Below are 56,219 nucleotides of genomic sequence, written 5' to 3' on the forward strand. Positions count from 1 at the left end.
GACCGCACCGGCCTGGACAAAGCCACCCTGCTGCGCCTGCTGGGCGTCTTCATCAAGGCGCGGATGATCCATCGCTACGACAGCAGCACCTACGCGCTGGGACCGGCGCTGCTGCACATGGGCATGCTGTACCGCGACACCTTCGACCTCGGTTCGCGCCTGCAGCCGGTGCTGCGCAACGTCATGGAGCAGACCGGAGAAACCGTGGCGCTGTACGTGCGCAGCGGCGACGACCGCATCTGCCTGTATCGCGAGAACACGTCCAAGGAAGTGCGTCACCACGTGGAAGTGGGCAAGCGCATCAGCCTGAAGGACGGCGGTTCGTCGGCGCACGTGCTGCGCGCCTTCACCGGCGGCGCCACGCCGCTGGCGGGCGACATCCACGAGAAGGGCTATGCCATGACCCGCTCCGAACGCGTGGCCGAGATGGCCTCCGTGGCCGTGCCGGTCTTCGACGGCGACGACACCTTCGTCGGCGCGCTGGTGGTGCTGGGGCTGGCCTCGCGCCACAACGAGGCCGCGCAGCGCAAGGCGGTCGACATCGCCCGCCACGAACTGGCCCAGCAGGGGTTCCGCACGGCGCCGCCCGCGGCCTGGACGCCGAAAGCCGCAAGCTGATAGCGGCTGCCTGAAGGCCGGTCGCCCAAGCGCGGCCGGCCCGCTACCGGCTTCCCCCGCCTACCGCGCCGGGCCGCCGAACAGCGCCGGCGGCGGCGCGCAGACCTCGCCGTCGCGCCCCGCGTCCGCGAAGCCTTCGCACCAGGCCGCGATGGCCCGGGCCGCGGCATCGTCCATGGCGGGCGCGAAGGCGCGCATGCGCGCTTGCAGCGCCGTCCAGGTGTAGGGATCCTCCGGGTCGCCGCGGCGCAGCTTTCTCAGCGTGTCGAGCTTGCGGCCGTTCTTGAGCGTCAGCGTGACGCGGCTGGGACGCAGTTGGGGAAATTCGCGCTGGAACGCGTCGCTGGTCCGCACCGTAATCCGGCCCGCCATCGCCAGCAGGTCCGCCGCTCCGAGGTCCGGCGCTTCCATGTCCTCGATCCCCAGCTTGCCGGCAAGCAGCAACCTGGCGGCCACATAGCGCAGGCTGAAGCAGGTTTCCGCGGGCCGGGCGGGCCAGTCCACGCCGGCGATCTTCAGCGCATGGGTGTAGATCTCGATGTCCACCGCCTCGATCTCGCCGGGCGTGGTGCCATGGGCATCCAGCAGGTCCCGGATCGCGTCCAGCGGCGTGAAGAGCTGCGCGCAGCAAGGCCAGGCCTTGATGGTGGCCGTGTTCAGGCGCTCCGGCGCATCCAGCCCGCCGTCCAGCGCCTCCAGCGGCCCGTCGCCGCCCAGCAGCCGGTACAGCCCGCGCGCGCCCGTGACGTAGCGCAGCGCGCCCGGCAGGCCCGCGCGGGCCGCATAGGCCGCGGCCAGCCCGTTGCGCACCGCGAAGGCCGGATGCAGCGATTTCGACTCGTGCGCGCCGTCGTCCGCCATCTGCCACAGGCCGGCCGCCTGCGTGGCCGCGATGCCCTGCGCATGGTGCAGCCGTTCCCCTTCCAGGCCCAGCGCCACGCCGGCGGCGGCGGCCGCGCCGATGGCGCCCGCGGTCGCCGTGGCGTGGAAGCCCGCGGCATGTCCCGCCCCCAGCGCTTCCCCTATCCGCAAGGACGCCTCGTAGCCGGCGATGACCGCGTCGGCCACTTGGCGGCGGGTCAGGCCGCCGCCGGCGGCCAGCGCCAGCGCCGGGGTGATGGACACCACGCCGGGATGCAGCATGGCCGCGCGGTGCGCGTCGTCGATTTCGCGGATGTGGGCGATGCCGGCGTTCGCCAAGGCGGCGCCGTTGGAATGCATCGACGCGCCGCCGAACACCGGCGCCGGCCCCGGCCCGGGATGGCAGTCCTGCGCCACGCGGCGATAGCGGTCCGCCGCGGCGGTTGCGCTGGCCGACCATCCGGCGGTGAACCAGTCCAGCATGGCCTGGGCCAGCCGCTCGCGCGTGGCGGTCGCGATAGGCTGCCCGCGCCGGCGCGACAGATGGAGCGCCAAGGTAGTTTCGGGGATCGGGGGTATCTGGTTCATGGTTTTCGTTTCATTAAATAAACTATGTTTTGTTTAATGAAACTCTACACCAATCCCGCCCAAGCCGGATAGCGGCTTGCGAAGGCTTCGCGGAAGTCTCGCGGATTTGCCCCGGCGATGGTTTCCCGCCTCTTGCGCGAGCCTGTTTTCGGGCCTAAATTAATCGGTACCGCATATCGCTTGCCCCGCCGAGCGAGCCGCGTGCAAGGCGTCAGGACGTTGTTTTTCTGTCTTTGTTCCCCAGAGGAGCGATGCGATGAAAGTGAAACACCTGTTCGGTCCGGCAGCTCTTGCCCTCTCGTTGCTGGTTGCCGCCCCCGGCAACGCGGCGCCGCCCGAGGGGGCTCCCATCATCACCGGCAAGCAATGGTCGGAGTCCGATGCGAATCTGAAGAAAGCCTACCTCCTCGGGATGGCCAATCTTCTTCAAGTGGAACAGGCGTACCAGCGGCGCCATGCGCCCACCGATGCCCAGAGCCTGATCCCCCGGTTTGCCCGAGGCCTCCAGGCGCAGACGCTGGATTCGGTGCGCGAAAGCCTGGACAACTGGTACGCGGCGAACCCCGCGAAGATGGATCGGCCGGTGGTTGAAACCCTCTGGTTCGAAATCGTCGTGCCCGGCACGAAGCGCGCGCCCTAGGAGTCCGCCATGAAAATGATCCGATCGATTCTCATAGGCTTTGCGATGGTATCGCTGGCCGGCTGCACGAACATGAGCTCCAAGCAGCAGGGCACCCTCTCCGGCGCCGCCATCGGCGCGGCGGCGGGCGCGGGCATCGCCGCGATCGCCGGCGGCAGCGGCTGGACGGGCGCGGCCATCGGCGCCGCGGCCGGCGGCATCGCCGGCAATATCTACGGCGGCGGCCAGTAAGGCAAAGAGCCGTGGCCGGTCGCGCGCCGGCCACGGCATGCCGCGTCTACAGATTGCCGGTGGCTTTCCCGATACGCCAGTACACGCCGCCCCCGGTCATGCCGCCATCGACGGGCAGGTCCGAACCGGTGATGAAGGAGGCGTCGGGCCCCAGCAGGAACATGACCGCCCCGGCAATCTCGTCCGCCTCCGCGGCCCGCGACAGCGGCGTCGCATCGCGATTGCCTTCATAGAACAGGCGCGCCCGGCCCGCGTCGTGCACGGCGTTGGGCTGCATGATCATCGGCGTTTCCACCAGGCCGGGGCAAACCGTGTTCACGCGCACGCCCTGCCCGGCCAGTTCCAGCGCGGCGGCTCGCGTCAGCCCGCGCAACCCCCATTTGCTGGCGGTATAGGCCGCGCTGAAGTAACCCGTCAGCCCCGCCGTGGACGAGGTGTTGACGATGGAAGCGCCGGCCGGCATCAGGCCCGCGAGCGCGCGGATCGCCAGGAAAGGACCCTCCAGGTTGATCTCCAGCAGCCGGCGCCATTCGCCCGGCGTGGTTTCGGTCACGGTCTTGCGCAAGGTGACGCCGGCGTTGTTGACCAGGCCGTAGAGCGGAACACCCGCCAGCCGGATTTCCTCGGCCAGCGCGACCCAGCCGGCCTCGCTCGTCACATCCGCCACCCGGATCCTGAGCCGTTGCGCGTCCGCGCCCGCCGAGGCGCGCAGTTCGGCCCAAACCGCGTCGCCTTCCGGCAGCACGTCCAGCGCATGGACGACCGCGCCCGCCCGCAGCAGGCGCAGCGTTTCCGCGGCGCCCTGCCCGCGCGCCGCGCCCGTCACCACGGCGGCCTTGCCGCTCCAGTAAGTGGATTCCATGGCGTTGCTCCTCAAGTCCGGGATACGCCGCCGTCGACCAGCAGCACGTGGCCGGTGACGTAGGCGGAAGCCTGCGAGGCCAGGTACAGCGCCGCGTCGGCGATCTCCGCCGGCTGCCCCAGCCGCCGCGCAGGCAGGCGTTCGATGTATTCGGCGTAGGTGGCCGCGTCCGCGTGCATCCAGCTGCTCATCGGCGTTTCGATGAACCCCGGCGCGATCGCATTGACGCGCAGGCCCTTCGGGCTCCACTCCAGCGCCAGACACTGGGTCAGGTGCGCCACGCCCGCCTTGGCCGAGGCATAGTCCGCGCAGTTCGGACGCGGCTTCACGCCCGCATAGCTGGACAGGTTGATGATGGCGCCGCCGCCCTGCGGGATCATCTGCTTCGCGGCCGCCTGGGCGCCGAAGAACGTGCCCTTGAGATTGATGTCCAGGGTGCGCTGCCAGCCGGCCTCGTCCAGCTCCAGCGCGGGCATGCGTTCCATGAAGCCGGCGTTGTTCACCCAGATGTCCAGCGCGCCGTGCTCCGCCGAGACCGCCTGCGCCAGCGCATGCAGGGCCTGCGGCTGCGTGACGTCGAGTTCCCGGCGGTCGGCGTCCACGTCGGACAGCGCCGCCAGATCGCGGTCGGTGGCGACCACGGTCACGCCCTGCTTGCGCAGCGCCGCGACCACGGCGCGCCCGATTCCGCCGCCGGCGCCCGTGACCACTGCGACTTTGCCTGCCAGATCCGGATAGTTCATGTTGCTCATAAGTCGATGTAAAGAAAGATGGAAAGTTGGAAATCAGTTGAACGCCGGGCGCTTGGCGGCGAGGTCTTGCCGCGGCTGCCCGGGCAGGCCGATATCGTTCAGGTTCATGCCCGCCGTTTCCTTGATGAGGAAACCGCCGACGAACGCCATCAGGCCCAGCGCGCCCACGTAGGCGGTGTAGACCCAATCCAGCCCGTGCGCGCCCAGCCAGGTATTGATGTAGGGCGCGGTGCCGCCGAAGATGGCGACCGAAAGCGAGGAAATGAAGCCCACGCCCATGGCGCGCGCGCCGGTCGGCACCTGCTCGGCCACCACGGCCGGGAAGATCGCGGCCAGCAGCGCCCAGACCAGCAGTCCGATCAGCTGGGCCACGAACAGCGTCCAGGGCTGGTCCGTGACGAGGTGGGACACGGGGAAGACCGCCAGCGCCACCCCCAGCCCGAAGGCCATCACCATGGGCTTGCGACCGTAGCGGTCGGCCAGCCAGCCGCACACCGGCAGCCACAGCAGGCAGATCAGTTGGGCGATCAGGCTGGCGGTATAGGCGCCGGACGGATCCATGCCCTTGGTGGCGATCGCCGTGGCCGGCGCGAACGTGACCCAGGTGTAGTACGTGGCGTTGGACGCGGCGGCGATCATGACGATGTTGCGCGCGATCAGCCAGGCCTGGCGCTTGGTGATCTTCAGGCCGCCGCCCTGCTCGGCCTGGTGCTCGAACACGTCGCTCTCGCTCGCGCTGCGCCGCAGGAACAGCGCGTACACGCCCAGCAGCGCGCCGATCGCGAAGCCCACGCGCCAGCCCCATTCCTCCATCGCCGCCTTGCCCAGCCAGGACGTCAGCAGCGCGGCCAGCCCCGTGGCGGCCATGACGCCGAGCGTCACGCTCACGAACACGGAACTGGACCAGAAGCCGCGCCGGGACGCGGGCGCGATTTCGGCCACGTAGGTGTAGGCCACGCCGGACTCGCCGCCGTGGGCCAGGCCTTGCATCAGGCGGCAGGCGAACAGCAGGACCGAGGCGAGCACGCCGGCCTGCTCGTAGGTGGGCAGCACGGCGATGCCCAGGCTGGTCGACGCCAGCAGGCACATCGTGAGCACCAGCGTGAACTTGCGGCCGTAGCGGTCGCCGATGCGGCCGAACAGCCAGCCGCCCACCGGGCGGGCGAGAAAGCCGCCGGCGAACACCCCCAGTGTGGCCAGCAGCGCCGAGGTCGGGTCCGACGGGTCGAACAGGTTCATGGCCAGATAGGCCGAGAACGTGCCGTACAGCGTCCAGTCGAACCATTCGAGGGCATTGCCCACGGCCGCGGCGCGCAGCGAGGCCAGGCGGCGCCGGCGGTCTTGTGTCTCCATTGTTATCGTCGTCATTGTTGTCGTCCTTGGGGGATCAGCGCAGATGGCGCGCGAACCAGTCCGCGGCTTCGCGGCTGGTGCGGTCGAAGTGTTCGGTGTAGACCGAGTAATGGCCGCCGGGCAGCAGCAGGAGCTGCTTGGGCTGGTAGGCCGCGTTGAAGGCTTCCTGCTGCAGGTCGGCCGGCGTGAGGCCGTCGCCGGTGGCCACGATCATCAGCAGCGGCGTGGGCGCGATGCGGCGGATGTAGGCGGCCGGCTCGTAGGCGCGGGCCAGTTCCAGCGAACGCAAGGTGACCTCGTTCACCCAGGCCGGACAGCGCCGCGCCTCCCCGGTCATGTACTCGTACGAGTCGCGGCCGGGATAGGCCACCGGCGCCTCGGAATCCGCATCGACCATGCGCAGCGTGCCGGGCGGCTGGCCGGCGTCGCGGGCTTCGCGGTCGGCCTCGAACGCGGCCTGCAGCGCCTGCGCCTTGTCGTAGCGCACGCGCCGCTGGGCCGCCAGGAAACCGCTGGTGGTGGGCACCTGGCTCACCACGCATTTGACGCGCTTGTCGATGGCGGCCACGGTCAGCGCGTGCCCGCCGCTATAGCTGCTGCCCCAGATGCCGATGCGCTCCCGGTCCACCTCGGGGCGCCGGCGCAGATACGAAATGGCCGAGCGGAAATCCTGGATCTGCCGCTGCGGGTCGATCTCCTGGCGCGGCTGGCCGTCGCTGCGACCGAGATTGCGGAAGTCGAAGGTCAGCGCCGCCAGCCCCTGGTTGACGACGGCGGCGGCGTAATCCTCCAGGTCTCCGCCCGCCACCATCGACCAGCCATGCGCCAGCGCCACCGCGCCCACGGGGCCCGTCGCGGACTCGGGCAGGTAGAGCGTGCCGCGCACGCAATCCCCTTCCACCATGAATTCAATCGGCTCTGCCGATCCTTTTGCTTTCGGCCGTTCCGGCCTGGATTCCTGCATTCCTGTCTCCGTGGCGTTATAAATCGAGCGATGATTCAGCATCAGCAGGCCGAATTCTGCCGATCGCGCCGAACGGGAACAAGCGGTATTATTCGGCTCATCAATCGTTAATTCCGATTGATATACCCCTCCCCCTCCACGCCAGGAAAGCCCCCACGCCATGGATCTGCGCCAGTTCGATTGTTTTCTGATGGTGGCCGACACCCTGCACTTCGGCCGCGCCGCGGAGGCGCTGCACATGAGCCAGTCGTCGGTATCGGAGGCGGTCAAGGCGCTGGAGAGGACCCTGGGCGGCCCCTTGTTCGAGCGCAGCAGCCGGCGCGTCGCGCTGACCCCGCTGGGCGTCACCCTCAAGCGTGGCGCGGGGCCCGCCGTGATCATGCTCAAAAGCGCCATCGACGACTGCAAGCGCCAGGCCTCCGGCAAACCGCGCCATCTGCGCATCGGCTTCCTGGGCGGCGGCTTCTACGAGCTGTACCGCCCCCTGGTCACGGAATTCAAGGCGGCCCACCCGAACGTGGAACTGGAATTCCTGGAACTGACCTACGTGACGCACTATGCGGCCGTGGCGGACGGCACGGTCGACGTGGCCTTCTGCCGCTTGCCGCTGGGCGCGGACGGGCTCTGCCACGGCCCCATCGTGCTGCGCGACCAGCGCATGCTCTGCGTGCCGCACGACCACCCCTTCGCGGCGGCGACTTTACTGGATCCGGAAGTGCTGGGAGACGAGCGCCTGGTCCGCATGGTGCCGGGCTCGGTGAACGAGGAATGGCAGGAGTATCACTTTCCCCGGCATACGCCCAAGGGCCGGCCCATCGGCGACGGCCCCGTGGTGCGGACGATCCGGGAAGGCATCGCGGCGGTGAACACGCGCGAGGGCCTGCTGATGCTGACCAAGCGGGCGGCCAGCTACTACGCCACGCCCCAGATCGCGTTCGTGGAGATCGACCTGCCCGCCATGCCTTCGGCCCTGGTGCGCCGGGTCGACGACCATCGGCCCATCCTCCAGGAACTGGATGCGCTGCTGCTGCGCATCGCCGAACGCTACGGCGTGGCAGCTTGAACCGCGGTGTGCGTCGCGGTCTGAATTGCGGCGGCGTTCAGCGCGCCGCGTCGGCCACGGCTTCCACCGTGATGCGCAGCTGGACCTCGTCGCTGACGTCGGGCGCGTAGGCTTCCACGCCGAAATCGCTGCGCTTGAGCACCGTGGACGCGTCGAAGCCGATCGCCGGCCGCTGCGCCATCGGGTGCACGCCGGCCTTGTTCTGGCGGGCCTCCAGCACCACGGGCTTTTCACGGTCCTTGATGCGCAGCTTGCCGTGAATCAGCAGCCGCCCATTGCCCTTGTCCTCGACGGAGGTGCTCTCAAAGCCGATGGCCGGATACTGGCCGGCGGCGAAGAACTGCGGGCCGCGCAGCATTTCGTCCAGCTTGGCGATGTGCGAGGTGAAGCTCGCCAGCGGCACGTCCAGCTTGACGGACGAGGCGGAAGGCTGGGCCGCGTCGTAGCGGATCACGCCCTGGATGCCGCCCGCGTGCGCCGATGGCGTGGAGAAGCCCAGGTGGCTCCAGGTCACCACGACCTCGGTGTGTTCGGGGTCGATGCGGTAGTCCACGCCCGCGGCGGTAGCTTGCGCGGCGCCGCCGGCCAGCAAGGCCGCGAGCAGGAATCGATGGATGCAGGTTTTCATTGGGTTCCTGTTGGGTGAAGATGCCGCCCGGGCCGGCCGCCCGGACGGCGTGTCCGGATTTAGCGCTGCGAATCCAGCACTTCGTTATTCTTCACCACTTCCTGCGCTTTGCCATAGCTTTCGATCAAGAGCTGGTAAGCCGGGAACACCTTGGTATAGACCTCGGCCCATTGCAGCGCGTCCTCGCGGTTCCAGGTCTTTTGCAGTTCGGAGGCCACGGCCGCCGTATCCATCGGCACCACGCCCGCCTGCACCACGCGCGCCAGCGTGATTTCCTGCGCCATCTTGCTATAGGTGCCCGAGGCGTCGATCACCGCGAACACCTTGTAGCCCTCGGCCACGGCGCTGATGGCGGGGAACGCCATGCACACGCTGGTGATCGTGCCGGCGATGATGAGGGTCTTGCGGCCGGTCGCCTTCACGGCCTCGACGAATTCGGGGTTGTCCCAGGCGTTGATCTCGCCCTTGCGCGCCACGTACTTGGCGTGCGGCGCGTTGGCGTGGATTTCCGGGATCAGCGGGCCGTTCGGGCCTTGCGGCACGGACGCCGTGGTGATCACGGGCATCTTGGCCAGCGTGGCCATCGACGCGAGCGCGGCGGCGCGGGCGCGCAGCTCGGGCATGGGCATGTCGCCCACGGTCTGGAACAGGCCGCTCTGATGATCGACCAGCAGCATGACGGCGTCAGCGGGGTCGATGACGGGACGTTGGCCATTGAAGTTGGCGGGTGCGGACATGGAACTCTCCTTGATTGATAACCGGTGGCGCTGGGCCGTAGTGAGCCGGATTGGCTGCGTTCATATTAAAAATAGAACGACACCAGCGTAAGTTCCTAATTTGGTTATCAGCGTCCTATTTATAGGATTATCAAGCCCCATAGTTCCTGTTTGTGCGGCCGCTGGCGGCGCACTTCCGCCCACCGGCAGAGCCCAGCGTTTCGTCCATCGGCGATCGCTTTTTCTTGACGCCGGCCGCGGTCTACTCCTCCTATATCTGCCGGAAACGCTCCACCAGGAAATCGATCAGGCTGCGCACCGACGGCAAGAGGCCGCGGCGCGACGGGAACACGGCATCGATGATCTCGCGGCACGGCGCCCAGTCGGACAGCACATGGACCAGCCCAGACGCAGGACGCAGCGTACGTTTCCGCCGTCTTCCAAAGCGGCCCGTCCTGGTGCAGGAATTCCCCTTCGCCCCGCTGGCCCGCGGCAGCGGCCGGCGCGCTGTCGGCATACACTGCTACGCGCATCGCGCCACCCGGCCCACGCCTCGCGGACATTTCCCCAATGACGTACCTACTCTGGTCCCTGCCTGCCCTGACCGTCATCGCCGCCATCGCCAGCGGACGCTTGAGCACCACCGCCGCGGCCATCCTGGGCCTGGCTGCGGCGATCCCCGTCGCGCTGTCCACGGCCCCCGCGGCGTTCGGCGGCGGCGAGCTGGGGCTGGCGCTCGCGCGCGGCCTCTGGATCGGCGGCATCATCACGCCCTACATCCTGGGCGGGCTGCTGTTCTGGCACATGGCCGCGCAGAGCCGCGCCCCGGCCGCCCGCGCCGCCGTCCCCGGCCCGGGCGACGCGCTGGCGCGGCGCAGGCTGCTGTTCTTCGCCTGTTTCCTGGTGGGCCCTTTCGCCGAATCCGCCACCGGCTTCGGCGTCGGCATGCTGGGCACCGTCCTGCTGATCCGGCCGCTGAACCTGCAGCCCCGCGAAACCATGGTGTTCGCGCTGCTGAGCCAGACGCTGATCCCCTGGGGCGCCATGGGCAGCGGCACACTGCTGGCCTCGGCCTATGCGCGCGTGCCGGCTTTCGAGCTGGCGCTCTACAGCATGGTGCCGGTGGCCTTGCTGATGGCGCTGTGGATGGCGCTGTACTGGCGCACCGCGGCGCGCGCCGGCCTGCGCGCGCCCACGTCGGAATGCTGGCGCGAAGCGGGCTGGATGGCCGCCAGCCTGGCGGCGCTGGCCGCCGCCACCGCCGTGCTCGGGCCCGAGACCGCGCTGCTGTCGGCCTACGGCCCGCTGATCGTATTGCGCTTCGCGCTCGACCGCCGCCCCGGCCGCGCGCAGCTGCTCGCCGCGGCGCGCAGCGCCCTGCCCTACATCCTGATGATCGCCTGGCTGGTGGCGACCAGGCTGCTGCCTGGGCTGAACCGCGGCCTGTCCGCGCTGGGCGCGTTCAACCCGTTCACCGACCTACCCGCCTGGAAACCCTTCCTGCACGCGGGCAGCTGGCTCATCGCCGGCGCGCTGGCCATGGCGGCGCTGCGGCGCCAGCCGCGGGTGTTGGCCGGGCAGGCGCGCGCCGCCTGGACCACCGGCCGCCATGCCGTGTATTCGGTTTTCCTGTTCGCGATGATGGCCGAGGTGCTCGCGGGCGCGGGCATTTCGCAGGCCTTCGCCGACGGCCTGTTCGCCAGCCTGCGCGACTGGACCGTCCTGATCACGCCCATCCTGGCCGGCGCGTTCGGCATCCTGGCCAATAGCGGCAACGCGCCCAACAGCCTGTTCATGTCGTCCCAGCTCTCGCTGGCGCTGCAGGCCGGCCTGAGCGTGCCGGGCGCCGCGGCGCTGCTGCACGTCTCGGGCACCTCGCTGGGGATTTTCTCGCCGGTCCGGATGTCGATCGCCGCCGGGCTGGCCCACGGCCGGGGCCAGGAGCGCGGCGTTTACGTGATGCTGCTGCCCTATGCGCTGGCCGCGTTCGGCGTGCTGCTTTGCCTGGCGCTGCTGCTGGCGCTGTCGGGCAGCCCGGGCTGATCCGCGCGGGTAGACGCCCCGCGCTTTTTTCCGCATATGCAAACTCGAAATCCGTCGTTCAAGCCGCGGCCGGGACTGCTTAGCATCACCGGTCTTGGCCCGCTTCCGTCTCGCGGGCCCCCACGACCGGATTCCCGTTGCCGCATATGCCTACTCCCTCTGCCCCGGACGCCGCGCCCGCCTTGCGCGTCGCCGTCGACGTCGGCGGTACCTTCACCGACATCGTGCTGGAAAGCGGCCCCCGCCGCTGGTCCGCCAAGCTGCTCACCACCCCGGACACGCCCGAGACCGCCGTGCTCCAGGGCATCCAGGAACTGCTCGACCGGGCCGGCGCGAGCTGGCCGCGGATCGACCTGCTGATTCTCGGCACCACGCTGGCCACCAACGCGCTCATCGAGCGCAAGGGCGCCCGCACCGCCCTGCTGACCACGGCGGGTTTCCGCGACCTGGTGGAAATCGGCCTGGAAGACCGCTACGCGCAATACGACATTTTCCTGGACAAGCCCGAGCCCCTGGTGCCGCGCCCGTGGCGCCACGGCATCACCGAGCGCGTGGACGCGCAAGGCCGCGTGCTGACGCCGCTGGACGAAGCGCAGGTCATCGCGCTGGCCCGCGAGCTGACGGAGGCCGGCATCGAAAGCGTGGCGGTCTGCCTGCTGCACAGCTACGCCCATCCCGAACACGAGCGCCGCATCCGCGAGCTGCTGCGCGCCCATGCGCCCGGGCTGTGGATCTCGCTGTCCTCGGACGTCTGCGCCGAGATCCGCGAATATCCGCGCCTGTCGACGGTCAGCGCCAACGCCTACGTCCAGCCCCAGGTGTCCGGCTATCTGCGGCGCTTCAACGACGCGGCCCGCGAACGCGGCCTGCGCGAGGAGCCGTTCCTGATGACTTCGGGCGGCTCCATCGCCACCCTGCAGACCGGCATCGAAGAGCCGGTGCGGCTGGTGGAGTCCGGCCCGGCCGGCGGCGCCATCCTGGCGCAACAGATCGCGCAGCAGACCGGCGCGGCGCGCGCGCTGTCCTTCGACATGGGCGGCACGACGGCGAAGATCTGCTACATCGACGACTACGAGCCGCAGGTCAGCCGCAGCTTCGAGTTCGGACGCGTGCACCGCCACCTGAAAGGCTCGGGCCTGCCCATCCGCATTCCCGTGATCGAGATGGTGGAGATCGGCGCCGGCGGCGGCTCCATCGCGCGAATCAATCACCTGGGCTCGCTCCAGGTCGGCCCCGACAGCGCCGGATCCGCGCCGGGCCCCGCGGCCTACGGCAACGGCGGCACCCTGCCCACCGTGACGGACGCCCACGCCGTGCTGGGCACCCTCACGCCGGAACGCTTCGCCGTGGGCAAGGTTGCGCTACGTCCCGAACTGGCGCGGGAGGCGATCCAGGCGCACCTGGCCGCGCCCGCCGGACTCGACACGCCGCAGGCGGCGCATGCCGTCGTCGAAGTGGTCAGCGAGAACATGGCGAACGCCGCGCGCGTGCATGCCTCGGAGCTGGGCAAATCGGCCGACGAGCATGTGCTGATCGCGTTCGGCGGCGCCGCGCCGCTGCACGCGGCCGGCCTGGCGCGCAAGCTGGGAATCGCTCGCGTGGTGATCCCGGAATCGGCCGGCGTGGGCTCCGCCGTGGGCTTTCTGTGGGCGCCCATCGCCTACCAGGCGGTGCGCAGCTTCCACCAGCGCCTCGCGCAGGTGGACCATGCGGCGGTGCAGGCCCTGCTGGACGAGCTGGCCGCGGGCGTGGACGCGGTGGTGCGGCGCGCGGCGCCCGACGTCGCCCTGCGCCACAAGCGCGTGGTCTTCATGCGCTACAGCGGCCAGGGCCATGAAATTCCGGTGGACCTGCCCGACGGCCCGTTCGACGCCGCCGCCGGCGCGCGGCTGGCGGAGGCCTTCGCGCAACGCTATGCCCAACTCTACGGGCGCAACCTGCCCCACGTGGCCGTCGAGGCCGTGAGCTGGTCCATCGCCGCGCAGGCCGGCGAGCGCCGCGTGCCCGAAGCCGACCGCATCGCCGACGGCCCCGCCACCGCGGCCCGCCAGGCGGGCACGCGCAGGCTCTACGACTTCGAAGGCGACGGCTGGATCGAGGCGCCCTGCTTCGAACGCGCCGCGCTCGACGCCGAGCAGAAGGTGACGGGCCCGGCCCTGGTGGTCGAGGACGAAACCACCACCTTCGTGCCCGCCGGCTTCGAGGCCCGCCGCAGCCGCCTCGGCTCGCTGGTGCTGGACGACCTCCGCGCCGCGCGCCTCCCCAACGACAAGGAAATCGCATCATGAGCACGCCCTCGAAACCCGCCGCCCAGCAGCGCATCCGCTACCAGCTGGCCTGGAACCGGCTGCTGTCGGTGGTGGAAGAACAGGCCCAGGTATTGATCCGCTCGGCGTTCGGCACCGCGACGCGCGAAGCCGGCGACCTGTCGGCCGGCGTGTTCCTGCCCGACGGGCGCATGATCGCGCAGGCCGTGACCGGCACGCCGGGCCACGTCAACGCGATGGCCGAGTCGGTCAAGCACTTCCTGAAGGTCTTCCCGCCCGAATCGCTGCGCGACGGCGACGTGCTGCTCACCAACGATCCGTGGAAAGGCACCGGCCACCTCTTCGACATGACGATGGTGTCGCCCGTGTTCCACGAGGGCGCGCTGGTGGCGCTGTTCGCCTCGACCCTGCACGTGATCGACATCGGCGGCATCGGCAGCAGCGCCGACGGCCTGGAGGTCTACCACGAAGGGCTGTTCCTGCCCATCCTGCGCTTCTTCCGCCAGCACGAGGTGGATCCGGGCGTGCTCGCCATCATCCGCGCCAACGTGCGCGAACCCGAGCAGGTCGAGGGCGATCTGTACGCGCTGGTGGCCTGCAACGATATCGGCGGCCGCCGCCTGAAATCGCTGCTGGCGGAGTTCCGCCTGGCCGACCTGGAAGCGCTGGGCGGCTACATCATCGAGCAGTCGGCGCGCGCCATGCGCCAGGCCATCGCCCTATGGCCCCAGGGCAGCTGGCGCAACACGCTGGTGATCGACGGCTACGACGCCCCCATCACGCTGGAAGCCAGCGTCACCATCGAGGCCGACCGCATCCTGGTGGACTTCGACGGCAGCTCGCCCAGCGTGGCCCGCGGCATCAACGTGGTGAAGGCCTACACCGACGCCTACACGTCCTTCGGCATCCGCTGCCTGATCGGCGCCGACGTGCCGAACAACGCCGGCTCGCTGTCGGTGGTCGAGGTGTCCGCGCCGGAAGGCTCCATCCTGAACGCGCGCTTTCCGGCGGCGGTGACCGCCCGGCACATCATCGGCCAGCTGCTGCCCGACGCCGTCTTCGGCGCGCTGCGCCAGGCGCGCCCGGACCAGGTGCCGGCCGAAGGCGCCTCGTCCCTGTGGAACCTGCACCTGGTGGGCGGCGAGCCGCTGGCCGGGGCGAGCGCGGCGGAACAGGCCGCGCTGCTCGCCGGCCCGCGCTTCAACGCCACCAGCTTCTCGACCGGCGGCACCGGCGCCCGGCCGGGCAAGGACGGGCTGTCGGCCACGTCCTATCCCAGCGGCGTGCGCAACGTTTCCCTTGAAATCCTGGAAAGCGCCAACCCCCTGGTCTTCAAGCGCAAGGAGTACCGCCAGGACTCCGGCGGCGCGGGCGCGTTGCGCGGCGGCCTGGGACAGACCATCGAGCTGCGCCATGCCGATCCGCAGGCCGCGATGATCATCGCCGCCGCCTTCGATCGCGTGCGGCATCCGGCGCGCGGCGCCCTGGGCGGCCAGGCCGGCGCAGGCGGCCAACTGGCGCTGGCCGGCGGCCGCGCGCTGCAGGCCAAGGGCAGGCAACTGGTGCCCGCCGGCGAACGGCTGGTCGTGCACACGCCCGGCGGCGGCGGACTGGGCGACCCCGCCACCCGCGACCCCGCCCGGCTCGAACGCGACGTGCGCGACGGGCTGGTCAGCGCCGGCCAGGCGCTCCATGCCTACCGGCAGGCGGCCGCCCGGCCCTGAGCCCGCCCGCCGCCTCGCCCTCATGCTCCCGGGCTCCGCCCGGGCGCTTTTCCCAGACTTCGATATCCGTTGCCCATCATGACCTTTCCTCGCCGTTCCTTTCTCCACCTGACCCTGGCCGGCGCGCTGCTCGCGCTGGCCCCCGCCGTCCATGCCGAACCGGTCCGCGGCGGCACCCTGACGCTGCTGCTGCCCTCCGAGCCCACCGCCCTGGTGACCGTGGGCAACGTCGCCACCCCGATCCTGAGCGTGAGCGCCAAGGTGACGGAGGGCCTGCTCAAGTACGACTACGACCTCAAGCCCGAACCCCAGCTGGCCACGGCATGGCAGGTCAGCCCGGACGGCACCGTGTACACCTTCACGCTACGCCAGGGCGTCAAGTGGCATGACGGCAAGCCCTTCACCGCCGCCGACGTGGCCTACTCGATCGACCTGCTCAAGCGCATCCACCCGCGCGGCCGCAACACCTTCGCCAACGTGACCGCCATCGAAACGCCGGACGACCATACCGTGGTCCTGCGGCTGTCCAAGCCCGCGCCGTATCTGATCCGCGCCTTCGTCGCCACCGAAACGCCGATCGTGCCCAAGCACGTCTACGACGGCACCGACCCGCTGTCCAACCCGGCCACGTCGGCGCCGATCGGCACCGGCCCCTACAAGTTCAAGGAATGGGTGCGCGGCAGCCATATCGTGTACGAGCGCAATCCGGACTACTGGGACCAGCCCAAGCCCTACATCGACCGCCTGATCGTGCGCATCGTGGCCGATCCGGCCGCCGCCGCCATCGCCTTCGAGACCGGCACGGTGGACCTGGGCTATCGCACGCCCGTGCCGCTGGCCGACCTGGCCCGGCTGAAAACCGTGCCGTCGCTGCGTTTCGAGACCAAGGGCAACAGCTATTCCTACAACGTCACCCGGCTGGAATTCAATCTGGACGATCCGCACTTCAAGAACGAGAAGGTGCGCCAGGCGGTGGCGCACGCGGTGGATCGCAACGTCATCCTGAAGGTGGTGAACTACGGCGTGGGCCAGGTGGCCTATTCGCCCATCGCCCCGGGCCTGAAGACCTACAACGACCCCGCGCCCACGCCCTATCCGTACGACCTGAAGCGCGCCAACGCGCTGCTCGACGAGGCCGGCTATCCCAAGGGCGCCGACGGCGTGCGCTTCCGCGTGCCGCTGGACTACAACCCGATCGGCTCCGACGGCGCCCGCCTGGCCGACTACCTGCGCACCACGCTGGCCCGCGTGGGCATCGCGGCGGTGGTCCGCTCGCAGGATGCGTCCGCCTTCATCAAGCGCGTCTACACCGACCGCGATTTCGCCTTCACCACCAACGGCGCCAGCAACCTGTTCGACCCCACGGTGGGCGTGCAGCGCCTGTACTGGTCCCGGAACTTCATCAAGGGCGTTCCGTTCTCCAACGGCACGCACTACCAGAACCCGCGGGTGGACGCGCTGCTGGAAGGCGCTGCGGTGGAGAACGATCCGGCGCGCCGCGTCGAACTGTTCAAGGAATTCCAGCAGATCGTGGCGCGCGAGGTGCCCGATCTGAACCTGTACCAGCCGGAATTCATCACCATCGCGAACCAGCGCGTGCACGACCACTCGCTGACCGCCGACGGGGTGGAGTCCAACCTGGCGGACGTGTACCTGCAATAAGCCGCCACGGACTGCGCCGCCATGACTACCCTACGCGCCCTCCAGACGCTCGCGCGCTCCCTGCTGCAGGCGGTTCCCACCGTCGTCGGCGTCGTCCTGCTCAGCTTCTTCCTGCTGCAGGCGGTGCCGGGCGACGCCGCCGACGTCATCGCCGCCGAATCGGGGTCCGCCACCGAGGCCAGCATGGCCGCCATGCGCAGCCACTTCGGCCTGGACCAGCCCGTGCTGCGGCAGCTGCAAGCCTACGTGCGCAACCTGTTCGAGCTGAACCTGGGCATCTCGCCCCGGTACAACCTGCCGGTGTCGGACCTGATCTTCAGCCGGCTCGGCAACACGGTGCTGCTGATGTTCAGCGCCCTGGGCTGCGCGCTGGCGGCGGGCATCGCGCTGGGCGCGCTGATGGCGAGCTTCGTGGGGCGCTGGCCCGACCGCGTGCTCTCGCTGGCCGCGCTGCTGCTGTACTCCACCCCCGGCTTCTGGCTGGGCCTGATGGCCATCATCCTGCTGTCGGTGCAACTGGGCTGGCTGCCGCCGGGCGGGGTCTCCACCATCGGCTCCTCGGCCACCGGCCTGGCGCATGCGCTGGACGTGGCGCGCCACCTGGTCCTGCCCACGCTGGCGTTGGCGGGATTCTACGTCGCCATCTTCGCGCGACTGACGCGGGCATCCATGCTGGAAGTCAGCCGCCAGGACTTCGTGCGCACGGCCCGGGCCAAGGGCCTCACGCCCTGGGCGGTGGCGCGCCGCCACATCCTGCGCAACGCGCTCATCCCCGTGACCACGGTGGCCGGGCTGAACTTCGGCACGCTGCTGGGCGGCGCCGTGGTGGTCGAGACGGTTTTCAGCTGGCCCGGTCTGGGCCGCCTGGCCTACGAATCCGTCATGGCCCGCGACTACGTCGTGCTGCTCGGCATCCTGGTCCTGTCCTCGCTGCTGGTCATCCTCGCCAACCTGCTGGTCGACCTGCTGCACGCCCTGCTGGACCCGCGCATCCGCGTCCGCTGAACCCCCGCTCCCGATCTTATCCGCCATGTCCGCGAACGCTTCCTCCCTGCCCGCACCCGCCCCCAGCCTGCCCCGGCCGCGCTCGGGCGCGCTGCGCCGCCTCCTGGCCAATCCCGCCGCCGTGGCGGGCGGCTTCCTGCTGCTGCTGATCCTCCTGGCCGCGGTCACGGCCCCCTGGATCTTTCCCCACGATCCGCTGGACATGGTCGGCCCGCCCATCCTGTGGCCCGGCCAGGATCCGGCCTTTCCGCTGGGCACCGACACCATGGGGCGCGACATCGCCGCCGGCCTCGCGCATGGCGCCCGCGTATCGTTGGCGGTGGGCGTGACCGCCGCGCTGCTGAGCCTGGCCATCGGCATCGCGGTGGGCGCGGCCGCGGGCTATGCGGGCGGCTGGGTCGACGCCGTGCTCATGCGCGCGACCGAACTGCTGCAGACCATCCCCTCGTTCCTGCTGGTGGTCGTCATCGTCGCCATCGGCCGGCCCTCGGTGGCGGTGATCGCCCTGTCCATCGGCGTGGCCTCCTGGCCCGTGGTGGCGCGGCTGGTGCGCGCCGAATTCCGCTCCCTGCGCGAAGCGGAATTCGTGCAGGCGGCGCGCAGCATCGGCTTCAGCCATTTCCGCATCGCCCTGCTGGAAATCCTGCCCAACGCGCTGCCGCCCGTGATCGTCACCACCTCGGTGCTGGTCGCCAACGCCATCCTCATCGAATCGGCCCTGTCCTTCATGAACATGGGCGACCCCAACGCGGTCTCCTGGGGCAGCATGATCGGCGACGCCCGCGAAATGCTGCGCACCGCCTGGTACCTGGCGGCGCTGCCCGGCCTGTCCATCGTGCTGACGGTGCTGTCGCTCAACCTGCTGGGCGACGCGCTGAACGACGCCTTCAATCCGCGCCTGGCCGCGTAAGTCGGCCGGCCCATTCAAGCGTCCGCCGGATCGCCGCCCAGCCAGGCGCAGGCGAACATCGTCCCGGACCCGGCATCGCGGCTGGCATACAGCGTGTCCGCGCGGACCTGCCCCCGCCCGCGGTCCTGCGCGAAGCGCCGGTAGCCCTCCATAGCGTCCTCGCCCGGGCCGCCCTGCACCGGCACCACGGCATATCCCGCGAGATAGCGCGCGGCCTGCCTCAAGGCCAGCGCGGCGTCCTCGCGCAGCCGGGGCGCGCCGGCGCCGGCCGCGGCGCGGACCACGATGGACACCAGCCCCTGGTCGCTGCGCGCCAGTATCCAGGCGGCCTCGGCATCCGGGCCGCACGCGCTCCCGGGCGCGGCGCGCACCAGGCCGCTCAGGCGCGACAGGTGCAGGCCTTGCTCCAGGAGCAGGCAGGCAGCGCGAGGCAGCGCCTCGTCCCGCATCCAATGCGCGAACGGCGACGCGGAGCACGAAGCCGCCGGCATCGAGAACCCCGTTTCGCCCAGCAGCAGAAATCCGTGCTCGGGGGACGGCCCGGATCGCGCGGTCAGGTAATCGGCCAGGATCATGTGCGTCTCCCTGCGTGTCGAGCGGGCCTCAGGCCCTAGATGTCCAGCACCAGCAAGTCGCTCTTGGCCCGCGACACGCACACGGTCAGGTAGTGCTGCTGGTCCGAGGCATCCAGCACATAGTCCTGGTGATCCACCTCGCCCGACAGGTAGCGCACCTTGCAGGTCGCGCACAGACCGGCCTCGCACGAGGTTTCGATGCCGATCCCCTCGGCGCGCAATACGTCGGCGATGCTGCGGTCCGCGGGCACCTCCAGGCATTGCCCGGTGCTGGCGATCTCGATCCGGAAGCTCCCGTCGGCGGCGGGCGATGCCGGATCGGGCACGCGCTCGGGCGCCTTGAAATGCTCGCAATGAACGGTGCCGGTCGGCCAATGCGCGGCCGCCTTCGCGCACGCGGCCATGAAGCCGGCCGGGCCGCAATAGTAGAGATGCGTGCCCGCCGCCGGCGCGCCGTCCAGCAAGCCCGCGATGTCCAGGCCGCGTGCCGGATCGCCGTCATCGAAATGCAGGCGCAGGCGCGATTCGCCCAGCATGGCGGCCAGCTCGCCGCCGAAGGCGGCCGCGCCCGCGTCGCGCGCGCAGTAGTGCAGCTCGAAGTCCGCGTCCGCCGCCTGCAAGGCATGGGCCATGGATTTGATCGGCGTGATGCCGATGCCGCCGGCCAGCAGCACCACTTTGCGCGCGTCCGGCTCCAGCCGGAAATGGTTGCGCGGACGGCTGATCCGCACGCGGTCCTGCACGCGCAGCCGGTCGTGGGCGCGCTGCGAACCGCCGCGCCCCTGGGCGTCGCGCAGCACGGCGATCACGTAGCGATGCCTTTCGCCGGGCGGATTGCACAGCGAATACTGCCGCAGCACGCCGTCGCCCAGGTGGAGGTCGATATGCGCCCCCGCCGAGAACGGCGGCAGTTCCCCCCCTTCCGGATCCACGAATTCGTATGAATGGATGTTCCTGCCTTCATAGCGGACCTGCCTCAGGAACACGTCCAGCTCCGCCGCCTGGTCGGCCGCCGTTTCGCTCTTCATCCTCTTGTCTCCTCACGCTTTGCCTCGGGGCCGCGCCCCCGCCGGATGGCGAGGGCGCCTTCGCGCCCGGCGCCGGCGAATCCCGCCGTCCTCAGCCCTCGCGGGCCGACCGTTCCAACGCTTCCAGGCGCTCGCGCACCAGGGCGGCGCGCTCCTCGCCCCTGAGGTGCTCGCATTCGGTCAGGATCGCGACGATGCCCTTGGAAATGCGGCGGCGTTGCGCCACCTCGTCCTTGATGTCGGCCGCCTGCGGAATCTCCAGCACGTTGCCCGAGCAGTAGCTGTTGGGCGCCCCGGCCACCGAGCGCAGCCATTCGGCGAATCCGGCGGGGCCGGCCGCGGGGTTGGAACCCCGCACCGCGTCGCGCAGCAGTTTGCGGAACATATACAGCCCGGCGTCGAACTTGGTGGGGTTCTCCAGCGCATGCACCGCGATCGGCCGCTGGCTGATGATGGCCTCGTAGTCGCCGGGCGCGTACTGCGCTTCCTTGTAATTGGCCCGCTCGCGATGGTTGGCGGGAATCGGAGGCATGTCTTCCAGCTTGTACTGGCCGAAGCGTTCCGGGCGCCGCATGGCCACCTGGCCCTCCAGGAAGTCGATGGTCTCGTAGCCCACCCACTCCTTCTTGCCCACGCCGCGCGTGTCGATGCCCGGCCCCATGACGCGCCAGCCGATCATCTTGCTGTTCTCGTCGTCCACCGGCACGGTCCAGCGGATGATGTGGAAGCGGCTGAACAGTTTCTTCCTGGAGCCGTCTTCCGAGGTGTAGGCGTGCAGGCTCAAGTTCGGCAGGGCCTGGTGCTGGACCCGGATGAAGAGGCGGTCGCGGTCGACCCGGCGCGCGCCCGCGCAGGCCAGGCTGCGGCCGTTCTGCACCGGGATGAATTGCATATCGGGCGCCACTTCCATCGACGCCGCCCCGACTTCGTCGAAGGTCGTGCCCTGGTAATGCCCCCCCACCACGTTCTTGCCGGCATGCAGGGCCGTCGGGTGATAGTTGTCGGCCGCGTTGTCCTGCACCTGCAGCCAGTTGCAATGCTGGAAATTGCTGAACGGCACCAGTTCGTCGCCGGGCAGCACGGTGAAATCGCCTTCCCACTCGGGGAAAGGCGGCTCTTCGTCCGGCGGCCCCATGTAGGCGAAGACCAGGCCGTTGCGCTCCACGGCCTTGTAGGCCCCTTGGCGGATGGAGCACGCGTATTTCTCGGCTTCGGCCTCTTCGCCGGCGGGGAACGGCACGTGCAGACAGGTGCCGTCCACGTCGAACACCATGCCGTGGTAGCAGCATTGGATGCCGCGCTCCTGGATCGCGCCGTACTCCAGCGACGCGCCGCGGTGCACGCAATGCGCATGCAGCACGCCCACCCGGCCGCTGCCGTCGCGGAACGCCACCAGTTCTTCGGTCATGATCTTCAGGAAACGCGGCGTGTCGGTCAGTTCCATCGACATGCAGATCGGATGCCAGAAGCGGCGCATGTACTCGCCCGTGGGCGTGCCCGGGCCGGTTTCGGTCAGCTCCGGATCGTGGCCCACCGTCCGGTTGGTGTAGTAGCCGCCATAGGGGATCAGCTTTTTCACCGTGCCCTGGCCGGCGCCGCCCGTGCCTGCCGCGCCGTCGCGCTTATCCATCAATTTGCTCATGTCCCGTCTCCTGAATGCGGCTGGCGCCGCGTTGGTTGGCTGATCGTAAATTCAGAATACCGAAGTCTGTATACAGACTTTAAAAGCGTTTGGACGCATTGATCATTCGGGTTAACACCGATCAAACGCGACGATTGACGCTCTGCATGCCCACCTGTACTCTGAATTCAAAGTACAAATGCACAGGCTTATGACGCTCAAATTCGACAAAATCCAGGTCCGGCCCGACTACGTGGACGAGGTCTACCGGGTGTTGCTGGACGCCATCAGCGACGGCTCCCTGGCCCCCGGCACCCGGCTCACGCAGGAAGACATCGCCGAGCAATTCGCCGTCTCCCGCTCCCCCGTTTTGCAGGCCCTGCGCCTGCTCAAGAAAGACGGGCTGGTGCAGGACGCGCCGGGCCGCGGGGTGCTGGTCGCCCCGCTGGACCTGGAGTGGATCGGCAAGCTCTACGAGGTCCGCGGCGCGCTGGATGCGCTGGCCGCCAAGCTCGCCGTCCAGCGCGGCGCGCGCATCGACAAGCGCCTGATCGCGCAGGGCCAGGAAGCCTCCCGCGGCAAGGACGTCAAATCGATGATCGACGCCGACATCGCCTTCCACAACGCCGTCTACCAGGCTTCCGGCAACTCGCTCATCGCCGACAGCGCGCATCTGCACTGGGTGCACCTGCGCCGCGTGATGGGCGAGGTGCTGCAATCCTCCACCGAGCGCGAATCGATCTGGCAGGAACACGAGGCCATCGCCGACGCCATCAACGCCGGCGACGGGGCCCGCGCCGTGGCGCTGTCCGACGAGCACGCCGAGCGCGCCCGCCGCAACCTGCTCGAACGCCTGGGCGAAATCCTGTAGGGCCGCCGGCGCCCGGCCGCGGCGATCCTCGCCGGAACTTGCGCGCGGATGCATGGCCCCGCGCCCTCAGGAACGCGCCGCCGGCGCGGTATTGACGTCCTTGGCCGGAACCAGGAAGGTCAACAGGCTGCCCAGCACCATGCTGGCGGCGATGCCGACGATGCCGCCGCCCGTCGACCCCGTGGTGGTCTGCATCCAGCCGATCAGATAGGGGCTGATCACGCCGGAAATGCTGCCGACGGAATTGGCCAGCGCGATGCCCGCCGCGGCCGCCGCGCCGCCCAGGATCGCCGGGGGCACCGCCCAGAATTGCGAGATGGTGGTCATCACGCCCATGGTGCCGGCCGTCAGCGCGATCATGGCCAAGACGGTGTTGTTGGCATAGCGCACGCTCAGGCACAAGGCGATCGCCCCGATCACGCCCGGCACCGCCAGGTGCCAGCGCCGTTCGCCCCGCGAGTCGGAGCTCTGCCCCACCAGGATCATCGCCAGGGTCGCGGCGGCATACGGCAGGGCCGACAGCAGGCCGATGTCCATCGTGTCCGACACGCCCGCCGCCTTGACCAGCGACGGCAGCCAGAAGCTCACGCCGTACAGGCCCATCGTGAAGCAGAAGTAGATCGCGCTCAGCAGCAGGATGCGCGGACTGAGCAGGCCGTCGCGCAGCGTATGCAGTTTGTTCTGCCCGGCGCCGTCCTCGCGCAGATTGCGTTCGATGAGGGCCTTCTCCTGCTCGCTCAGCCATTTCGCGTCGGCCACCCGGTCGTCCAGGAAGAAGAATGCCGCCACGCCGATCAGCACCGTGGGTATGCCTTCCAGCAGGAACAGCCACTGCCAGCCCGCCAGCCCGTGCGCGCCGCCCATCGACGACATGATCCAGCCCGACAAGGGGCCGCCCACCACGCCCGACATGGGAATGCCGGTGAGGAACAGCGCCGTCACCTTGCTGCGCTGGCTGGAGGGGAACCAGTAGGTCAGGTAGAGCAGGATGGCGGGAATGAACCCGGCTTCCGCCACGCCCAAGAGGAAACGCATGACGTAGAAGCTGGTGGGCGTGGTGACGAACATCATCGCCGCCGAGATCAGCCCCCAGGTCACCATGATGCGCGCGATCCAGCGCCTGGCCCCCACGCGTAGCAGGATGAGATTGCTGGGCACCTCGAACATCAGGTAGCCCACGAAGAAAATGCCCGCTCCCAACCCGTATACCGCTTCGCTCATGCCCAGGTCGTTGAGCATTTGCAGCTTGGCGAAGCTGACGTTGACGCGGTCCAGGTAGGCGCAGAGATAACAGAGGAACAGGAACGGCAGCAGCCGCCACATCACTTTGGAATAAATGGCCTCTTCGGACCGGGGCGCATACCCGGCGTGGCTGGAAATGCTCATGGCGATTTGTCTCCGTCGATATCGTCTGCGCGCCGTCTGACGCGGCGCGGGCGGGCGGGCGCGGGAAGGCGCCCCGGCGTCAATCCAGCATGTCGGGCTGGGTCGCGACCAACTGGTCCCAGATGGCCTGGAAGTGCAGCCATCCGATGTATTCGCTGCCGACGTGCTCGCGGCTGTAGCGCGCCCGCTCCTCGGTCACCAGGCGCGGCTTGATGCCCGTGGCCTCGACCATCATCTGCTGCTGGCAGCACCGTTCCAGCGCGATGAACCAGAACGCGGCCGCCTCGATGCTGTGCCGGCTGGCCGTGAGCAGGCCGTGGTTCTGGTGGATCGCGGCCTTGACGCCGCGAAACGCGTTGGCCACCTTGTGGCCCGCCTTGACCTCCACCGCGACCTGCCCGGCCTCGTCGCCGATGACGACGTGATCTTCGTAGAAGGCCGCGGCATCCTGGCTGATGGGTTCCAGCGGGCGGCCCAGCGCCGCGAACGCCGTGCCGTGGACGGTGTGCGCATGGCACATGGCGACGATGTCCGGATGCGCCTCGTGGACCGCCGCGTGCAGCACGAAGCCGGCGCGGTTCACGGCATGGCGCCCTTCCACCACGCGCCCTTCGTGGTCGGCCAGTATCAGGTTCGATACCTTGACCTGCGAAAAGTGGACGGCCATGGGGTTGGTCCAGTACACGCCGGGGTTTTCCGGATCGCGCACCGTCAGGTGTCCGGCGAACCCGTAGTCGAAGCCTTGCAGCGCGAATGCGCGGCAGGCCACCGCCAGGCGTTCCTTCAGATGCCGCCGATGCTCCGCGTGGGACGCGAACACCGGCAGTTCGGGATAGATCAGCCCTTCCTGCTCAGGCTGATAGATGGAGATCCGGCCATTGAGATCGATGGCGGGACGCGCTTTTTCCAATACGGCCGACATGGCTGCTCCTTTCTGCTGTTCGGGGTGGAGACTATGTTCGGCGCCGCCCAATCCTTTGACAAACGATGGTTGTTCATGGAAAGATGAATCCCATTCACCTGAAAGGCGGCCCCGTGCGACGCGTTCCAAACTTCGTCTTGCTGCGCGCTTTCGAAGCCGCGGCGCGCTTGCAGAGCTTTGCGCTGGCCGCCCAGGAACTGCACCTCACGCCCTCGGCCATCAGCCACCAAGTCAAGGAGCTGGAGCAGTATTTCGGCCGCAAGCTGTTCCTGCGCCGCAACCGCCGAGTCGAACCCACCCCCGAGGCCGTGCGCCTGCTGGAAAGCCTGACCCGCGTGTTCGACGTGGTCGAAGCCGCCTGCGCCGAAGTGGCGCTGGCCCCGCAAGCCCAGGTGCTGGCGCTGCATTGCGCGCCCAGCTTCGCCGCGAAATGGCTGGGGCCGCGCCTGAGCGACTTCACCCAGGCGCATCCCCGCATCACGATCCGGCTGACCACCGGCGCCGAACCGCTGGACCTGACCCGCGCGAACGAAATCGACGTGGCGGTCTCTTACGGCAGCGCGCTGGAACGGGCCGGCATGCAGACCGTGGCGCTGGGGCGCGAGCCCATCCTTCCCCTGTGTTCGCCCGAACTGGCGCGCTCCGACCTACCCGCGCGGCAACTGATTTCGCGCCTGACCCTGATCGACTCGCAACTCAGCCGGGTGACCTGGAGCGACTGGTTCGCGGCCAACGGCCTGCATCTGCCCGACACGCCGCGGCCCTCGTTCGACCGGGCCGCCATGGCCATCGCCGCGGCCGTGGACGGCATGGGCGTGGTGCTGGAAAGCGCCCGGCTGGCGGCCAGGGAAATCGGGCGCGGCGAGCTGGTGGAGCTGGGCTGCGGCGAGTTTCCCGAGGTCCAGCGCGAGACGCATTTTCTGTCGTACCGCGCCAGCGAGGCCAAGCGCGAGAAGGTCCGGGAATTCATCGATTGGCTGCTCGATATTGCCGGCCTGGGCGCCGCGGCCGTATAAGTTCATCATCGCAACCACTTCCAGAGCGAGGGGCATCAAGCATGAAGGCGTATTTCCACGACGATCAGAAACTGCACCATCCCCAGACCTATTTCTCGCGGGGCAAGATGCGCACCCCGCAGGAAGTGCCTTCGCGCCTGGACGCGCTGGCGCAGGCCGCCCGCCGGCTGGGCTTCGACGTGCAGCCCCCGCCCGACCGGGGCGCCGGCGCGATCTCCGCCGTCCACACGCTCGATTACCTGCGTTTCCTGCAAGGCGCCCATGCCGACTGGAAGCAGCTGCCCGAGGACTGGGGCGACGAGGTCGTGTCCAACGTCTTCGTGCGCGAGCCCAACTCGCTGCGCGGCGTGCTCGCCCAGGCGGCCCGCTACCTCGCGGACGGCAGCTGCCCGGTGGGGCCGCACACCTGGCATTCCGCCTACTGGTCGGCGCAATGCGCGATCGCGGGCGCGGACGCACTGCTGGCCGGAGACCGCCAGGCCTACGCCATCTGCCGGCCGCCCGGCCACCATGCCCGGCGCGACGCCGCGGGCGGCTTCTGCTACCTGAACAATGCCGCGATCGCCGCCCAACACTTGATCTCGCGGTTTCCGCGCGTGGCCATCCTGGACACCGACATGCACCATGGCCAGGGCATCCAGGAAATCTTCTACGAGCGCAGCGACGTGCTGTACGTGTCCATCCACGGCGATCCGCGGAATTTCTATCCGGTCGTGGCCGGCTTCGAGGACGAGCGCGGCGCTGGCGAAGGCTACGGCTACAACATCAACCTGCCCATGCCCCACGGCTCGCCGGAATCGGTGTTCTTCGACAAGCTGGCCCAGGCGCGCCGCGCCATCGAATTGTTCCAGCCCGACGCGCTGGTCCTGTCCCTCGGTTTCGACATCTTCGAGAAGGACCCGCAGGCCAAGGTCGCGGTCAGCGAAAGCGGCTTCGAGCGGCTGGGCCGGGAAGCCGGCGCCCTGGGGCTGCCCTGCCTGATCGTGCAGGAAGGCGGCTATTACATCGAAGGGCTGGAATCGAACGCGGCCCGCTTCTTCGGCGGCCTGGCCTCGGCCTGAAGGCGCGTCCCCGCCGCCGCGCGCGACACGCCGGGCGGCGGCCCGCCGGAAGTTGGGCTCCCGTAGTGGTTTTCCCTAGAAATCAATAAATTGCGGATCTTCCCGGTTCACAAGCCGGGATGCCGCCGGTACATTTCGTCCAGTGGCCTGACCACTGGGCCACCAGATAGCCAGGCCCTAAGGCGGCAAGCCGCCCATGGCAAGACAAGTCCGCGCAGACCCATTACGCTCTACGTCCCGACCCACCACCCCGACGCAACGATGACCGCTCTCCAGGCCGTAGCCTCCACCCGCCTCTATCGCATGATTGCCGACCAGATCGCCGCGCGCATCAAGGCGGGCGATTTCCCCGCAGGCGGCAGGCTGCCCGCCGAACGTGAGCTGGCCGAGCAGCTGCAGGTCAGCCGCGCCTCCGTGCGCGAGGCGCTGATCGCGCTGGAAATCGAGGGCTATGTGGAAGTGCGCGTGGGCACCGGGGTGTTCGTCAACGCGCTGCGCGAAGACGGCCAGTTGCAGCCGCCGCAGGCGTCCGCGCCCGCCGACGGCGCCGAGGCCACCGACATCGGGCCGTTCGACCTGCTGGAGACCCGCCTGCTGATCGAACCCGAATGCGCGGCCCTGGCGGCGCAGAAGGCCTCGCCGGCGCAGATCGCCGCGATCCGCGCGGCGCACGAAAGCATGTCCCTGACCGAATCGCCCAGCGTGCACGACCGCGCCTTCCACGGCGCGATCGGCGCGGCCTGCGGCAACGCGGCCCTGGCCGCGGCGATTTCCCACATCTGGCACCTCAGCACGCTGAGCCCGGTATTCCATCGGCTGGAAGAACACTTCGTGACCACCAAGGTGTGGAGCGAAGCCCAGCAAGAGCACGAACGCATCCTCGCGGCCATCGTCGACCGCGATCCCATCCGCGCCCGCCATGCCATGCACGACCACCTGGTCGGCATCCTGGCGCGCCTGCGGGAAGACTTCGGCAGCGTTGGGATCCGATGAACCGATGACCCGCTAACCCTCGCCGGGCGCCCTGGCGCCCGCCCCTCCCCTCCGACCGTGCATGCACCGCCGGCGCCCTGGCGCCGCCCGCGGCAAGGGGAGCGGCTTGCCCGCAGATACGCAGTTCCGCAGCACCCGCAGTCCCCGTAAGTCATATACCTAAAACATATCAAGGTGAAAACATGCAGCTGACCCGTACCGTAAAGCTGGTGAGCGCGGCGCTACTTGCGCTCGGCGCCCACCCCGCCCAGGCCAACAAGGCCGACAATTCCCTCAACATCGCCTTCGACGCGGCCCCGGCCACGCTGGATGCCTACAAGGAATCGGACCGCCCGGGCCTGGCGCTGGCGCGCATGGTCTTCTCCGGCCTGCTGCAGAAGAACCAGGACACGGGGGAATTCGGCCCGGCCATCGCCACCGGCTACAAGTTCGTGGACGACACCACCATCGAACTGCCGATCCGCAAGGACGTGAAGTTCCACGACGGCACGCTGCTCACCATCGACGACGTGCTGTACACGCTGAACCTGGTGTCCTCCGAAGGCTACAAGGCGCGCTTCCAGAACCAGGTCGCGTGGATCGCCAAGGTGGAAAAGGCGTCCGACGACACGGTCCGCATCAAGATGAAGACGCCGTACCCGCTGGCGCTGGAGATGCTGTCGGAGAACCTGCCCATCTATCCGCGCAAGTACTACGAGGCCAACCAGTCCGACATGGGCGCCAAGCCCATCGGCACCGGGCCCTACCGTTTGGTCGAGAGCCTGCCGGGCAGCCGCTACGTGTACGAGCGCTATGAAGACTACTTCGGCCCCAAGCCCGCGGTGCAGAAGCTGGTGGTGCGCGTGCTGCCCGACGCCAACACGCAATACGCCGAGCTGCTGTCCGGCGGCCTGGACTGGATCTGGCGCGTGCCGCCCGACGTGGCCAAGCGCATGGAGAAGCAGCCCACGGTCACGGTCAAGAGCAGCAGCATCATGCGCATCAGCTACATCTCGCTGAATCCGCGCTTCGACGACGGCAAGTCGCCCCTGGCCAGGCAGGAAGTGCGCCAGGCCATCAACCATGCCATCGACCGCGAGGCCATCCGCAAGGCATTGGTGGGCGGCGCGTCCAAGGTGATCGACGCGGCTTGCAATCCGGCGCAGTTCGGTTGCGCGGCCGACGTCCAGTCCTACAAGTTCGATCCCGCCCGCGCCAAGCAGCTGCTGGCCCAGGCCGGCTATCCCAACGGCGTCACGCTGGACCTGGTGATCTCCGCGCCGCCGCGCGCCATCCTGGACGCGGCCGCCGCGCAGATGGCGCAGGCCGGCATCAAGCTGAACCTGGTCGAACAGCAGTACGGCACCGCCATGACCAACTGGCGCGAAGGCAAGATCGCCATGCTGTCCTCGAACTGGGGCTCCTACGGCATCGCCGACGCGGCGCTGTCCACCAGCAATTTCTTCCGCGGCGGCCCGGACGATCAGGCCCGCAACCCCGAGGTCATCAAGTACCTGGAAACCGCCGACACCAGCGTCGACCGCGAGCTGCGCGCCAAGAACTACGGCGCGGCGCAGAAGATCGTGGCGGAACAGGCGTACTGGGTGCCGCTGTGGAACCACTCGCTCAACGCCGTGCAGGCCAAGGACCTGAACTTCTCGGTCGACGGCGACGAGTTCCCGCGTTTCTACAAGGCCTCCTGGAACTGATCCGGATTGCCGGCCGCGCCGGCGCGGTTCCCCTTCCCGGCGCCCTCGCGCCCGGAAGGCGGCCGCCGGCGCTCACCGACAAAGGTTGACCCATGATTGCATTCCTGTTCCGCCGCCTGCTGGTGTCCGCGTTGCTGGTGGTGTTCGTGTCGCTGATCAGCTTCTCGCTGGTGTTCGCCTCCGGCAATCCGGCGGCGCGGCTGGCCGGCGAAGGCAGCGCCGCCGACGCCGCGCGCCTGTCCCAGCTGCACGGCTTCGACGATCCCATCCTGGTGCAGTATGGCCGCTGGCTGGCCGGCGTGGCCCGCGGCGACTTCGGCGACAGCCTGTACTTCAGCCGCCCCGTGGCCGAACTGCTGGGCCAGCATTTCCCCGCCACCGCCAAGCTGGGCCTGACCGCGATGCTGTTCGCCTTGTTGCTGGCCATTCCGCTGGGCGTGATCGCGGGCTTGCGCAAGGGCTCGCTGGCCGACCGCCTCACCATGCTGCTGTCGGCCTGCGCCCAGGCCATGCCGCCGTTCTGCCTGGCCTTCCTGCTGATCATCGTCTTCAGCGTGCGCAATCAGTGGCTGCCGGCCTCCGGCTTCGACTCCTGGAAGCATTACGTGATGCCGGTGACGGCGCTGGGCCTGTTCGCCATGCCCGCCATGCTGCGCCTGATGAAATCCGAAATGGAAACCGTGCTCGCCACCGACTACATCCGCACCGCCCGCGCCATGGGCCTGGGCGGCCCCAGCGTGGTGCTCAAGTACGCGCTGCGCAACGCCTTGCGCCCGCTGGTGTCGCTGGCGGCGGCCCAGATGGGCACGCTGCTGGCCGGCTCGGTGGTGATCGAGACCGTGTTCGCCATCAACGGCGCCGGGCTGCTGGCCTGGACCTCGATCCTGCGCGGCGATTTCCCCACCATGCAGGCGCTGATCCTGATCTTCGCCCTCATCTACATCGTCCTCACCCTGGTCGCCGACCTGATCAACGGTTGGCTCGACCCCCGCGTGCGAGTGTCATCATGAGCAGTATCGCCTCTACGCTTCCCGCTCCCGGTCGCGGCGAACGCGCCGCCCGGCTGGGCCGCCGCTTCGGCCTGGTCATGCTCGCGCTGCTGGTGCTGGCCGGCCTGATCGGCCCCTACCTGATTCCGCACGATCCATATACGCAGGATCTGCTGGCCCGGCTCCAGGAGCCCGTGTGGGGCGAGGACGGCAGCTGGAACCACATCCTGGGCACCGACCAGCTCGGTCGCGACGTGTTGGCGCGCGCCCTGTACGGGGTGCGCGTGTCCGCCCTGATCGGCCTGTCTGTGGCGCTGATGGGCGGGCTCATCGGCACCACGCTGGGCGTGGTCGCCGGCTACTTCGGCGGCCCGGTGGACCGCGCCGTGTCCTTCCTGATCACCGCCCGCCTCGCCCTGCCCATCATCCTGGTGGCGCTGGCCGTGGTGTCGGTGGTGGGCGCATCGCTCACCGTCGTGGTGCTGGTGCTGGGCCTGCTGCTGTGGGAGCGGTACGCGCTGGTGGCGCGGACCATGGCGGCCGGCCTGCGCAACGCCGAGTTCGTCACCGCGTCGCGGCTGCAGGGCTGCACCCATCTGCAGATCATCTGGCGCGACATCCTGCCCAATCTGGTGGGCAACCTCCTCATCATCGGCACGGTGGACGCGGCCATGGCCATCACGCTCGAAGCCTCGCTGTCCTTCCTGGGCCTGGGCGTGCCCGCGCCAATGCCCTCGCTCGGCCTGATGATCGCCGAGGGCAAAGAAAACATGCTGTTCCAGCCTTCGCTGGTGGTCATTCCCAGCGTCGTGTTGTTCGTGCTGGTGCTGTGCGTCAACCGGGCGGGCGAGTCGCTGCGCGCCGTTCAAATGAAGAAGGGCTGACATGAACGCCATCGCCCAACCCCTGCTGCGGGTCCAGGACCTGCACATCGACATCCACACGCCCACCCACGTCAAGCACGTGGTGCGCGCCGTGGACTTCAGCCTGGAACGCGGCAAGACGCTGTGCATCGTGGGCGAATCGGGCTGCGGCAAGTCGCTGACCGCGCTGGCGCTGCTGGACCTGCTGCCGGCGGCCGCCCGCCGCCGCGTGGCGAAGCTGGAATTCGCCGGCCAGGACCTGGCCGCGCTGACGCCGGCGGCGCTGGCGCAACTGCGCGGCGCCCGCATCGCCATGATCTTCCAGGATCCGATGACCTCGCTCAACCCGGTGTTCCCGATAGGCACCCAGCTGATCGACGTGCTGCGCCGCCACAAGCGCGTCAGCCGCCGCGAGGCCGCCGAGCGCGCCGAATACCTGCTGCGCCGGGTCGGCATCGCCAACCCCGGGGAGCGCATGCGGCAGTATCCGTTCGAGCTCTCGGGCGGGCTGCGCCAGCGCGTGATGATCGCCATGGCGCTCATGTGCGGCCCCGAGCTGCTGATCGCGGACGAACCCACCACGGCCCTGGACGTCACGGTGCAGGCCGAACTGCTGGACCTGCTGCGCGACATCCAGGCCGAATTCGGCCTCGGGCTGGTGTTCATTTCGCACGACATGGGCCTGGTCGCGCGCATCGCCGACCACGTCATCGTGATGTACGCGGGCGACATCGTCGAGGCCGGCAGCGTGCAGGCCGTGCTGGAGCGCCCCAGCCATCCCTATACGGCGATGCTGCTGAACTGCATCCCCCAGCCCGGCCGCACCGCGCCCCGGGCCGAGCTGCCCACCATCGCCGGCGCCGTGCCCTCGCTGGACGCCGCCATCACCGGCTGCGCCTTCCGCGACCGCTGCCCGGTCGCCGAGCCGCGCTGCGGCCAGCCATTCGCGGCCCGCGTGCAGGACGGCCACCGCTGCTACTGCGTGAAACCCGGCGCGATGCGCCATGGAGTCCCGGCATGAACGCCCATTCTTCCCGCGGCGCCAGCATCAGCCTGGACGGCCTGTCGTTCCAGTACGGTCGCGCCAGCCTGTTCTCGCGCCGCCCCGCGCCCCGCATCCTGCACGACATCGACCTGCACGTGCCGGCCGGCCGCACCGTCGGCCTGGTGGGCGAATCCGGCAGCGGCAAGTCCACCATCGCCAAGCTGATGCTGGGCCTGCTGGCGCCCACCCAGGGCCGCGCGCTGCTGGACGGCCAGCCGCTGACGGCCATGCCCGCCCGGGCCCGCGCCCGGCGCATCCAGATGGTGTTCCAGGATCCGTATTCCTCGCTCAACCCTCGCCGCACCATCAGCGAAATCCTGACCGCGCCGCTGCAGGTGCACGGCATCGGCGACGCCGGCGCGCGCGCGGCTTCGGTGCGCCGCATGATGGACGCCGTCGGCCTCGTGCCGGCCTTCGCCTCGCGCTATCCGCGTGAATTGTCGGGCGGCCAGCGCCAGCGGGTGGCCATTGCGCGCGCGCTGATGCTGGAGCCGCAACTGGTGATCTGCGACGAGCCGACCTCGGCGCTCGACGTTTCCGTTCAGGCGCAGATCCTCAACCTGCTGATGGAATTGCAGCGCGAGCGCGGCCTGGGCTACCTCTTCATCAGCCACAACCTGGCCGTGGTGCAGCACATCGCCGACGAGATCGTGGTGCTGCAGGGCGGCCGCGTGGTCGAGCGCGGCCCCGCCGAGCAGGTCTACTTCGCCCCGACCCACCCCTACACCCGGCAGCTCATCGGCGCCACGCTGGCCGTGCCCGATCTCCAGGAAATGGCGGCATGACCCAGGCCAACTCCCCCCATCTGCTGCTCGTCGGAAACGACCAGAAGGTCACCTGGAACGACGGCAGGATCCGGTTCCTCGCGCCCGGCCACGACACCCTGAGCATTTTCGATGCCGGCGCCGATCCGGCCCGCCCCGAGCCGGTCGCCACGCTGGCGCTGCCCAACTCGCTGTTCGGCCCGCCGGTCAACCTTGCGGTCGCGCCCGACCAGCGCCTGGGCCTGATCGCCGATTCCATGGCCTGGCCCGCGCGCGACGACGGCGCCGGCTGGCAGCCCGCGCCGGGCCGCGACCTGTACGTGATCGACCTGGCGGCCCGCCCGCCGGCGATTGCGCAGCGGCTTGAAGTCGGCCTGCAGCCGTCCGGCCTGTCCATCAATCGCGCCGGCTCGCTGGCGCTGGTCGCCAACAAGGCGGGCCGCTCGGTATCGGTGCTGCGCATCGCCGGCGGCCGCGTCGAGGTATGCGGAGAAGTCGACGTCGGCACGCCCGTGGTCGCCGTGTCGTTCTCCGCCGACGGCCGCCGCGCCTTCGTGGTCAAGACCGACACGCACCGCCTGGGCGTGCTGCGCATCGATGAAAGCAATGCCGCGCCCCGCGTGACCCACGACCCCGCCGAGGACCTGACGACCGGCCTGGTGCCCTTCAATCTCGTGGTGTCGCCCGACGGCGCGCTGGCGCTGGTGGTGGACATGGGCAGCCCGACGGCGTCGGACGGCCACGCCGACTCCGTCAGCGTGATCGACCTGACCGCCACGCCGCCGCGGGTGATCGACCGCGTCATGGTGGAAGACGGCCCCGAAGGCATCGCCATCAGCCCGGACGGCCGCTACGCCGCGGTCGCCATCGTGCAAGGCTCGAACAACCCGCCCGACGAGTGGTTCCACCACCCCCGCGGACAGATCGTGCTGCTGCGCATCGACGGCCTGCGCGTCACCCGCGCCGGCGCCATCGAGGTCGGCGCGCTGCCCGAGGGCGTCGCCTTCAGCCCCGACAGCCGCTACCTCTACGTCGGAAATTTCCTGGACGCGGAAATGCAGGTGCTGGCCGTCGGCGACGAGGGCCTGTCCGACACCGGCACCCGCGTCCCCTTGCCCGGCCGCCCCGCCTCGATGCGGGCCCAATCCTATTGAACGGGGCCCGCCCCGCCCATTCCTCCCCTCCCGCCCCGCCCTAACCATCCGCTACTGGAGTCTCGCCATGACCAACGCTTTCCGATTCGCCCCCGCGCCGCGCGCGCTGCGCGCCCTGCTGGGCGGCGCCCTGCTGACCGTGGCCGGCCTGGCCCCGCTGTCGGCCCACGCCCTGGACATCAAGCTCGGCCACGTGCTGGCCCCCAGCCACAGCTGGAACAAGGCGGCCGAAGGCTTCGCCGCCGAAGTGAAGGAAAAGACCGCCGGCCGCGTCAATTTCGTGCTGTTCCCCAGCGGCCAGCTGGGTAACGAAAAGACCATGCTGGAAGGCCTGCAGATCGGCAGCCAGGGCGCGGCCATCATCGGTTCGGGCTCGCTGCAGCCGATCGAGCCGAAGTTCGGCGTGGTCGAACTGCCCTACACGTGGACCACCTCCGGGCAGGCCTACAAGGCCTTCGACGGCGAACTGGGCGCCGCCCTGTCCAAGCTGGCCGACAAGAAGAACCTGGTCATCCTGTCCTGGTGGGAGAACGGCTTCCGCCACGTCACCAACAACCGCGGCCCGGTCGCCAAGCCGGCCGACCTGGCGGGCCTGAAGACCCGCGTGACGCCGGACAAGATGCGCCTGGATACCTTCACCGCGCTGGGCGCCAACCCCGCGCCCCTGGCCTTCGGCGAACTGTACTCGGCCCTGCAGCAAAAGGTGTTCGACGCCCAGGAGAACCCGCTCTCCATCATCTACACCTCGTCGTTCTTCGAAGTGCAGAAGTACCTGTCGCTGACCGGCCACGTCTGGGGCCCGGCCAACCTGATCGTCTCCAAGCCGGTCTGGAACAAGCTCTCGGCCGAGGACAAGCAGGTGGTGCAGGCCGCCGCCGACAAGTGGCGCGACGCCCAGCGCAAGATGATCAGCGAGGGCGACCAGCAGTTCATCGCCCAGCTCAAAGAAAAAGGCATGCAGGTCAATGAGGTCGACAAGGCCGCCTTCGCCGCCGCCGTCGAGCCCGTCTGGAAGACCTACTCGGTCACCTACGGCCCCGAGCTGATGGCCCTCGTGCAGAAGTACCGCGAGGCCAAGTAATGCTCAACCGACTGTCCGCGATCCTGTCGGGCATCAGCAAGGCCTTCGCCGCCCTGGCGGTGGCCTTGCTGGCGATCCTGATCTCCTACGTGGTGTTCGCCCGCTTCGTGACCCACACCACGCCGCACTGGGCCGAGGAACTGCCCCGCCTGGTGCTGGTGTGGTCGGCCTTCATCGGCGGCGTCACCTGCAGCTTCGAGCGTTCGCACCTGATGGCGGGCCTGCTGCCCTTCATGGTGCGCAACCCCCGGGTGCTGGCCGCGTTCGAGCGCATCAACCAGGCGCTCATCATCGTCGGCCTGGCGGCGCTGGGCTATGCCGGCTGGCAGCTGGCCGAGCTGACCATGGACCAGACGCTGCCGGCGCTGGACGTTTCGGCCGGCACGGTCTACCTGGCCTTGCCCTTCGCCTGCGCCATCACCGTGGTCGTGCACCTGGCGCAGCTGTTCTCCCCGGTGCCCGCCACCGCAGTAAAGGATTGACATAATGTCTTCGGGTGCTCTCTTCCTGATGGGCGTGTTCACGGTCACGGTGCTGATCGACATGCCCATCGCTTTCGGCCTGGTGCTTTCCTGCCTGGCCTACCTGGCCGTCTACGACTCCGCGCCCCTGATGGTCGCGGCGCAGCAGTACGTGGTGGGGCTGGACAGCTTCACGCTGCTGGCCATTCCGCTCTTCATCCTGGCCGCCCAGCTGATGAACGGCGCCGGCCTGACCCAGCGCATCGTGCGCCTATGCGCGGCCATCGTCGGCGACATCAAAGGCGGCCTGGCCGTCGTCGCCGTGCTGGCTTGCCTGATGTTCGGCGCGCTGTCCGGCTCGGGCGTGGCCGACGTGGTCGCCATCGGCAGCCTGCTGCTGCCGGCCATGGCGCGCAGCGGCTACGACAAGGGCTTTTCCTGCGCGCTGGTGGGCAGCGCCGGGGCCACGTCCACCATCATTCCGCCCAGCATCGTGCTGATCGTGTACGGCACCATCACCGACACCTCGGTGGGCAAGCTGTTCATGGCCGGCATCATCCCGGGGATCCTGCTGGGGCTGTCGCTGATCGGCGTGGCCATCTGGCAGTCGCGCAAGCACAACTGGGCCGGCGGCCAGCCGTTCAGCGGGTCCGAGCTGCGCGCCGCGGCCATCGACGCGCTGCCGGCGCTGATGGTGCCGGTGCTGATCATCGGCGGCATCCGCTTCGGCATCTTCACGGCCACCGAGGCCGCCTCCAGCGCCATCGTCTACGCGCTGCTGGTCGGCTTCTTCTGGTACCGCACGCTGAGCCTGAAGTCGCTGTGGGACAACCTCAAGTCCACCGGCGAGAGCAGCGCGTCCATCCTGCTCATCATCGGCGCCTCGGGCCTGTTCGCCTGGGTGCTGGTGGCCGAGCAGGTGCCGCAGGCCCTGTCCACGCTGCTGGTCGACTGGACCGACAGCCGGGTCGCGGTGCTGCTCGTGCTCACGGTCGTGCTGTTGCTGCTGGGCACCTTCATGGAGGCGATCCCGGTCATCATCATCGTGGCCCCCGTTGTCATGCCGGTCCTGGCGCACTACAACATTGATCCGGTGCACTTCGGCATCCTGCTGTCGATCAATATGGCCATTGGCGCCAATACGCCGCCGGTCGGGGTCGACCTGATGGCCGCCTGCAAGATCGGCGGCATCAACATGATGCAGACGCTGCGCCCGCTGTCCTGGATGATGCTGGCCATGACCGCCGTCATGCTCCTGCTCACTTTCGTTCCTGAACTGGTGCTCTTCCTGCCGAGGCATGTGCAATGAACCCTGCTAAACCCACCCTGCGCCCCGCGGCCCTGCGCCGCAGCTGGATGTTCGTGCCCGGCATGGATGCCGGCGCGCAAGCGGCCGCCCTGGCCAGCGGCGCCGACGCCCTGGTCGCCGACCTGGAAGAGTTCACCGCGCCGGGCGACCGGCCGGCCGCCCGCGTCCGCATCGCGGCGCTGTTCCCGCGCTGCCGCGCCCAGGGCGTGGTGGCCGCCGCGCGCATCAACAAGCTGGAAGAGGACGGCCTGGCGGACCTGCGCGGAATCATGCCCGGCGCCCCGGACGCGGTGTTCCTGCCGCATGCCGAAAGCGCGGCGCAGATCGCGGCGCTGGACCAGGCCATCACCGCCCTGGAAGCCGAGCTCGGGCTGCCCGCCGGCAGCACCGAGATCGTTCCCACGCTGGAATCCGCGCTGGGCGTGCACCGCGCCTACGAGATCCTCACCGCCAGCCCGCGGGTCTCCGCCAGCCTGCTGGCCGCCGAAGACCTGACCGCCAGCCTGGGCGCCGAACGCGGCAAGGACGGCATCGAGCTGCATCACCTGCGCGCGCGCTTCCTGGTGGACTGCACCGCCGCCGGGGTGCTGCCGATCGACTGCCCCTTCAACTACCGCGACCTGCCGGCGCTGGAAGCCGACCTGCGCTGGGCGCGCCGCCTGGGCCTGAAGTCCAAGTGCGCCACCGTGCCCGAACAGGTGCCGATGATCCACGCCGTCTTCACCCCTGCCCCCGACGAAGTCGCGGCCGCGCACGACTGCGTGTCCCGCTTCGAGGCGCAGCGGGCCGGCCGCAACGACGCCGAGCGCATCGATCCGCCCGTCTACAACACCGCGCGCCGCCTCTTGGCCCGCCACCACCAATTCGAACGTTGGGCCGCCGCGCGCCGCGCGCAGGCCAGCCCGCAACAAGGAGACTCCGAATGACGCCAGCCGCAATCCCCGAACGCAACGGCGGCCAGATCCTGATGCAGCAATTGCGCATCCATGGCGCTCGCCGCGTGTTCATGATTCCCGGCGAAAGCTACCTGCCGTGCATCGACGCGCTCAACGAGCACACCGATGCCATCGAGCCCATCGTCTGCCGCCAGGAGAGCGGCGCGGCCTACATGGCCGAGGCCTACGGCAAGCTGACCGGCGAGCCCGGCATCTGTTTCGTGACCCGCGGCCCGGGCGCCACCAACGCCAGCATCGGCGTGCATACCGCCTTCCAGGACTCCACGCCGATGATCCTGTTCGTCGGCCAGGTCGGCAACGACTTCATGGAACGCGAAGCCTTCCAGGAAATCGACTACCGCCGCATGTTCGGCCAGATGGCCAAGTGGGTGGCGCAGATCGACCGCACCGACCGCATCCCCGAGTACATTTCCCGCGCGTTCGCCGTGGCCACCAGCGGCCGGCCCGGACCGGTGGTGCTGGCGCTGCCCGAGGACACGCTGTGGGGCCGGGCCAGCGTGTCCGACCTGCCGCGCTACACCCGGGTGCGCAGCCATCCCGGCGCCGAGGACCTGGCGCGCATGACCCAGCTGCTGGACGCGGCCGAGCGCCCGTTCCTGCTGCTGGGCGGCAATGGCTGGCACCAGGCCGCGATCGACCAGATCGCCGGCTTCGCCGAGCGCTTCGAGCTGCCGGTCGGCACCGCCTGGCGCCGCCTGGAAGCCTTCGACCAGCGCCATCCCAATGCCGCCGGCCACGTGGGCTGGGCCATGACGCCCGCGCTGCGCCAGCGCCTGCTCGACGCCGACCTGGTGCTGGCGGTCGGCACCCGCCTGGGCGAAGCCACCACCGAGGGCTACACCGTCATCGAGAGCCCGCTGCCCCGCCAGAAGCTGATCCACGTCTACCCCGACGCGGCCGAGCTGGGCCGCGTGTTCTCGCCCACCCAGGCCATCGTGGCCGATGTGGCAAGCTTCGCCGCCGCCGCGGCCACGCTGGTTCCCGGCCATGCCTCGCCGCGCGGAGAAGCCGTGCGCGCCGCCCACGAGGAACTGACCGACAGCCTCGCCCCGCTGCCCTCGCCCGGCCCGATGAGCCTGGACGAGGCCGCCGCCTACGTCGACGCCCACATCCCGCCGGACGCCTGCATCACGGTGGGCGCGGGCAACTACGCCCTGTATCCGCACCGTTACCGCCGCTACGCCGGCCCGGGCAGCAGCCTGACCCCCACCGTGGGGTCCATGGGCTACGGGCTGCCCGCCGCGATTTCCGCCAAACTCGAAAACCGCGACCGCACCGTGGTGTGCTACGCGGGCGACGGCTGCTTCCAGATGAACATGCAGGAACTGGGCGTGGCGCTGCAATACCGCCTGGGCGTGGTCGTGCTGGTGTTCAACAACGGCATCTGGGGCACGATCCGCGCCCACCAGGAACGCGAATTCCCGGCCCGCGCCATCGCGCTGTCCTTCGAGAACCCGGACTTCACCCAGATCATCCGCGGCTACGGCGGCCACGGCGAGGCCGTGGAGCGCACGGCCGACTTCGGCCCGGCCTTCGAACGGGCGCTGGCCTTCGCGCAGCGCGAGAACCTTCCGGCGCTGCTGGAGATCCGCTACGACGCCAACGGCATCTCGCCGGGCGAAACGCTGACGGGCATCCGCGACGCGGCGCTGGCCCGCGCGGCCCACTGACAAGCAGGAGCTATCGACATGACGACGACTATTTCTATCGACGGGCAGCGGCTGTGGAAGTCGCTGATGGATCTGGCCCGGATCGGCGCCACGCCCAAGGGCGGCAACTGCCGGCTGGCGCTGACGGCCCTGGACGGCCAGGGCCGCGACCTCGTCACCGGCTGGATGCGCGATGCCGGCATGACGCTGCGCGTGGACCAGGTGGGCAACATCTTCGCGCGCCGCGCCGGCCGCGACAATGACCTGCCGCCGGTCATGACCGGCAGCCACATCGACACCCAGCCCACCGGCGGCAAGTTCGACGGCTGCTACGGCGTGCTGGCGGGCCTGGAGGTCATGCGCACGCTGAACGACCACGGCGTCGTGACCGAGGCGCCGCTGGAAGTGGCGATCTGGACGAACGAGGAAGGCTCGCGCTTCGTGCCGGTGATGATGGGCTCCGGCGTGTTCGCCGGCAAGTTCCCGCTGGAAGTGGCGCTGACTGCCACGGACCGCGACGGCAAGTCGGTGGCCGACGAGCTGGCCGCCATCGGCTATGCGGGCGCGGACCCCGTCGGCGGCCGCCCGGTAGGCGCGTACTTCGAGGCGCATATCGAGCAAGGCCCCATCCTGGAACACGAGGAAAAGGTAGTGGGCGTGGTGACCGGCTCGCTCGGCCTGCGCTGGTACGACGTGACCATTACCGGCATGGAAATGCACGCCGGCCCCACCCCGATGCCGATCCGCCGCGACGCGCTGTACGCCGCCAGCTTCCTGCTGCAGGCCGTGGTCGACATCGCCAACGCCAACCAGCCCCATGGCCGCGGCACCGTCGGAGAGATCCACGCGCACCCCGGCTCGCGCAACGTCATCCCCGGCCAGGTCCGCATGACGGTGGACCTGCGCCACGAAGACGAGGCCACCCTCACGGAGATGGACCGCCGCTGGCTGGAAATCTGCGCCGAGATCGCCAAGCGCCATAACGTGGACGTGGACGTCAAGCACGTGCAGTACTTCCCGCCCACCCCGTTCGACCCGGACCTGGTCGGCAAGGTGCGCAACGGCGCGGCCCGCCGCGGCCTGGCCGCCATGGACATCGTGACCGGCGCCGGACACGACGCCGTCTACATGGCCAGCGTGGCGCCGACCGCCATGATCTTCGTGCCCTGCAAGGACGGCGTGAGCCACAACGAGATCGAAGACGCCAAGCCCGCCGACCTGGAAGCGGGTTGCAACGTGCTGCTCGACGCCATGGTGGCGCGCGCCAACGCCAAGCAGGCATGACCATGACCCAAGACACCGCATACTGGCGCGCCAAGGCCGCCGCCCTGTCCTTCAACGGCCGCGCCTACATCGACGGCGCGTACTGCGACGCCGCCGACGGCGCCACCTTCCCCGCCACCAGCCCTATCGACGGCCGCAAGCTGGCCGACGTGGCGGCCTGCGGCGCGGCCGACGTGGACCGCGCGGTCCGCGCCGCGCGCCGGGCCTTCGAGGCCGGCGTCTGGAGCGGCCTCGCGCCGCGCCAGCGCAAGGAGCGGCTGCTGCGCCTGGCGGCGCTGATCGACGCCAACCGCGAAGAACTCGCCCTGCTCGAAACGCTGGACATGGGCAAGCCGATACGCGATGCGCTCGCCTTCGACGTGCCGGAGACGGCGCGCTGCTACGCCTGGTACGCCGAGGCCATCGACAAGATCTACGACGAGATCGCCCCGACCGGCCCGGACGCGCTGGCCACCATTACCCGCGAAGCGCTGGGCGTGGTCGCCGCCGTGGTGCCGTGGAACTATCCGCTGATGATGGCCGCCTGGAAGGTCGCGCCCGCGCTGGCGGCCGGCAACAGCGTCATCCTCAAGCCGGCGGAGCAGGCCTCGCTGTCGGCCATCCGCCTCGCGGCCCTGGCCGAGCAGGCCGGCATTCCCGCCGGCGTCTTCAGCGTGGTGCCCGGCCTGGGCGCCCAGGCCGGCCAGGCGCTGGGGCTGCATCCCGACGTGGACTGCATCGCCTTTACCGGCTCCACCGCCACGGGCAAGCGCTTCATGGAGTATTCGGGCCAGTCGAACCTGAAGCGCGTCTGGCTGGAATGCGGCGGCAAGTCGCCCCACATCGTGTTCGAGGACTGCCCTGATCTCGACCGCGCGGCGCTCGCCGCGGCGCTGGGCATTTTCTCCAACCAGGGCGAAGTCTGCATCGCCGGCTCCCGCCTGTACGTGCAGGACGGCATCTACGACGCGTTCATGGCCAAGGTCGCCGCGCATGCCGCCGCCCTGCAGCCCGGCGATCCGCTGGACCCCGCCACCGCCATGGGCGCCATGGTGGACGAGCGGCAGATGCGCGGCGTGCTCGCCCGCATCGAGGCCGGCGCCGCCGAAGGCGCCCGCCTGCGCATGGGCGGCCGCCAGGCCCTCGGCGCCACCGGCGGCTACTACATCGAGCCCACCATCTTCGATTGCGCGGACCAGGGCAACAGCCTGGTGCGCGAGGAGATCTTCGGCCCGGTGCTGGCGGCCCAGCGCTTCTCCACTGAGGACGACGCCGTCCGGCTGGCCAACGATTCGGTCTACGGCCTGGGCGCCGGGCTCTGGACCGCGAACCTGTCGCGCGCCCACCGCCTCTCGCGCCGCCTGCGCGCCGGGCTCGTGTGGGTGAATTGCTATGCCGACGGCGACATCACCGTGCCTTTCGGCGGGGTCAAGCAGTCCGGTTTCGGCCGAGACAAATCGCTGCACGCGCTGGACAAGTACAGCGACCTGAAGACCACCTGGATCAGCCTGACGGCCTGATCCCCCGGGCGGACGCCCGCGAGGCGTCCGCCCTCTATGCCATTTCGCGCTATCTGCTTGGCCGCCAACGACATTGAAGGCGGCAGGCCCTTGTGCGACCTTGATCGGCGACGGGCTGCCCGACAGGGACCCGTTGCGGGCAGGCGCAGGCGCTCTCCCGCCATCAGAACAATGACTGGAGACTACGATGCGCAATGCGATAACGCGAGGCGGAACACCATCCGCCCTTCACGCGGGCAAGCCGTCATGGCGCCGCGCCGCGCTGGCGGCCCTGCTGGCCGGCGCGGCCTGGGCGTCGGCGCCGGCCTGCGCGCAGGACCCCTATCCCTCCAAGCCGGTCACCATCCTGGTCGGCTTTCCGCCCGGCACCGCCACCGACACCGTCGCGCGGATGCTGGGCGACCGCCTGGCGCAGCGCCTGGGCCAGCAGTTCATCGTCGAGAACAAGCCCGGCGCCGGCGGCTCCATCGCCGCGGGGCTGGGCGCGCGCGCCCGGCCCGACGGCTACACGCTGATGATAGGCGCCTCGGCCCCGCAGGCCATCAACCCCCACGTCTACCCCAACCTCAATTACGACGCCCGCAAGGATTTCGCGCCCATCGGGCTGCTGACCTGGCTGCCCTACCTGTTCGTCGTCAGCCCCGACAACCCCGCCCGCAACCTGGGCGAATTCCTCGCGGCCGTGAAAGCCAGGCCGGACCAATACACCTACGCCACCACCGGCGTGGGCACGACCAGCCACCTGGTCACCTCCGTCCTGCTGGCCAAGGCCGGCGCCCGCATGATCCACGTGCCCTACAAGGGCAGCAGCCAGGCGCAGACCGACATCGTCGGCGGACGGACCTACGCCACCTTCGACACCATGGTGTCTTCGCTGGCGCTGGTGAAGGCCGGCCGCCTCAAGGCGCTGGCGGTCAGCACCCCCGAACGGGTCCCCAGCCTGCCCGACGTGCCCACCGTCGCCGAACAGGGATTTCCCGGCTTCGACATGGGCGCCTGGCTGGGCCTGATCGCGCCGGCGGGGATCGCGCCGCCGATCCAGGAAAAGCTGGCGGCCGAGGTCAACGCCGTGCTGGCCGACCCGGCCGTGCGCGACAAGCTGGCGGATCTGGGCGCCCAGGTCCGCACCACCGCCACGCCCGCCGAATTCGGCGCGCTGATGAAAAGCGAATATGAGTCGTGGGGCCGGGTGGTCCGCGACTTCAACGTCAAAGCCACGGACTGAACAGGAGACGACAACCATGCCCGCCGCTTCCGCCATGAGCCCCGAGGAATGGGATACCCGCGTCCAGCTGGCCGCCTGCTACCGGCTGGTCTCGCACTTCGGGATGAGCGACCTCATCTACAACCACATCACGGCCCGGATCCCCGGTTCGGACGATCATCTGCTGATCAATCCCTACGGCATGATGTACGACGAAATCACCGCGTCCAGCCTGGTCAAGATCGACCTGGACGGCCGGGCGCTGGCCAATACCGGCGAATACGGCATCAATGCCGCCGGCTACGTCATCCACAGCGCCGTGCACGCGGCGCGCCACGACGTGCAGTGCGTGATCCATACGCATACGCGCGCCGGCATGGCGGTGTCCGCGCTGCGCTGCGGCCTGCTGCCGCTGACCCAGACGGCCATGCGCTTCGCGAAGATCCCGTATCACGACTACGAAAGCGTCGCCATCGACCTGGACGAGCGCGAACGCCTGGTGGCGGACCTGGGCGGATCCGAGGCGATGATCCTGCGCAACCACGGGCTGCTGGCCGTGGGTCCCACCATCGCGCAGGCCTTCAACACCCTGTACTGGCTGGAAATGGCGTGCAAGGCACAGGTGGATGCCCTGGCCGCCAACCGCGAACTCTGCGTGCCGCCCCCGGCCGTGATCGAAAAGACCTGGCACCTGTACCAGCCCACCACGCGCCGGCCGTTCGGCGAGCTGGAATGGCCGGCCATGCTGCGGCTGATGGACCGCAAGGACCCCGGCTACCGCGATTGAGCCGGCTCAGTCGCCGCGGCGCAGCAGGTCGACGCCGGCCTCGCTGCCGACGCCGGCGGGCAGGATGGCGCCCAGGCTGGTCTTCACCTCCACCAGGCACGGCGCGGTCGAGGCCAGCCCCCGGGCCACCGCGCCGGCCACCTGGTCGGCGCGGGTCACGCGCTCGGTCCGCATGCCGAAGGCGCGGGCGATCATCGTGAAGTCCGGGCTGGCGAGGCTGGTGCCGGTGTAGCGTCCCGGATAGGTGCGCGCCTGGTGCAGCCGGATCGAGCCGTAGCAGTTGTTGTTCGACACGATGAAGAACACCGGCAGGCCGCGCTCGGCCGCCGCGATCATTTCGTTGCCGGTCATCATGAAGCCGCCGTCGCCCACCAGGCAGACCACCTTGCGGGACGGAAAGCGCAATTGCGAGACGATCGCCGCCGGGGTGCCATAGCCCATCGCGCCCGACTGCGAGGCCATCAGCCGCTGCGGGGCGGCGAAGGGGAAATGGCGGTACACCGGCGCGGCGAAAGTGCCCGCGTCCAGGCAGACCATCAGGTCCGAGGGCGCTTGCTCGGCCAGCGCGCGCACCACCGACACGAAGGGCACGCCGTCTTCCGCCACGGGGCTGGGCCAGGCCGCCGCGCGCTCGCGGATGGCGCGCAGCGACGCGGCCCAGTCGCTGCGCGCCGCGGCCGCCTCCGAGACCGGCAGCTCGGCCAGCGCCAGCGCCGTGGCCACGGGATCGGCCACCAGGCCGACGTCGGCCGTGAAGTGCTGGTTCACGACGTGCGCGTCGGGGTGGCAGTGCACCAGGGTCTGCGAGGGCCTGGGATAGCCCGGGAAGGCATAGCCCTGCGTGGTGATGTCGCCCAGGCGCGTGCCCAGGGCCAGGATCAGGTCGCTGGAATCGAATGCCGCCACCTGCGCGGCCTGCGTGGCCAGGTCCAGGTCGCCGGCGTACAGCGCGTGCGTGTTGGGGAAAAGATCGTGCTGGCGGAACGACACCGCCACCGGGATGCCGTGCCTTTCGGCCAGCCGGCGCAAGGCCTCGCGGCCGCCCGGCGCGTTGAACCCGCCCCCGGCGATGATCAGCGGCTTGCGGGCCGCGCTCAGCAAGGCCTGCAGGCGCGCCAGCGCGGCGGGCGCGGGCTGGGTCGGGCTGGCCGGCTCGGCCGCCCAGTCCGGCTGCGGCACCGCCGCCTGCTGCACGTCTTCCGGCACCACCAGCACCACCGGCCCCGGCGTGCCCGACGTCGCCACCCGCAAGGCCTTCAGCGCCGCCCAGGCCAGGTCCTCGGGCCGCGCCACCTCGTGCACCCACTTGGCGATGGCGCCGTACATCTTCTGGTAATCGATTTCCTGGAAGGCTTCCTTGCGCAGGTCCCTGGCCGGCACCTGCCCGATCAGCAGGATCATGGGCACGCCGTCCTGCTGCGCGGCGTGCACGCCGATGGCCGCGTTCGCGGCGCCCGGGCCGCGCGACACCATGGCCACGCCCGGCCGCCCCGTCAGCTTGCCGTCGGCGCAGGCCATGAAGCCGGCGCCGCCCTCGTGCCGGCAGGTCACCACGTCGATGCCCGGGAAATCGTGCAGCGCGTCGAGCACGCCCAGGTAGCTTTCGCCCGGCACCACGAAAACGCGATCGATGCCATTCGCGGCGAAGACCTTGAGCAAGGCGTGGGCGGACGTGTTCGATGCGGAAGAAGGCGTCATGGAGGGCCGAAAAAGGAAAAGGACTGGGGAATGGATGGGAACGGGCGCGCGCGGCGCCCTTTTCCCGGGAATTCTAGGGTGGCCGCAGCCTTGCCATATAGGCATACTCTGCCTATCAGATATACATAAAACGCACACGAGGAAGGAACGCCGGCCCGCCCCATGCGCGGCCGCGGCACCCGGGATGGACCTACGCAAGATCGAGAACCTGATCCACGTCGCCGATGCAGGCAGCTTCTCCAAGGCCGCCTCCGTGCTGGGCATCGCCCAGTCCGCGCTGGGCCGGCAGGTCAGGAAGCTGGAAGACGAATGCGGCTGCGCCCTGCTCTACCGCAACGGTCGCGGCGTGTCGCTCACGCCCGAAGGCGAAAAGCTGCTGGACCGGCTGCGCCCGCTGCTGGCGCAGATGACCCGCGTCGTGAGCGAATTCCACGACGAGCAGAACTCGCCCTCCGGCCAGGTCACGCTGGGATTGACGCCCACGCTGTGCCATATGGTGGGCATGCCGCTGGTGGCGGAAGTGTGGAAACGGCATCCCCGCATCCAGTTGAACGTCATCACCGGCTATAGCGGCTACGTGCATGAATGGCTGGCCAATGCGCGCGTGGACATCGCCGTCCTGCACGATGCGCGGCGCTCGCAGCACATCGTGGTCGACCCGCTGGCCGAGCTGGACCTGGTGCTGGTGTCGCCCGCGCAAAGCCTGGCGCCCGCCGCCCGGGCCCAGGCCGCCATCGACTTCGCGCAGCTGCGCGGCCTGCCCCTGGCGCTTCCGACCCGCAACCACGGGCTGCGCCGCACCCTGGAGCACGCCGCGGCGCAGGCGGACCTGCCGCTGAACGTGGCGTTCGAGATGGACGCGCTGGAGCTGATGAAGGAAATCGTGCTCGAAGGGCTGGCCCACACCGTGCTGGGCGTGCCCGCCGTGGTGCGCGAACTGGCCGGCGGCCAGCTGGTCGCCCGCCGGATCGTCAACCCCGGCCTGTCCACCCGCCTGATGCTGGCCACCGCGTCCAGCCGTCCGCTGACCCAGGCGGTGAAGATCGTGCAGGGCATCCTGCGCGAACTGCTGGAAGCGCTTGCTTCGTCGGAGCCCTATCGGGCGTATATGCGGATGGCGGGTGCGCGGGCCGGCGCGGGTTGACCGGATACGCCGTCGCGCGCTATTCCTCCGTCCCGTAAAGCGCGGGAAGCAGGATCGGCAGGGATTCAAGCGGAAACGCAAACCTGACCGGCGCATGGGAAGTGTCGGAGACAGCCAGCAATGGGAAAATATATCCAGCCAAACGCGTAATTCTTCCGGTTTTTTTTCCGGTTTTTCTGCCGACCCAGGAACACCGGAGGCCGCCCCTGCCGTTCACCCTCACTCAGCGCGGCACCGGCAGCGGCGGCGCGGGCGTCAGCGGCCCTGTCGGCACGCCGCGCTGCGCGGGCATGGGCGGCAGCCGCGACGGCGCAGGGCTGACCCAGCCCGGCTGGCGGCTCGGGCCGCTGGAGGGCGGGGCCGGCGGCCCCGGGGGCCTGCCCGCCGTGGCGCAGCCGATGCCCAGGCAGGGTTCCGTCGAGGCGCCGGGGTTGACCAGTCGCGGGCAGGACGCGCCCACGCAGCTATCGGGAATGACGCGGGCCGAAGGCGCGGGCCGCGGCACCTCGGCCGCGCCGCCTTGCGCCGCCGCCTGCGCGCAGGCCGCCGCCAGCAACGCCACCGCCCATGGGAATTTCATGACTGCATGCTCCCCCCCTGCGGGGCCGCGGCGGTTCCGGAAAGCGCGACGCGGCCGTCTGCCCGCGCCGCGCCGGGGCCTGGACGGGCGCGGGCCGCTTCCAGTGTGCGCCCGCCTGCGGGGGCCTGTCCAGGAAGGCTCGCCCGCCCGCCTCAGTCCAGCCGGATGTCGGTGCTTTTCACCACCGCGGCCCAGCGTGCCCGCTCGCTATTGAAAAACTGCGCCAGCTCGGCGGGATTGCGCGTGACGATCTCCGCCCCCTGTTCGTTCAGCTGTGCCGTCACGTCCGGCTGGCTGACGATCCGGGCCATCAGTTCCGACAGGCGGCTGGCGACCGGGTCCGTGGTGGTGGCCGGCGCCATCACGCCTTGCCAGGTGCCGGACTCGAATCCCGCCACGCCCTGCTCGGAAATCGTGGGGATGTCCGGCACCAGCTGCATGCGTTCCCGCTTGGAGATCGCGATCGGCCGCAGCTTGCCGGCCTTGATGTGGGGCAGCGTGGCCAGCAGCCCATTCATGATGATCTGGGTTTGTCCGCCGATGGTGTCGGTCACCGCCTGCGAACCGCCCTTGTAGGGCACGTACTCCCATTGCGCGCCCGTGGCCTGCTGCACGGCCACCGCGGCCAGGTGCGGCGCGCTGCCGATGGCCGTCACCGCGAAGTTGAGGCGCTGCTTCTTCGACAGCGCGACCAGCTCGGGCACCGTCCGCGCGGGCACGTCCGGATGCACCGCGAGCACGTGCGGCGAATAGGCCAGCATGCCCACCGCGCGCAGGTCCTTGGAGGGATCGAAGGACAGCTTGGTGTAGACGGACGGGCTGATCGCCAGCGCGCCGACGTCGCACAGCAGCACCGTATGCCCCTCCTGCGCGGCCTGCACTACCAGCCCAGCGCCGAGATTGCCGTTGGCCCCGGGCTTGTTCTCGACCACCACGGTCTGGTTCAGGGCGTCGCTCAGCCGGGGCGCCAGGATGCGGGCGATGATGTCCGACGAGCCGCCGGGCGGATACGGCACGATGATGCGGACCGGCCGCGTGGGCCAGTCGGACTGCGCCCTGGCGGGCAGCCACGGCGCCAGGCAAAGCGCCGCGGCGCCGCCCAGGAATTGCCTCTTACTGGGGTTCATGCTGTCTCCTCTCGATCATGGGATGCGCGGGGCTTGCCGCCGGCCGGGCGCGCTCCCGGGGGAACGGGCGCGGGGCGCCTGCCTTTGCATGTAGTTATCGTACAACTGAGAGAATAACGCCGAATATCTTCAAAAATAAATTGCGGGTTTCCCCTCGAAAACAAAAATCCTCCCAATGAATCATCGCTTGTAGCGGGAATTTCCATGTTGTACGATGACGTATCTCTTCAAGCCTATCCGCCGCTGCCCATTCCGGCGCCGCGGCGCCCGCCCCAAGGATGAGCGCGACATGACCACCCCGCAGGAACTCAAGCACATCGTTTCCGACGGCCTGCTGTCCTTTCCCGTCACCGACTTCGACCGCAACGGCGACTTCAACGCCCCGGCCTACGCGCGGCGCCTGGAATGGCTGGCCCCCTATGGCGCGACCGCCCTGTTCGCCGCCGGCGGCACGGGCGAGTTCTTCTCGCTGGCGCCGCAGGAATACTCCGACGTCATCCGCACCGCCGTGCAGACCTGCGCGGGCAAGGTGCCCATCCTGGCCGGCGCGGGCGGCCCCACTCGCAGCGCCATCGCCTATGCGCAGGAAGCCGAGCGCCTGGGCGCCAAGGGCATCCTGCTGCTGCCCCACTACCTGACCGAAGCCTCACAGCAAGGCATCGCCGCGCATGTCGAGCAAGTGTGCAAGTCGGTGAAGATCGGCGTCATCGTCTACAACCGCGCGCAGTCGCGCCTGTCCGCCGACAGCCTGGCCCAGTTGGCCGAGCGCTGCCCCAACCTGATCGGTTTCAAGGACGGCGTGGGAGACATCGAAGCCATGGTGCGGATCCGCCGCAAGCTGGGCGACCGCTTTTCGTACCTGGGCGGGCTGCCCACGGCCGAGGTCTACGCCGCGGCCTACCGGGCGCTGGGCGTTCCGGTCTATTCGTCCGCCGTCTTCAATTTCGTGCCGGGCACGGCGATGGCGTTCTACCGCGCCGTCGCCGCGGGCGACCACGACACCACGAACCGCCTGCTGGACGACTTCTTCCTGCCCTACCTGGAGATCCGCAACCGCGTTCCGGGCTACGCGGTCAGCATCGTCAAGGCGGGCGCCAAGCTGGTCGGCCACGACGCCGGGCCGGTGCGCGCGCCGTTGACGGACCTGCTGCCGGCCGAACTCGACATGCTCGACGGCCTGATCCGCAAGCTGGGCCCGCAATAGGCCGGGCGCCCTCGGCGGGCGGGCCGCGCAGGGTATATATTCATCCCTCCCCCATACCAGGAACCCGCCGATGACGAGGAACCGCCTTGCCGCGTTCGCGCTCGGTCTGCTTGCCGCCCCCGCCGGCGCCGCCGTGATCTACGACAACCACGGCCTGGTGGTCGAGACCGCCGCCGGCAGCCGCAACGACTTGAATACCGGCCAGCGGCAGGCCACCCGCGGCACCACGATTACCTATCGCGGCGCCGCGCTCTGCGGCAAGGACGTCGGCCCCCTGCTGTATCCGGCCGGCAACGACGTCGCCGCCCGCGCCTTCTTCTGCGCGGGCACGGCCAAGGCGCTGGAAACCGACGCCGTGCTGGCCTACTTCACCAGCTCCAGCGCTTCCACGGCCCTGGCCCACTTGCAAGTCGCCAACGGCGCGTTGCGCGTGACCCGGCTGTCCCTGTCCAGCGATCCGCAACGCGACCGGATCGCCACGACCCGCTTCGAAGACGCCCGCCTGCCCGGATGGACGCGTGTGTACACGTCCTGGAGCGAAACGGTCATGATCCGCCACGCGCCGCTGACGGCGCTGAATATCGGCCGCGGCAAGCTGCTGGACGTGGCCGACGGCGTGGCCTACCTGGCCATCCCGCCGGGCAGGGACGCCGTCGAGGTCGAACCCACCCGTTACGTCACGGACGCCCACGGCTACCGGCAGATCGTGCCCGCCATCACCAAATTCGTGCCCACGCCGCTGGCGTTCCGGGCCGTGCGCATGAGCGACGGCCGCGAACTGGCGCGCCTGGATATCCAGGACGCCTGCGTGGGCCTGCCGGCCATCCAGTTCGACCGGCCGGACGCCCAATCCCGGCCGGGGGCCGCGCCCGAGATCGCCTACGACGACGTGCCGGCCTGGCGCGCCGCCACCTTGCAGTTGACCCAGGCGCAGGGCCGCGCCGCCCTGCGCCTGCAGCCGGCGGCGGCCCTGCCCCGCAAGCCGGGCTGCGCGCCCGGCTGAACGCTCAGGCCAGGAACTGGCGGTATGCCTCGTTCGCGGTTTCCTCGAAATGCGCGTAGCCCAGCTCGCGCAGGAACGTGTCCAGCGCGCCGCTGTCGGCCAACGGCGCCTGGATGCCGACCAGCGCCGAACTGAAGTCGGCGCCCTGGTTGCGGTAGTGGAACAGGCTGATGTTCCAGTTGGGGGCCATCGCGGCCAGGAACTTCATCAGCGCGCCGGGCCGTTCCGGAAACTCGAAGCGAAACAGGCGCTCGCCGCCCGCCAGCGGCGAACGGCCGCCGACCATGTAGCGGATATGCTGCTTCGACAGCTCGTTGTTGGTCAGGTCCCCGACCGAGAAGCCCTGATCCTGCAAGGCCGCCATGATCTCCGCCGCGTCGCCGCGCCGGGCGATCTGCACGCTGACGAAAATATGCGCGGTGCGTGCGTCGGCGATGCGATAGTTGAATTCCGTCACGCTGCGCTGGCCGATCACGCCGCAGAAGCGGCGGAAGCTGCCGCGCTCTTCGGGCACCGTCACGGCGAAGACCGCCTCGCGGGCCTCGCCGACCTCGGCGCGGTCCGCCACGAAACGCAGGCGGTCGAAATTCATGTTCGCGCCCGAGGTCACCGCCACCATCGGCAAGCCTTGCACGCCATCGCGCTGGACGTACTTCTTCAACCCGGCCACCGCCAGCGCGCCCGCCGGTTCCAGCACGCTGCGGGTATCCAGGAATACGTCCTTGATCGCGGCGCAGACCGCGTCCGTATCCACCAGGATGATCTCGTCCAGATACTCGCGGCACAGGCGGAAGGTTTCCTCGCCCACCAGCTTGACGGCCGTGCCGTCCGAGAACAGGCCCACTTCGGGCAGATTGACGCGCTCTCCCACCTGCATGGACAGGGACATGGCGCTGGAATCCTCCGTCTGCACGCCGATGACCTTGACGCCCGGGTCCACCGCCTTGATGTAGGTGGCGACCCCCGCCGCCAGCCCGCCGCCGCCGATCGGCACGAACACGGCATGCAGGGGGCCGGCGTGCTGGCGCAGGATCTCCATGCCCACCGTGCCCTGCCCGGCGATCACATAGGGATCATCGAAGGCGGGGATGAAGGTCAGGTCCTGCGCGCGCGCCAGATTCTGGGCGTGGGCATAGGCGTCGCTATACGAATCGCCCGCCTGCACCACCGTGACGGTGGGGCCGCCATGCGCCTTCACCGCATCCACCTTGACCTGCGGGGTGGTCTGCGGCACCACGATGATGGCGCGCACGCCCATCTTGGCGGCCGAGATGGCCACGCCCTGCGCGTGATTGCCGGCCGACGCCGTGATCACGCCCCGGTCCAGCGCCGCCTGCGGCGTATTGCGCATCTTGTTGTAGGCGCCCCGCACCTTGAATGAAAACACCGGCTGGTTGTCTTCGCGCTTGAAGAACACCGGGTTGCCCAGCCTGGCCGACAGGCCGCGGGCGGGATCCAGCTCGGTTTCGCGGGCGATGTCGTAGATCCGGGCGGTCAGGATCTGCCTCAGGTATTCCATCGGCGAGGCCTTGCCGTCCTGGAATGCGGCGGCCTGCGGTTGGGCTTGCGGGGCTTGCGGGGTGTGGTGCATCTGGCTCTCTGCTTCGGTGTGCTTGCCCGGCAGAGGCGGCCACAAAAAACCCGCCTCGTGGGGCGGGTGGCTATGACATTGCGGTCGCGCGCTAACCCACCATTCCAGGAATGATGGTAATAATCAGCGAAATGCGAACGGCGCGGAAATGCATGGGGCGTAGCTTCCTCCAACCGCCGCGCTTTGTCAAACGGCCGCCGCGGCCCGCCCGCGCCCCGCCCTGCCGGCGCGGGATCGCCCGATTTAATGTGTCCCCGTTTAATTTACCCCCGCATATGCGCATGCGCCGGTCAAATCGGCGGGTTTTGCTGCGCGCCAGGGGTAGCACGGTATTACAATGTAAGGTTCGTGGCAGTCGCACCTCCCTAGAGGCGGACCAGGAGCCGGCCGGTATCACCGGCCCCCACCCGGCCAACCAGACAAAAAAGGGCGGGCGCCGGCCATGTTGGACAGGCGATCGCGGCCAGCGCGCCTGCCCAGACGAACCCACTCTCGACAACATCTACCGGCCTCGCGCCGCATAGCATGTTCGGGTTTGCGCCTAGCGCCTGCCGAACAGATTCAAGGATCATGTCTCTTACTCCGAAGATTATCTATACCCTCACCGACGAAGCGCCGGCGCTCGCAACCCGTTCGCTGCTGCCCATCGTCCAGGCCTTCGCCAAACCCGCCGGCATCACGGTCGAAACCCGCGACATCTCGCTCGCCGGCCGCATCATCGCCGTGTTCCCCGACTACCTGGAAGATAGCCAGAAACTGGGCGACGCCCTGGCCGAACTCGGCGCCCTGGCCGTCCAGCCTGAAGCCAACATCATCAAGCTGCCCAACATCAGCGCGTCCATGCCGCAGCTGAAGGCCGCCATCAAGGAACTGCAGCAACAGGGCTACAAGCTGCCGGATTACCCGGACGCCCCCGCCAACGACACCGAGCGCGACGTCAAGGCCCGCTACGACAAGGTCAAGGGCAGCGCCGTGAACCCGGTCCTGCGCGAAGGCAACTCCGACCGCCGCGCGCCCCTGTCCGTCAAGAACTACGCCCGCAAGCACCCGCACAAGATGGGCGCCTGGTCGGCCGACTCCAAGTCGCACGTGTCGCACATGAGCGAAGGCGACTTCTACGGCACCGAGAAGTCGGCGCTGATCGCCGAAGCCGGCGACGTGAAGATCGAACTCGTCGCCACCGGCGGCGCCACCACCGTCCTCAAGGAAAAGACCCCGGTGAAGGCCGGCGAGATCATCGACGCCGCCGTCATGTCCGCCGCCAAGCTGACGTCCTTCCTGCAGGCCCAGGTCGATGAAGCGCGCGCCCAGGGCGTGCTGTTCTCGGTGCACCTGAAGGCCACCATGATGAAGGTCTCCGACCCCGTCATCTTCGGCCACGTGGTGTCCGTGTTCTACAAGGACGTGCTGGCCAAGCACGCCGACGCGCTGAAGCAGGCCGGCTTCGACCCCAACAACGGCATCGGCGACCTGTACGCCAAGATCCAGAGCCTGCCGGCCGACCAGCAGGCCGCCATCACGGCCGACATCGACGCCGCCTACAAGACGCTGCCGGCGCTGGCCATGGTCAACTCCGACCGCGGCATCACCAACCTGCACGTGCCCAGCGACGTGATCGTCGACGCTTCCATGCCGGCCATGATCCGCGACTCGGGCAAGATGTGGAACGCCGCCGGCGAACTGCAGGACACCAAGGCCGTGATCCCGGACCGCAGCTACGCCGGCGTCTACCAGGCCGTGATCGAGGACTGCAAGGCCCATGGCGCCTTCAACCCCGTCACCATGGGCAGCGTGCCGAACGTGGGCCTGATGGCCCAGGCCGCCGAGGAATACGGTTCGCACAACAAGACCTTCGTCATCCCGGCCGCCGGCACCGTGCGCGTGCTCGACGCCTCGGGCAAGGTGCTGCTGGAGCAGGCCGTGGAAGCCGGCGACCTCTGGCGCATGTGCCAGACCAAGGACGCCGCGGTGCAGGACTGGGTCAAGCTGGCCGTCGCCCGCGCCCGCGCCACCAAGACGCCCGCCGTGTTCTGGCTGGACGAAAACCGCGCCCACGACGCCCAGATCATCGCCAAGGTCAAGCAGTACCTGAACGACCACGACACCAGCGGTCTGGACCTGCGCATCCTCAGCCCGGTCGAAGCCACCAAGTTCTCGCTCAAGCGCATCCGCGCCGGCCAGGACACCATCTCGGTGACCGGCAACGTGCTGCGCGACTACCTGACCGACCTGTTCCCCATCATGGAACTGGGCACCAGCGCCAAGATGCTGTCGATCGTGCCGCTGGTGGCCGGCGGCGGCCTGTTCGAAACCGGCGCGGGCGGCTCGGCCCCCAAGCACGTGCAGCAGTTCCTGGAAGAAGGCTTCCTGCGTTGGGACTCGCTGGGCGAATTCATGGCGCTGGCTGCCTCGCTGGACCACCTCGGCAAGGCGTATGACAACGCCCGCGCCCAGGTCCTGGCCAAGACGCTGGACCTGGCCACCGCCAAGTTCCTCGACGAGAACAAGTCGCCCGACCGCAAGGTCGGCGGCCTGGACAACCGCGGCAGCCACTACTACCTGGCCATGTACTGGGCCCAGGCCGTGGCCGCGCAGACCGACGACCGCGAGCTGGCAGCCCAGTTCGCCGCCGCCGCCCGCGCCCTGGCCGACGGCGAAGACGCCATCCTGGCCGAACTGAAGGCCGCGCAAGGCAAGCCCGTGGACATCGGCGGCTACTACCAGCCGGACGAAGCCCGCGCCAGCCAGGCCATGCGCCCCAGCGCCACGCTGAACAAGG

The 56,219-nt window shown here is 69.4% G+C and carries 49 protein-coding genes and 1 pseudogene (1 of these 50 running past the window's edge); 33 read left to right on the forward strand and 17 right to left on the reverse strand.

Annotated features, from left to right (window positions below; genetic code table 11):
• A protein-coding gene (locus ADE01S_RS11790; protein ID WP_232482000.1) for an IclR family transcriptional regulator crosses the window boundary here: on the forward strand, positions 1-618 show its 3' portion. 111 nt of this gene lie to the left of the window's left edge; 618 of the gene's 729 nt are visible here — the last part of the coding sequence; the start codon falls outside the window, past its left edge; it ends in the stop codon at positions 616-618.
• A 60-nt stretch (positions 619-678) separates the two neighbouring features.
• On the opposite strand, the gene ADE01S_RS11795 is transcribed toward ADE01S_RS11790, so the two are convergent.
• On the reverse strand, positions 679-2,067 hold the full coding sequence (locus ADE01S_RS11795; RefSeq protein ID WP_062681883.1) for an MmgE/PrpD family protein: 1,389 nt from the start codon (positions 2,065-2,067) through the stop codon (positions 679-681).
• Positions 2,068-2,323: 256 nt separating this feature from the next.
• Between ADE01S_RS11795 and ADE01S_RS11800 the strand changes: the two genes are divergently transcribed.
• Positions 2,324-2,707: a hypothetical protein gene (locus ADE01S_RS11800; protein WP_062681884.1), complete on the forward strand. Its 384-nt coding sequence runs from the start codon at positions 2,324-2,326 to the stop codon at positions 2,705-2,707.
• Positions 2,708-2,716: 9 nt separating this feature from the next.
• The gene (locus ADE01S_RS11805; RefSeq protein WP_062681885.1) at positions 2,717-2,938 is read left to right on the forward strand and encodes a YMGG-like glycine zipper-containing protein; all 222 of its coding nucleotides are present in this window, start codon (positions 2,717-2,719) and stop codon (positions 2,936-2,938) included.
• A 46-nt stretch (positions 2,939-2,984) separates the two neighbouring features.
• Here the strand turns inward: ADE01S_RS11805 and ADE01S_RS11810 are convergent, their stop codons facing one another.
• From ADE01S_RS11810 to ADE01S_RS11825, 4 genes are read right to left on the reverse strand one after another with little or no spacing between them, the layout of a single operon-like run.
• A complete protein-coding gene (locus tag ADE01S_RS11810; protein ID WP_062681886.1) occupies positions 2,985-3,800 on the reverse strand; it encodes an SDR family NAD(P)-dependent oxidoreductase in 816 nt (271 codons plus the stop codon).
• A gap of 11 nt (positions 3,801-3,811) precedes the next feature.
• Positions 3,812-4,543 carry an SDR family NAD(P)-dependent oxidoreductase gene (locus ADE01S_RS11815; protein ID WP_062681932.1) on the reverse strand — a complete coding sequence of 244 codons (732 nt, stop codon included), beginning with the start codon at positions 4,541-4,543 and terminating at the stop codon, positions 3,812-3,814.
• Positions 4,544-4,585: 42 nt separating this feature from the next.
• Complete coding sequence (locus ADE01S_RS11820) at positions 4,586-5,920, reverse strand: MFS transporter (RefSeq protein ID WP_062681887.1); 1,335 nt, start codon at positions 5,918-5,920, stop codon at positions 4,586-4,588.
• 19 nt (positions 5,921-5,939) lie between these two features.
• On the reverse strand, positions 5,940-6,809 hold the full coding sequence (locus ADE01S_RS11825) for an alpha/beta hydrolase (RefSeq protein WP_338025361.1): 870 nt from the start codon (positions 6,807-6,809) through the stop codon (positions 5,940-5,942).
• 220 nt (positions 6,810-7,029) lie between these two features.
• Here ADE01S_RS11825 and ADE01S_RS11830 point away from each other — a divergent pair, with 220 nt between their 5' ends.
• Positions 7,030-7,932 (forward strand): LysR family transcriptional regulator, encoded by a 903-nt coding sequence (locus tag ADE01S_RS11830; RefSeq protein WP_062681889.1) that lies wholly within the window; start codon positions 7,030-7,032, stop codon positions 7,930-7,932.
• Between the two features lie 37 nt (positions 7,933-7,969).
• Here the strand turns inward: ADE01S_RS11830 and ADE01S_RS11835 are convergent, their stop codons facing one another.
• The 3 genes and pseudogenes from ADE01S_RS11835 to ADE01S_RS31560 form a co-directional block, all read right to left on the reverse strand.
• Positions 7,970-8,560, reverse strand: a complete 591-nt coding sequence (locus ADE01S_RS11835) for a YceI family protein (RefSeq protein ID WP_062681890.1) — start codon at positions 8,558-8,560, stop codon at positions 7,970-7,972.
• A 59-nt stretch (positions 8,561-8,619) separates the two neighbouring features.
• The gene (locus ADE01S_RS11840) at positions 8,620-9,297 is read right to left on the reverse strand and encodes an isochorismatase family protein (RefSeq protein WP_062681891.1); all 678 of its coding nucleotides are present in this window, start codon (positions 9,295-9,297) and stop codon (positions 8,620-8,622) included.
• Between the two features lie 250 nt (positions 9,298-9,547).
• Positions 9,548-9,679: pseudogene (locus ADE01S_RS31560) on the reverse strand (LysR family transcriptional regulator); the annotation flags it as partial.
• A gap of 167 nt (positions 9,680-9,846) precedes the next feature.
• Here ADE01S_RS31560 and ADE01S_RS11845 point away from each other — a divergent pair.
• The 6 genes from ADE01S_RS11845 (at position 9,847) to ADE01S_RS11870 (ending at position 18,887) form a co-directional block, all read left to right on the forward strand.
• Entirely contained in the window at positions 9,847-11,319 is a 1,473-nt protein-coding gene (locus tag ADE01S_RS11845; protein WP_062681892.1) for a hypothetical protein, read from the forward strand.
• A gap of 146 nt (positions 11,320-11,465) precedes the next feature.
• Complete coding sequence (locus ADE01S_RS11850) at positions 11,466-13,607, forward strand: hydantoinase/oxoprolinase family protein (RefSeq protein WP_062681893.1); 2,142 nt, start codon at positions 11,466-11,468, stop codon at positions 13,605-13,607.
• Positions 13,604-15,310, forward strand: coding sequence for a hydantoinase B/oxoprolinase family protein (locus ADE01S_RS11855; protein ID WP_062681894.1), 1,707 nt, complete (start codon positions 13,604-13,606; stop codon positions 15,308-15,310). The genes ADE01S_RS11850 and ADE01S_RS11855 overlap by 4 nt, the downstream gene beginning before the upstream one ends.
• Before the next feature lie 78 nt (positions 15,311-15,388).
• Positions 15,389-16,972 carry an ABC transporter substrate-binding protein gene (locus ADE01S_RS11860; protein ID WP_062681933.1) on the forward strand — a complete coding sequence of 528 codons (1,584 nt, stop codon included), beginning with the start codon at positions 15,389-15,391 and terminating at the stop codon, positions 16,970-16,972.
• Between the two features lie 21 nt (positions 16,973-16,993).
• Positions 16,994-17,977, forward strand: coding sequence for an ABC transporter permease (locus ADE01S_RS11865; RefSeq protein WP_062681895.1), 984 nt, complete (start codon positions 16,994-16,996; stop codon positions 17,975-17,977).
• Between the two features lie 25 nt (positions 17,978-18,002).
• The gene (locus ADE01S_RS11870; protein WP_062681896.1) at positions 18,003-18,887 is read left to right on the forward strand and encodes an ABC transporter permease; all 885 of its coding nucleotides are present in this window, start codon (positions 18,003-18,005) and stop codon (positions 18,885-18,887) included.
• A 14-nt stretch (positions 18,888-18,901) separates the two neighbouring features.
• Here ADE01S_RS11870 and ADE01S_RS11875 read toward each other — a convergent pair whose 3' ends face one another.
• From ADE01S_RS11875 to ADE01S_RS11885, 3 genes are all read right to left on the reverse strand, one after another.
• Entirely contained in the window at positions 18,902-19,462 is a 561-nt protein-coding gene (locus ADE01S_RS11875) for a hypothetical protein (RefSeq protein WP_062681897.1), read from the reverse strand.
• Between the two features lie 35 nt (positions 19,463-19,497).
• Positions 19,498-20,490, reverse strand: a complete 993-nt coding sequence (locus ADE01S_RS11880) for a PDR/VanB family oxidoreductase (protein ID WP_062681898.1) — start codon at positions 20,488-20,490, stop codon at positions 19,498-19,500.
• Between the two features lie 91 nt (positions 20,491-20,581).
• Complete coding sequence (locus ADE01S_RS11885) at positions 20,582-22,132, reverse strand: Rieske 2Fe-2S domain-containing protein (protein ID WP_062681899.1); 1,551 nt, start codon at positions 22,130-22,132, stop codon at positions 20,582-20,584.
• Positions 22,133-22,322: 190 nt separating this feature from the next.
• On the opposite strand from ADE01S_RS11885, the gene ADE01S_RS11890 reads away from it, so the two are divergent.
• A complete protein-coding gene (locus ADE01S_RS11890; RefSeq protein WP_062681900.1) occupies positions 22,323-22,982 on the forward strand; it encodes a GntR family transcriptional regulator in 660 nt (219 codons plus the stop codon).
• Between the two features lie 66 nt (positions 22,983-23,048).
• Here ADE01S_RS11890 and ADE01S_RS11895 read toward each other — a convergent pair whose 3' ends face one another.
• Both ADE01S_RS11895 and ADE01S_RS11900 read right to left on the reverse strand, forming a co-directional pair.
• Positions 23,049-24,368, reverse strand: coding sequence for an MFS transporter (locus tag ADE01S_RS11895; protein WP_062681901.1), 1,320 nt, complete (start codon positions 24,366-24,368; stop codon positions 23,049-23,051).
• 79 nt (positions 24,369-24,447) lie between these two features.
• On the reverse strand, positions 24,448-25,290 hold the full coding sequence (locus ADE01S_RS11900) for a class II aldolase/adducin family protein (protein ID WP_062681902.1): 843 nt from the start codon (positions 25,288-25,290) through the stop codon (positions 24,448-24,450).
• 113 nt (positions 25,291-25,403) lie between these two features.
• Here ADE01S_RS11900 and ADE01S_RS11905 point away from each other — a divergent pair, with 113 nt between their 5' ends.
• The 18 genes from ADE01S_RS11905 to ADE01S_RS11990 all read left to right on the forward strand — a co-directional run bounded on the left by ADE01S_RS11905 (position 25,404) and on the right by ADE01S_RS11990 (position 45,093).
• Complete coding sequence (locus ADE01S_RS11905; protein WP_242663470.1) at positions 25,404-26,306, forward strand: LysR substrate-binding domain-containing protein; 903 nt, start codon at positions 25,404-25,406, stop codon at positions 26,304-26,306.
• A 41-nt stretch (positions 26,307-26,347) separates the two neighbouring features.
• A complete protein-coding gene (locus tag ADE01S_RS11910; protein ID WP_062681904.1) occupies positions 26,348-27,367 on the forward strand; it encodes a histone deacetylase family protein in 1,020 nt (339 codons plus the stop codon).
• 261 nt (positions 27,368-27,628) lie between these two features.
• A complete protein-coding gene (locus ADE01S_RS11915) occupies positions 27,629-28,360 on the forward strand; it encodes a FadR/GntR family transcriptional regulator (RefSeq protein ID WP_062681905.1) in 732 nt (243 codons plus the stop codon).
• A 182-nt stretch (positions 28,361-28,542) separates the two neighbouring features.
• Complete coding sequence (locus ADE01S_RS11920; protein ID WP_062681906.1) at positions 28,543-30,048, forward strand: ABC transporter substrate-binding protein; 1,506 nt, start codon at positions 28,543-28,545, stop codon at positions 30,046-30,048.
• Between the two features lie 92 nt (positions 30,049-30,140).
• Entirely contained in the window at positions 30,141-31,058 is a 918-nt protein-coding gene (locus tag ADE01S_RS11925; protein WP_062681907.1) for an ABC transporter permease, read from the forward strand.
• Positions 31,055-31,921: an ABC transporter permease gene (locus ADE01S_RS11930; protein WP_242663471.1), complete on the forward strand. Its 867-nt coding sequence runs from the start codon at positions 31,055-31,057 to the stop codon at positions 31,919-31,921. Before ADE01S_RS11925 ends, ADE01S_RS11930 begins: the two co-directional genes overlap by 4 nt.
• Position 31,922: 1 nt before the next feature.
• A complete protein-coding gene (locus ADE01S_RS11935; protein WP_062681908.1) occupies positions 31,923-32,921 on the forward strand; it encodes an ABC transporter ATP-binding protein in 999 nt (332 codons plus the stop codon).
• The gene (locus ADE01S_RS11940) at positions 32,918-33,730 is read left to right on the forward strand and encodes an ATP-binding cassette domain-containing protein (protein ID WP_062681909.1); all 813 of its coding nucleotides are present in this window, start codon (positions 32,918-32,920) and stop codon (positions 33,728-33,730) included. Before ADE01S_RS11935 ends, ADE01S_RS11940 begins: the two co-directional genes overlap by 4 nt.
• On the forward strand, positions 33,727-34,863 hold the full coding sequence (locus ADE01S_RS11945) for a lactonase family protein (RefSeq protein WP_062681910.1): 1,137 nt from the start codon (positions 33,727-33,729) through the stop codon (positions 34,861-34,863). The genes ADE01S_RS11940 and ADE01S_RS11945 overlap by 4 nt, the downstream gene beginning before the upstream one ends.
• A gap of 67 nt (positions 34,864-34,930) precedes the next feature.
• Positions 34,931-35,944, forward strand: a complete 1,014-nt coding sequence (locus tag ADE01S_RS11950) for a TRAP transporter substrate-binding protein (protein ID WP_062681911.1) — start codon at positions 34,931-34,933, stop codon at positions 35,942-35,944.
• Positions 35,944-36,426, forward strand: a complete 483-nt coding sequence (locus ADE01S_RS11955) for a TRAP transporter small permease (protein WP_062681912.1) — start codon at positions 35,944-35,946, stop codon at positions 36,424-36,426. The genes ADE01S_RS11950 and ADE01S_RS11955 overlap by 1 nt, the downstream gene beginning before the upstream one ends.
• A gap of 4 nt (positions 36,427-36,430) precedes the next feature.
• The gene (locus tag ADE01S_RS11960; RefSeq protein WP_062681913.1) at positions 36,431-37,714 is read left to right on the forward strand and encodes a TRAP transporter large permease; all 1,284 of its coding nucleotides are present in this window, start codon (positions 36,431-36,433) and stop codon (positions 37,712-37,714) included.
• The gene (locus ADE01S_RS11965) at positions 37,711-38,640 is read left to right on the forward strand and encodes an HpcH/HpaI aldolase/citrate lyase family protein (protein WP_062681914.1); all 930 of its coding nucleotides are present in this window, start codon (positions 37,711-37,713) and stop codon (positions 38,638-38,640) included. The genes ADE01S_RS11960 and ADE01S_RS11965 overlap by 4 nt, the downstream gene beginning before the upstream one ends.
• On the forward strand, positions 38,637-40,340 hold the full coding sequence (locus ADE01S_RS11970; RefSeq protein WP_062681915.1) for a thiamine pyrophosphate-binding protein: 1,704 nt from the start codon (positions 38,637-38,639) through the stop codon (positions 40,338-40,340). The genes ADE01S_RS11965 and ADE01S_RS11970 overlap by 4 nt, the downstream gene beginning before the upstream one ends.
• A gap of 18 nt (positions 40,341-40,358) precedes the next feature.
• Positions 40,359-41,603, forward strand: a complete 1,245-nt coding sequence (locus ADE01S_RS11975) for a Zn-dependent hydrolase (protein ID WP_062681916.1) — start codon at positions 40,359-40,361, stop codon at positions 41,601-41,603.
• 2 nt (positions 41,604-41,605) lie between these two features.
• On the forward strand, positions 41,606-43,102 hold the full coding sequence (locus ADE01S_RS11980) for an aldehyde dehydrogenase (RefSeq protein ID WP_370511537.1): 1,497 nt from the start codon (positions 41,606-41,608) through the stop codon (positions 43,100-43,102).
• A 187-nt stretch (positions 43,103-43,289) separates the two neighbouring features.
• Positions 43,290-44,327, forward strand: a complete 1,038-nt coding sequence (locus ADE01S_RS11985; RefSeq protein WP_062681918.1) for a Bug family tripartite tricarboxylate transporter substrate binding protein — start codon at positions 43,290-43,292, stop codon at positions 44,325-44,327.
• Positions 44,328-44,343: 16 nt separating this feature from the next.
• On the forward strand, positions 44,344-45,093 hold the full coding sequence (locus ADE01S_RS11990; protein WP_062681919.1) for a class II aldolase/adducin family protein: 750 nt from the start codon (positions 44,344-44,346) through the stop codon (positions 45,091-45,093).
• Between the two features lie 6 nt (positions 45,094-45,099).
• On the opposite strand, the gene ADE01S_RS11995 is transcribed toward ADE01S_RS11990, so the two are convergent.
• The gene (locus ADE01S_RS11995; RefSeq protein ID WP_062681920.1) at positions 45,100-46,791 is read right to left on the reverse strand and encodes a thiamine pyrophosphate-dependent enzyme; all 1,692 of its coding nucleotides are present in this window, start codon (positions 46,789-46,791) and stop codon (positions 45,100-45,102) included.
• 184 nt (positions 46,792-46,975) lie between these two features.
• Here ADE01S_RS11995 and ADE01S_RS12000 point away from each other — a divergent pair, with 184 nt between their 5' ends.
• The gene (locus ADE01S_RS12000) at positions 46,976-47,935 is read left to right on the forward strand and encodes a LysR family transcriptional regulator (RefSeq protein ID WP_062681921.1); all 960 of its coding nucleotides are present in this window, start codon (positions 46,976-46,978) and stop codon (positions 47,933-47,935) included.
• 223 nt (positions 47,936-48,158) lie between these two features.
• On the opposite strand, the gene ADE01S_RS12005 is transcribed toward ADE01S_RS12000, so the two are convergent.
• Together ADE01S_RS12005 and ADE01S_RS12010 are read right to left on the reverse strand one after the other, a co-directional pair.
• The gene (locus ADE01S_RS12005; RefSeq protein WP_062681922.1) at positions 48,159-48,515 is read right to left on the reverse strand and encodes a hypothetical protein; all 357 of its coding nucleotides are present in this window, start codon (positions 48,513-48,515) and stop codon (positions 48,159-48,161) included.
• Positions 48,516-48,667: 152 nt separating this feature from the next.
• On the reverse strand, positions 48,668-49,642 hold the full coding sequence (locus ADE01S_RS12010; protein ID WP_062681923.1) for a Bug family tripartite tricarboxylate transporter substrate binding protein: 975 nt from the start codon (positions 49,640-49,642) through the stop codon (positions 48,668-48,670).
• A 289-nt stretch (positions 49,643-49,931) separates the two neighbouring features.
• On the opposite strand from ADE01S_RS12010, the gene kdgD reads away from it, so the two are divergent.
• Together kdgD and ADE01S_RS12020 are read left to right on the forward strand one after the other, a co-directional pair.
• The gene (gene kdgD / locus ADE01S_RS12015) at positions 49,932-50,846 is read left to right on the forward strand and encodes a 5-dehydro-4-deoxyglucarate dehydratase (protein ID WP_062681935.1); all 915 of its coding nucleotides are present in this window, start codon (positions 49,932-49,934) and stop codon (positions 50,844-50,846) included.
• A 70-nt stretch (positions 50,847-50,916) separates the two neighbouring features.
• On the forward strand, positions 50,917-51,849 hold the full coding sequence (locus tag ADE01S_RS12020; protein WP_062681924.1) for a hypothetical protein: 933 nt from the start codon (positions 50,917-50,919) through the stop codon (positions 51,847-51,849).
• Between the two features lie 4 nt (positions 51,850-51,853).
• Here ADE01S_RS12020 and ilvA read toward each other — a convergent pair whose 3' ends face one another.
• A complete protein-coding gene (gene ilvA / locus ADE01S_RS12025; protein WP_075873538.1) occupies positions 51,854-53,440 on the reverse strand; it encodes a threonine ammonia-lyase, biosynthetic in 1,587 nt (528 codons plus the stop codon).
• Between the two features lie 570 nt (positions 53,441-54,010).
• On the opposite strand from ilvA, the gene ADE01S_RS12030 reads away from it, so the two are divergent.
• Positions 54,011-56,219: NADP-dependent isocitrate dehydrogenase (locus ADE01S_RS12030; RefSeq protein ID WP_062681925.1), on the forward strand; the 2,209-nt coding region annotated here is incomplete at its 3' end.

Origin of the sequence: Achromobacter denitrificans NBRC 15125 (assembly GCF_001571365.1) — a bacterium.
Classification (GTDB): domain Bacteria; phylum Pseudomonadota; class Gammaproteobacteria; order Burkholderiales; family Burkholderiaceae_B; genus Achromobacter; species Achromobacter denitrificans.

Excerpts from the sequence above, each read along its gene's own strand:
- ADE01S_RS11795 (WP_062681883.1), bottom strand. The coding sequence starts at position 2,067 with ATGAACCAGATACCCCCGATCCCCGAAACTACCTTGGCGCTCCATCTG.
- ADE01S_RS11800 (WP_062681884.1), top strand. The coding sequence starts at position 2,324 with ATGAAAGTGAAACACCTGTTCGGTCCGGCAGCTCTTGCCCTCTCGTTG.
- ADE01S_RS11805 (WP_062681885.1), top strand. The coding sequence starts at position 2,717 with ATGAAAATGATCCGATCGATTCTCATAGGCTTTGCGATGGTATCGCTG.
- ADE01S_RS11810 (WP_062681886.1), bottom strand. The coding sequence starts at position 3,800 with ATGGAATCCACTTACTGGAGCGGCAAGGCCGCCGTGGTGACGGGCGCG.
- ADE01S_RS11815 (WP_062681932.1), bottom strand. The coding sequence starts at position 4,543 with ATGAACTATCCGGATCTGGCAGGCAAAGTCGCAGTGGTCACGGGCGCC.
- ADE01S_RS11820 (WP_062681887.1), bottom strand. The coding sequence starts at position 5,920 with ATGACGACGATAACAATGGAGACACAAGACCGCCGGCGCCGCCTGGCC.
- ADE01S_RS11825 (WP_338025361.1), bottom strand. The coding sequence starts at position 6,809 with ATGGTGGAAGGGGATTGCGTGCGCGGCACGCTCTACCTGCCCGAGTCC.
- ADE01S_RS11830 (WP_062681889.1), top strand. The coding sequence starts at position 7,030 with ATGGATCTGCGCCAGTTCGATTGTTTTCTGATGGTGGCCGACACCCTG.
- ADE01S_RS11835 (WP_062681890.1), bottom strand. The coding sequence starts at position 8,560 with ATGAAAACCTGCATCCATCGATTCCTGCTCGCGGCCTTGCTGGCCGGC.
- ADE01S_RS11840 (WP_062681891.1), bottom strand. The coding sequence starts at position 9,297 with ATGTCCGCACCCGCCAACTTCAATGGCCAACGTCCCGTCATCGACCCC.
- ADE01S_RS11845 (WP_062681892.1), top strand. The coding sequence starts at position 9,847 with ATGACGTACCTACTCTGGTCCCTGCCTGCCCTGACCGTCATCGCCGCC.
- ADE01S_RS11850 (WP_062681893.1), top strand. The coding sequence starts at position 11,466 with ATGCCTACTCCCTCTGCCCCGGACGCCGCGCCCGCCTTGCGCGTCGCC.
- ADE01S_RS11855 (WP_062681894.1), top strand. The coding sequence starts at position 13,604 with ATGAGCACGCCCTCGAAACCCGCCGCCCAGCAGCGCATCCGCTACCAG.
- ADE01S_RS11860 (WP_062681933.1), top strand. The coding sequence starts at position 15,389 with ATGACCTTTCCTCGCCGTTCCTTTCTCCACCTGACCCTGGCCGGCGCG.
- ADE01S_RS11865 (WP_062681895.1), top strand. The coding sequence starts at position 16,994 with ATGACTACCCTACGCGCCCTCCAGACGCTCGCGCGCTCCCTGCTGCAG.
- ADE01S_RS11870 (WP_062681896.1), top strand. The coding sequence starts at position 18,003 with ATGTCCGCGAACGCTTCCTCCCTGCCCGCACCCGCCCCCAGCCTGCCC.
- ADE01S_RS11875 (WP_062681897.1), bottom strand. The coding sequence starts at position 19,462 with ATGATCCTGGCCGATTACCTGACCGCGCGATCCGGGCCGTCCCCCGAG.
- ADE01S_RS11880 (WP_062681898.1), bottom strand. The coding sequence starts at position 20,490 with ATGAAGAGCGAAACGGCGGCCGACCAGGCGGCGGAGCTGGACGTGTTC.
- ADE01S_RS11885 (WP_062681899.1), bottom strand. The coding sequence starts at position 22,132 with ATGAGCAAATTGATGGATAAGCGCGACGGCGCGGCAGGCACGGGCGGC.
- ADE01S_RS11890 (WP_062681900.1), top strand. The coding sequence starts at position 22,323 with ATGACGCTCAAATTCGACAAAATCCAGGTCCGGCCCGACTACGTGGAC.
- ADE01S_RS11895 (WP_062681901.1), bottom strand. The coding sequence starts at position 24,368 with ATGAGCATTTCCAGCCACGCCGGGTATGCGCCCCGGTCCGAAGAGGCC.
- ADE01S_RS11900 (WP_062681902.1), bottom strand. The coding sequence starts at position 25,290 with ATGTCGGCCGTATTGGAAAAAGCGCGTCCCGCCATCGATCTCAATGGC.
- ADE01S_RS11910 (WP_062681904.1), top strand. The coding sequence starts at position 26,348 with ATGAAGGCGTATTTCCACGACGATCAGAAACTGCACCATCCCCAGACC.
- ADE01S_RS11915 (WP_062681905.1), top strand. The coding sequence starts at position 27,629 with ATGACCGCTCTCCAGGCCGTAGCCTCCACCCGCCTCTATCGCATGATT.
- ADE01S_RS11920 (WP_062681906.1), top strand. The coding sequence starts at position 28,543 with ATGCAGCTGACCCGTACCGTAAAGCTGGTGAGCGCGGCGCTACTTGCG.
- ADE01S_RS11925 (WP_062681907.1), top strand. The coding sequence starts at position 30,141 with ATGATTGCATTCCTGTTCCGCCGCCTGCTGGTGTCCGCGTTGCTGGTG.
- ADE01S_RS11930 (WP_242663471.1), top strand. The coding sequence starts at position 31,055 with ATGAGCAGTATCGCCTCTACGCTTCCCGCTCCCGGTCGCGGCGAACGC.
- ADE01S_RS11935 (WP_062681908.1), top strand. The coding sequence starts at position 31,923 with ATGAACGCCATCGCCCAACCCCTGCTGCGGGTCCAGGACCTGCACATC.
- ADE01S_RS11940 (WP_062681909.1), top strand. The coding sequence starts at position 32,918 with ATGAACGCCCATTCTTCCCGCGGCGCCAGCATCAGCCTGGACGGCCTG.
- ADE01S_RS11945 (WP_062681910.1), top strand. The coding sequence starts at position 33,727 with ATGACCCAGGCCAACTCCCCCCATCTGCTGCTCGTCGGAAACGACCAG.
- ADE01S_RS11950 (WP_062681911.1), top strand. The coding sequence starts at position 34,931 with ATGACCAACGCTTTCCGATTCGCCCCCGCGCCGCGCGCGCTGCGCGCC.
- ADE01S_RS11955 (WP_062681912.1), top strand. The coding sequence starts at position 35,944 with ATGCTCAACCGACTGTCCGCGATCCTGTCGGGCATCAGCAAGGCCTTC.
- ADE01S_RS11960 (WP_062681913.1), top strand. The coding sequence starts at position 36,431 with ATGTCTTCGGGTGCTCTCTTCCTGATGGGCGTGTTCACGGTCACGGTG.
- ADE01S_RS11965 (WP_062681914.1), top strand. The coding sequence starts at position 37,711 with ATGAACCCTGCTAAACCCACCCTGCGCCCCGCGGCCCTGCGCCGCAGC.
- ADE01S_RS11970 (WP_062681915.1), top strand. The coding sequence starts at position 38,637 with ATGACGCCAGCCGCAATCCCCGAACGCAACGGCGGCCAGATCCTGATG.
- ADE01S_RS11975 (WP_062681916.1), top strand. The coding sequence starts at position 40,359 with ATGACGACGACTATTTCTATCGACGGGCAGCGGCTGTGGAAGTCGCTG.
- ADE01S_RS11980 (WP_370511537.1), top strand. The coding sequence starts at position 41,606 with ATGACCCAAGACACCGCATACTGGCGCGCCAAGGCCGCCGCCCTGTCC.
- ADE01S_RS11985 (WP_062681918.1), top strand. The coding sequence starts at position 43,290 with ATGCGCAATGCGATAACGCGAGGCGGAACACCATCCGCCCTTCACGCG.
- ADE01S_RS11990 (WP_062681919.1), top strand. The coding sequence starts at position 44,344 with ATGCCCGCCGCTTCCGCCATGAGCCCCGAGGAATGGGATACCCGCGTC.
- ADE01S_RS11995 (WP_062681920.1), bottom strand. The coding sequence starts at position 46,791 with ATGACGCCTTCTTCCGCATCGAACACGTCCGCCCACGCCTTGCTCAAG.
- ADE01S_RS12000 (WP_062681921.1), top strand. The coding sequence starts at position 46,976 with ATGGACCTACGCAAGATCGAGAACCTGATCCACGTCGCCGATGCAGGC.
- ADE01S_RS12005 (WP_062681922.1), bottom strand. The coding sequence starts at position 48,515 with ATGAAATTCCCATGGGCGGTGGCGTTGCTGGCGGCGGCCTGCGCGCAG.
- ADE01S_RS12010 (WP_062681923.1), bottom strand. The coding sequence starts at position 49,642 with ATGAACCCCAGTAAGAGGCAATTCCTGGGCGGCGCCGCGGCGCTTTGC.
- kdgD (WP_062681935.1), top strand. The coding sequence starts at position 49,932 with ATGACCACCCCGCAGGAACTCAAGCACATCGTTTCCGACGGCCTGCTG.
- ADE01S_RS12020 (WP_062681924.1), top strand. The coding sequence starts at position 50,917 with ATGACGAGGAACCGCCTTGCCGCGTTCGCGCTCGGTCTGCTTGCCGCC.
- ilvA (WP_075873538.1), bottom strand. The coding sequence starts at position 53,440 with ATGCACCACACCCCGCAAGCCCCGCAAGCCCAACCGCAGGCCGCCGCA.